Genomic DNA, 41,233 nt, shown 5'->3' on the forward strand with positions numbered 1-41,233 from the left:
TCCGATCGCGTTCCTATTGATCTGCATCTCGCTTTTGGCGTGATTCGATTCGGCTTCCGGTGAAAAAAAGCGTCGTATTCATCCTACTCGTTTTTTGGATTCTTTCCTGCAAGAGCGAACCTTCGATTCCTTCCCAATCTTTTTCAGAAAGAAGTTTAAACGCGGAAGGTAAATTTCTCTGCGCGATCCTGATCGATCAAACTTCAAACAACAGAATCTACTTTCAAAAAGATGAATGTTCTTATAGAACTCCTCCCTCTTCCCTGTTTCATTCCGTTTTGGCCCTTGCGTCCGTGGAAAGCGGTTATTTAAAAGCGGATCAATCCCTTTTTTTCTGGGATAAGACGAGATATCCCTACATTCGTTGGCAGAAAGATCAGAATCTCAAATCCGCCTTGGAATATTCCGTCCAATGGTATTTTACAAAACTCTGGAACGACATCGGACCGGAAAAAGGAAAACCGCTTTTGGATAGGATCGGCGCGTTTCATTCTTCGGTTCCGTCCGTTCGAAGTTCTTTTTGGGCCGACGGTTCGTATACGATTTCACCTTCTGAATTCGCGGATTTTTTAATCCGACTTCAGGAATCTTCTCCGCCTTTTCGTAAAAAGACGATTCAGACCGTTTGGAATCTGCTCAAAAGACCGCCGGGTTCCCTTTCCAACGCGAGCGGAAGCCACGACCTTACGGGGGATTGGAACGGAGCGGAAGATTATAAATCGGATTCTGCGTTTTATTATACTCAAGACGAAACCCATTCCTGGTTTTGGGTTTCCTTTCAAAAGGCGGACGTTCGCTGGTTACTTCTCACAAGAGTCAGAGTGTTAGACCAACCGAAGAGTCCCTTGGAAGCCGCGGAACTCGCTTCTAAAATTCTTCGGGAAGAATCCATCGTTCCTTAATCTATAACTCCGAAAGATCGAAACGATCCTAAAAATCTGAATGACGAAACCGGAATTCAACCGAAGAATGCCTTCAAACAAAGGATTTGTTTGATGAAAAAAATATCGCTATTTTATATTTTTCTAATTTTCTTATTCATCTTAACCTTGGGACTCATCCTTCGGACCGGACAAGGTCTGGAGTTGAAAAAGGATAATTTTCATTCTTCCCGAGTTTCTCCGGAAAAAAATGAGAAGGTAAAAGATTCTTCCGCGAAAATAGCTCCTTCCAGACCTGATTTTCTGGACATGGGAGCGGTGGGAAAAATTTTCTCCGGCCATTTGAAACAGCCGATTTCCAGACTTCTTCTTCAATTGATCGTAATCATGCTTTCCGCGCGATTTTTCGGAAAACTCGCTACGATTCTCGGGCAACCTTCCGTGATCGGAGAAATTCTTGCGGGTATTCTTCTCGGTCCCTCTTTGCTCGGTCTTGTCTTTCCCGAAGGATTTCAACTTTTATTTCCCAAGGAATCCCTTTCCACTCTTCAGATCTTAAGTCAACTCGGACTTTTACTTTTTATGTTCGTGATCGGAATGGAATTGGATCTTAAGATCCTAAAAAACCAAGCCGAGTCGGCCGTAATCATCTCTCATTCGAGCATCATGTTTCCGTTTCTATTGGGAGCGGGCCTTGCGTATTTCATCTACGTCCCGTTGGCTCCGCCGGGAGTGGACTTTATTGCGTTCTGTCTTTTTATGGGAATCGGAATGAGCATCACCGCCTTTCCGGTCCTCGCGAGAATCATTCTGGAAAAGGGTTTAACGAAAACCGCGTTAGGCAGCCTTGCGCTCACCGCCGCCGCCGCGGACGACGTAACCGCTTGGTGTGTTCTCGCGATCGTGGTTACGATCGTAAACGCGGGCTCTTTCTCTTCTGGGATTTTGATGATCTTCATGTCCCTAACGTATATGTTCGTGATGTGGAAGGGAATTCTTCCTTTGATGAGAAGAGCCGGAAATTTATACACCACCAAAGAATCGATGACGAAGACGATCACCGCGTTTTTCTTTTTATTCATCTTCTTTTCGGCCTGGATCACGGAAGCGATCGGAATCCACGCGCTTTTCGGCGCCTTTCTCGCGGGAGTGGTGATGCCGAATAAAAAGGAACTCAGAAACAATCTGGTGGAAAAGATAGAAGACTTCAGTCTTACCGTTTTACTTCCTCTTTTTTTCGCGTTTACGGGGCTGCGGACCAAGTTCGGTCTTTTGTCGAGTTCGGGTCTTTGGCCGGTTTTTTTCCTGATCCTTTTCGTGGCCGTCTTAGGGAAGTTAGGCGGAAGTGCGATCGCCTCCCGTATGTCCGGTAAAAATTGGAAGGATTCCCTATCGATCGGAATCCTCATGAACACACGCGGTCTTATGGAGTTGATCGTTCTCAACATCGGTTACGACCTCGGAGTTTTATCCGAAGAGATCTTTTCGATGATGGTCCTTATGGCCCTTACAACCACGATCATGACCGGCCCCGGACTTAAACTCGTGGAACTCCTTTTTTCCAAGGAAGGTTTTACCGCAAAGCCTACGACAAACACCGGAATACTCATTTCCTTCGCGCAACATGCGAGAGGTTTGGAACTATTAAAGATCGCTTATGGACTTTTTCCCGAGAAAAAAAAAGAGAGAGAAGTCACCGCGGTTCATTTGTCTCCGGATTCCAATATCTCCGAGTTTCACGCCGAAAAGTACGAGTCTTCGAGTTTCACTCCTCTCAAAGAACTTGCAAAGGATTTGAACATGCGTCTGCGGACGATCTACAAAACCTCCACGAACATAACAAAAGACATCATTCGAATCGTGGACGAGGGAAAGTATAAACTTCTTTTGATCGGTGCGGCCCGTTCTTTTTTTTCGGACGATATTTTGGGCGGAAAAATCCGGACCATCCTGAACGAAACGGACTGTAATACGGGAATTCTATTTTCTTCCCAATTGGAAGACGTGAAAAACATCCACATCCTCTTCGGTAAGGAAAAGGATCTCGAACTTCTTCAGATCGCAAAAAGACTTGCGGGCAACTACAATTCCAAACTTTCCATCGTGGATTTGAACGGTTCCGTAAATCGGATTTCTTCCCGGATCAAACAGAATCTCAAAAAAGAAAAGGTAAAAATCCTAACTCAGGAAAGCGGCGCATCGGATTGGAAACAGTTCGATCTGATTCTTTGCGACCTGGACATCTGGGAAAATCATCCCGAATTCAGAGTGAACGAACTTCCGCAAGGCGGCGGACTTCTTTTGATCCGTTCCGTGGACGGCTTTCTGATCGAATCCTGACACGACAATCGTAACGTTATGCGCAACTTTAGGCCCGCAAGGTGAGAAGGAATTTCGGATAACGTTCTCGTGGAAAACGGCCTTCGTATCGGCGCTCCGATTTTAGAAATCGTTTTGAATGGACAAAAGAAAACGAATGCGAAATTTTATTTTTAGAGTATGAAACGAACGATTCACAAGATTCTATTTCGAGATTCAAGAGAAACGTTTCCGTTAGAACCGGAATCCGTGGATCTCGTTCTCACCTCCCCTCCCTATCCTATGATCGAAATGTGGGATGAACTCTTTTTCGGTTTTTCAAAAGAAATTCGAGAAAGTTTTCCGACCGATCCGAACCTTTCCTACGAACGAATGCACGCCGAACTCGACAAGGTTTGGAAAGAATCTTTCCGCGTTCTGAAAGACGGAGGTTTTCTAGTGATCAATATCGGAGACGCGACGAGAAACACTTCTTTCGGTTTTCGGATCTACACCAATCACGCGAGAATCTTGCAAGGTTGCAACTCGATCGGTTTCCAAAGTCTTCCCGGAATTCTCTGGAGAAAACAAACGAACGCGCCCAACAAATTCATGGGTTCCGGAACGCTCCCGGCCGGCGCGTATGTAACCTTGGAACATGAACATATTTTAATATTCAGAAAAAATAATAAAAGAAAATTTGCGACAAAAGAGGAACAACTCGCACGTGCCGAAAGCGCGTTCTTTTGGGAGGAGCGCAATTTTTGGTTTACCGACGTCTGGGACTTTAAGGGAAAAAAGCAGGGTTTAAACCCTTCCGCCGGAAGAGAAAGAAGCGCGGCGTATCCGCTCGAACTTGCAAACAGAATCGTATTGATGTATTCCTTAAAAGGAGACGTCGTTTTAGATCCGTTCCTCGGAACCGGAACCACGACCTTGGCCGCGATCGGAAACGCCAGAAATTCGATCGGTTTCGATTTGGACTCGAGTCTGCCTCAATTCGAAAATCTTTCTTCCTTAGGGGAAATGTTCAATGGAATCGTGGAAAAGCGGAAAAACGACCATGATCTTTTCGTACAAACAAGACTCAACGACGGAAAACCGATTCTTCATTTCAATCAAAATCTGCAAACTCCTGTCGTTACCAAACAAGAGAAATTTTTAAACTTGGAAAAAATCGTCCGAATTTTTCGCAACTCGGAGGACGAAATCGAAGCCGAATATTCTCCCCTACTTCAAACGGTGCTTCCTCCGCAACTCGAGCCCGATCCCGCGGTACAACCGTAACAGTGTTCGTCCACTCGAATGCTTCTTTGTATTAAAAGGGCCGAGTTATAGTCCCTAACGTTTTGGACCTTTCCCTCCACCTTCATTTCCAACATCTGATTGAAGTCGCAATCGTATAAAGAACCCTCGTATCCCACACTCAGGGTATTTTTACACATCAGTCCCCGCGTCGCGGCGGGATTGTAGGAAGTCGCGAGTTTTTCCGCGTAATCTTCCAAATTTCCGCTCTCTTGCAGATATTCCAAATATCTAGAAATCGGCATATTCGTAATCGTGAATAATGAATTGAAGCGTATTCCAAAACTATCATACAATGATTTCTTAAATTCCGATTCCAAAGATGTCTGAGCGCCGGGCAAAAAAGCTCCGGCCGGATTGTATACGAGATTTAAAACCAGACCGGAATCCGGAATTCCGTAACCAACAGAATTCAATTTTTTTAATGCTTTTATGGAACGATCAAAAACGCCGTTTCCCCTCTGAGCGTCCGTCCTTCTTTTTTCGAAATACGGAAGGCTGGCGACGATTTCCACCTTTTGTTCCGCGAAAAACTCAGCGAGGTCCGCGTATTTTTCTCCCGCGAGTAAAATGGTAAGATTGCAGCGAACCGTCACTTTCTTGTTCAGTTTCCTAAGTTCCCCGACAAACCATCGAAACTCTGGATTCATTTCCGGCGCGCCCCCGGTCAGATCCACGGTCGAAATCGGGCTCTCCGCAAGGATTTTCAAACAATGAAACATCGTCTCCCGGCTCATGATTTCCGTTCGATCGGGACCCGCGTCCACGTGACAGTGTTTACAGGTTTGGTTACAAAGCTTCCCGAGGTTGATCTGAAAAATTTCGGTCGAAACCGGTTTTAATATCCCCACTCCGGAACTTTGAAGTTTTTCGGCAAAGGAAGGAAGATTCTTAGAAATGAGAACTTCCCTTAAAATGTGAAACTGTCTCTCGGGAGAAACGAGTTCGCTTCCTCTATAAAGTAAGGACTTCACGGATGTTCTTCCGGGGCTTCCAATTACATTCCTAATTTTTTAACCCGATTCATCATCTGAACGGAATGAACGAGAGACGCTCCGCCTCGGATCGCGGCGGCTACGTGAACGGCTTCCATAAGCCCCGCTTCGCTCACTCCCTTTTCCAGAGTGTCGGTCGTATACGCGTCGATACAATAGGGACATTGAATCGCATGAGAAACCGCTAATGCGATCAGGGATTTTTCGCGGGCCGTCAGCGCCCCGTCCGCAAATACGTCTCCGTAATATTCGAAAAACTTTCTAGCGAGATTCGGCTGAAACTCTCCGATACTTCCGAACTTTTTGAGATCCTCGGGCGTATAATACGACTCTTTAGACATAAATATTCCTTTTTTTGAATTTAAAAAATTTATAATTGAATGTGAGTTCCGTATAACAAATGCGAAAGCGATTGATGCGGAGGGAAACTCAGCAGAACGCTCTTTATGAATCGCGTTCTATAATAAATTGAAACTAAAGACGATATATTGTATAATGTTTCTTTCATGCAATTTATTGACTATAGCTGAAAGCGCGCGCCCTCGCCTTTTTTACGAAAAGGCGAGGGATTCGCCCAAACTTTCAACCGCCGAATTCACATTAATTTAACCGTTAATTTTAGAATTATTTAATTTACAGTCAACGAATATTCTACTTTTTTGAAGTAAACGTGAGATTGTTGCATCGATCGCAAACTTCCTGCGGAACGATTCCCCATTGCATCAAGTAACCGAATACGAAACAACCCGCGCAAAATCCTACGAAGGATTCCAAGGCCGCAAAAAATACGAGTATTCCGAGCGTTATCTGAAACGCCAAAATCTTTCCTTGTGTAAGAAGGATCAAAGAAACGAGACTAAACAAAAAACCGATCGTTTGTGCGAATCGTTTCGGCGGTCCGGCCACGGTTTTATTTCCCAGCTTGAACAAAGGAACGATTCCGTAAATCGCGAGTCTGGCAAAAGGTGAAAACTTAGGGCCGTATAATACGCGAGCCGTAAATCCGTAGAACAGGGCGAAATTCAGCCAAATCGACTGGGTCAAAAGAGTTACAATCGCGAGAATAAAAACGAGCCCGGCCACCGATCTTGCTGCATATTCATTGACCGTATCCGGAAATTTGCCGATTTGAATCATAACCTAAACTCTCCATCCTCTTGGATAACGACGAATCCAATTCTTAGACCTAATTTCAACCAAAAAACTGTCTGATATTTCTGCAATAACTTAAATATTCTATTATAACGTTAAAATTTCTGCTATATTTGTCTGGGTTTCGATTTTCACAAACGCTTTTGTTCTTTTTGTTTGGTTCAAAATGTAGGAATCGGGGGGCAAATCAAGAAGTTCAATAAGCCGATTTCCTTTCATAAAAAATGAAATGGCGAATCAAGAAGGATATATAAAAGTTAATCTCCAATGAAGAACGAAAAATATTTTTTGAAACTTTCATGAATTCTCCTTCCGTCAGCGTAATCATCCCCGCCCTCAACGAGGAACAATCGATTCCTTTCGTTTTGAAGGAATTATATTCGATCGCGGGTTTGAATATTCCGGAAGTCATCGTAGTTGACAACGGGAGCACGGACGAAACGGCCCGAATCGCCGAGGATTTCGGGGCGATCGTTTTATCCGAAACCAAAAGAGGATACGGAGCCGCTTGCCTCAAAGGATTGGAAAGAATTTTCAATTCTTCTAATCCTCCGGATTTGGTCGCATTTATGGACGCGGACTATTCCGATTCCCCTTCCGAACTGCCTTTGTTGGTCGAAACATTCAATAAACGGAATGTAGATTTGGTGATCGGCTCCAGAACCCTCGGCAATGCGGAAATGGGATCTCTAACTCCCGTCCAAAGGTTCGGCAATCGGCTTTCCACGACTCTCATTCGCATTTTATACGGCGTTTCCTTCACCGATCTCGGCCCTTTCCGCGTGATTCGTTCGGCTTCTTTAAAAAAATTGAATATGCAGGATCGTAATTTCGGTTGGACCGCGGAAATGCAGATCAAGGCCGCCCGACAAGGTTTACGTTGTATCGAAGTTCCGGTGAGTTATAAAAAAAGAATCGGCGTTTCCAAAATCAGCGGAACCGTCCGCGGTTCCATCCTGGCGGGTTGGAAAATTCTTTATACGATCGGAAAACTTTCCCTCTCTAAATGAACGCAAATCTTACGCGTAATTTACTCATTCGTTTTTTTCTTATTTTGTTTTTTGTCCCGGTTCTTTTGTTTCAACACTTCGGAGAAAGAAAAAACTCGGCCCTTCTTTTCCTCTCGATCGTTCCCGCTTTCCTATCTTACGGTTTGATTTTAATCGGAACCGGCTCGTTTCCCGCGAGATTTCGTTTTTTGCGAAATAAAAATACATTCCTATTTTTGAATATTCCGTTTCGATTTTGGGTTGCGGTAGGCATTACCTTCAGAATTTTCCTCTTGTTTGCGGAACCGATCCTTTCCGAAGACGTATATCGTTTTTTATGGGACGGGCTTCTTTTGACCGAAGGCAAATCTCCGTTTTCCTTTTTACCGAAAGATTTTTCCCTCTCGAATGCCGCTCCGGATACGTTGGGATTATATGCGGAATTATCGATCAAAATGAACTCCCTCCGTTTCTATTCCGTGTATCCTCCGATCCTGCAGATTTTGTTTTGGTTCTCCGCAAAAAGTATGCTCTTTTTCGGGAGCGTAAACGCCGGCGTTTTTGTTTGGAAATGTTTTCTTTTTTGTTCCGAATTGGGCGTTCTTGGAATTTTAGTTTCCGTTTTTAAGGTAAAAAAAATTCCTTTGGAATCGAGTCTGATCTACTGGTTGAACCCTCTCGTTTTCGTAGAGATTGCGGGTAACGCACATCCGGAATCCGTCCTCGTATTTTTTTTAGTCGGTACGATTTGGTTTTTCTTTCGTTGGCTCAGGTCGGAAACGTCCAAGGACTTTCTCGGATTTGCGCTATTTTTCTTGGGGGGGATCCTGACTAAAATCACTCCGGTCGTTCTCGTTCCGTTTTTCCTGTTCGTCTTTTGGAAAAGAAAACGGTTTTTGATTTTATCCGCGTCCGTTTTCGGAGTTTTGATCGTTTGCGGAATCGTAATTTTACTTTTTCCGGATTTGATCTTAAAACAAAGTGCGTCCGGTTTGGGAGTGTTCTTTCAACTTTTTGAATTTAACGGAAGTGTATATTACGTTTTACGCGAGTTTCTTCGGGCCATCGGAGAGAACTTTTACGCGGCGGGAAAGATCTGCGCGACGATCGCGTTAGTCTCCATTTCCGCCTACTCGTTTTGGAAACGAAAAGAGGAAACTATCCAAAATATCTTTTCAACCGTAGAAACGATCTATCTGATCTTTTTTGTTTTTTCCACAACGGTCCATCCTTGGTATATCCTTCCTTTGATCGTCTGTTCGATTTTTTCGGGAAACCTCTATCCGATCGTCTGGTCCTTTTCGATCCTTGTCTCTTACTCAGCGTATTCCGCGTTTCCTTATCAAGATTCTTTCGGATGGTTGTGTTTCGAATACGGAACCTTATTCCTTTTTCTGATTATGGATTTTAAACTTAGCTCTTTGCGAAAACAAAAAGAGACATCCGCTGACATTAGAGTCGTTGAAAAATTCAATAGCCGAGATTAACAAAACTGCTTCAATCGTCCATTTCAATGAAACAGAAACAAATGGAGAATTAATTTTTCAACAACTCTATTTAAAAACAAAACTTTCGCTTCGTTTCTTCTTTAAAAAAACCTTTCAACTTCAACCTCGAACGGCTTTCTTGTCCATATCGTCTTTTTTAGAGACCCGCCGCAATCATGATTGATAAACTGATCCGAGCTTCGATTAAAAACAGAGCCCTGGTTTTGGTGCTGACCTTCATGATTACACTCGTGGGAATTTACAACGCATTCTACCTTTCCATCGACGCGATCCCGGACGTGACAAACGTTCAGGTTTCGGCGGTCACGTCTTCTCCCGGACTTTCTCCCCTCGAAGTGGAACAGTTCATTACGTATCCGATCGAGATGGAATTTACCGGCCTTCCGAACGTAACCGAAATCCGTTCCATCTCCCGAACCGGTGTGAGTTCGGTCACGGTGATCTTCAAAGACGGCACGGACATCTACTTCGCCAGACAACTCGTCAACGAAAGGATCAAACAAGCGGAAGCCATCATTCCTCCGGGTTACGGTAGACCCGAACTCTCTCCGATCGCGACCGGTCTCGGTGATATTTACGAATTCGTTCTCACATCGGATCGACATTCTCCGGAAGAATTGAGAACGTATATGGACTGGGAACTCGCGCGCGAAGTTAAGTCCGTGGAAGGAATCATCGACGTGAACATCATCGGAGGTCAGGTCCGTCAATACCAAGTGAAGATCGATCCGAGAAGACTCGCGGTTCACAACCTCACTCTCTCGCAAATTTACGATAAGCTCGAATCCGCAAACCAAAACACGGGAGGCGGTTATATCTCCAAGAACTCGGAACAAATCGTGATCCGAGGCGAAAGTCAGTACAAATCCATCGAAGATATAAAAAACACCGCGGTTACGACCGCCGGGGACGGAATTCCCCTTTTGCTGGGTCAAATCGCGGAAGTGGAAATCGGCCCGGCTCTTCGTTTCGGTCTCGTGACCAAAGACGCCCAGGGAGAAGCGGTCGGCGCCACAACCATGATGCTCATGGGTCAGAACTCTCTTCAAGTCGTAAAGAAGGTCAAAGTAAGAATCGAAGAAATCAGGGAAAAACTTCCCCCCGGTATGAGAATCGAAACCTTTTACGACCGTTCCGAGTTTATCGGAAGAACGTTAGGCACCATCTTTACGAATCTCGCCGAAGCCGCAGCGCTCGTCGTAATCGTTTTGATCCTCGCCCTAGGAACCGTGAAAGGCGCGTTACTCGTCTCTTTGGCGATTCCGATTCCGATGCTCGTAGCCACGATTTTTATGAACGCGTTCGGAATCGTGGGAAACCTGATGTCCCTCGGAGCTCTCGACTTCGGTCTTCTTGTGGATGGAACGATCGTGATGCTCGAATCGATCCTACACGGTTTTATCTTAAAACGTTCCTTTTACGAGATGCAGACAAAACTGGGAGATAGGGAACTTGCCGCGGAGGAAATCATCACGGACGCCTGCGTGCGCGTGGGTCGTGCGGCCACGTTCTCGGTCGCGATCATTCTGCTCGTTTATCTTCCCCTGATGAGTTTGGAAGGTGTGGAAGGAAGAATGTTCAAACCGATGGCGATCACCGTCGCGCTTGCCCTCGGCGCATCTCTTCTTTTTTCTCTGACGACCTTTCCCGCGGCGGCGAGTATCATCTTTAAGAATCCGGTTTTTTTTCACAGTAAGTATTGGGACGTCATCACGGAAAAATACAAACTTCTCCTCGATTTTGGAATGTCCCGCAAAAAAGAATTTTGTTACGCGGGGATCGGCGTCGTTGTATTTGCGTTGCTCTTGGCTTCTACGTTGGGTTCCGAATTTTTACCTCGAATCGACGAGGGAGAAATCGCGATCGATATCAAACGTCTTCCTTCCACCTCTCTCAATTATTCCAGGGACACGAACTCCGATATGGAAGCCGTCTTAAAAAAATTTCCGGAAGTAATCAGCGTGGTTTCCAAAATGGGTAGAGGAGAATCCGCAGCGGAGCCGATCGGCACCGACGAAGGCGAGGCCATGGTAAAACTCAAACCCCACAAAGAATGGACGAGCGCGGACGACAGGGAAGAACTGATGAGTAAGATGAAGGACGAGATCTTAAAGTTCATTCCTTCCAGTACGATCAGTTTGTCTCAGCCGATCGAAAACAGAGTCAACGCGCTTCTCTCCGGATCGAAGGCGGACGTGGTGATCAAAATCTACGGAGACGATCTCGTTAAACTCAAGGACATCGCAGGTCAATTCGCAAACAAACTCAAAAACGTTCCGGGAGTCGCGGACCTACGAGTGCAAAGAGTCTTGGGACTTCCTATCGTGGAGATCAAGGTCGATCGGGAAAACATGGCGCGTTACGGAGTCCAAGCCGAAGAAATTCTTGCGACCGTGGAAGCGCTCCGATTGGGCAGGCAAACCGGAAAAGTATTCGAAGGTTTTAAAAGATTCGATCTTGTGGTTCGTTTGAAAATCGACGCGACCGATTTGGAACAAGTCGAAAACATTCCCGTCTTTACTTCTTCCGGGTCCACGGTTCCTCTCGCTCAGGTTGCGGAGATCAAACTCGTGGAAGGTCCGGCGGCGATTTACAGAGAATCTCTCAAAAGAAGAATCATGGTAGAAACCAACATTCGAGGAAGGGACCTCGTGGGTTTTGTCAACGAGGCTCAAAAAGTTACGGAGGAGATAGAAAAAAACCTTCCTCCCGGTTACAGAACGGATTGGGGAGGTCAGTTCGAAAACTTCACCCGAGCGAAAGAAAGACTGGCCTTGGTCGTTCCGATCGCTCTTGCGATCATATTTTTTATGCTCATCGCCGCCTTCGGGAGCATCTACTACGCGTTAGGCGTCTTTATCGTGGTTCCTCTCGCGGTTTCGGGGGGAATCATCGGTCTTGTAATCCGAGGTCTTCCTTTCAGTATTCCTGCGGGAGTCGGGTTTATCGCCGTAAGTGGGATCGCCGTTTTAAACGGGGTCGTTTACGCCTCCACCCTTCGGGAAGAGTTGGAAAAGGGAGCATCGATCGCGGATGCGGTTTATCTCGCGGGAATTCATTCTCTTCGTCCGGTTATGACCACGGAAGTCATAGCCGCAGTCGGTTTTATTCCGATGGCGATCTCCACGATGGCGGGCGCGGAAGTACAAAGACCTCTTGCGACGGTCGTGATCTTCGGAGTCATCGTCGCCACGGTTTTCTCCCGTGTCCTTCTTCCGATCGTGATGGAATATCTTTTGAACCTGTACGAAAGTCAGGAAAGGAGAAAGTCCGCAAAACGCAGACTCCTGGAAAAACGCACCTTCGGTAATCAGGGTCATAGTTTCGCTCACGATAACAGTGAGTGGTTGCAAACTCATTCTCATTCGGAAGTCCGGGAAGTGTTCACGGAAGAAGATACTTCGAAAGAGAACGTAGAACCTAAGAAAAAATCCTTGAAATCGAAGAAGGGAAAGAAGAAGTAAACGAACGGGAAACAAAAAGCTATATTCAAAAAATATAATTCTTTGTTCGTAAATTACGGAATTCTTTTCATGAGTTATCCCGAACGCGGAGAATTAGGAAGGAAGTTAGAAATAAAGTTTGGCACCGAACTTGGTTTCTTCCAAGGAAGTAAAATAGTTTTTTTTATATTGAAATTCTAAAGCGATACGTTCCGTTAGCAAATAATTTCCTTGTATGGAAAACTCGGGAAAATACTGCTTATCTCCGAATGAATAAGAACGATAGTCACCTATCAAATGAAACGAAAATCGTTCGGTAATCCTGCATAACGTTCCGGCGGTTGCGACCGATCCCAATCGATACCCTCTCTGAAAAGAATCGGATACGTCTCCCCTCAAATCCAAAAATGCATAAAAAATCAGACTATAACGCGAGAAATAATAAAACGGTTCCGAAGCGACTCCAAATCCAAAGCTGGAAAAACCGAATAAAATACCAGGATCTTCCTTAAAAATTTTTTCCGTCAAAAGAGATTTAACGCCTATATCGAAACGCCAAGATGCCTTATTCAAAAATTGACCGATCGGATTCAGAGAAGTCATCTGAATAAAATGTATCTCTTGAAGTTTCGGCGATTTCATATTCTCATAAACGCGTATATTCGTATTCAAAAAGAATAATTGATTGTATGGAGAATAACCGGGATATGAATCCGTAAAGTCTCTTAGAACCGGTCTAAAAGTGAATTCTCCGAATGCACCATTGGAAGAATTTCCCGCAGATACCATGATTTGAGAGGGATCGTGTCCAAGAAGCGGATTCGATGCCGTCGGGGGAAAATGATAATCATTCAGTTTTAATAAATTTCCCGCATCCCCTCTCAGTGAATTATATTTATAATACCTTTCCTTATCCTTTTCGTCGAGAGTTCCTTTTTCCATAGATTTTCTAATCAGAAGATAATCAATGGCAGCATCATAAAGAATCGCTCTGCGGCTTTCGGATAACTCCTGACTCACATCCGCATCGTCTTTAATAACTTTTCTTAAAAGTTCCCTCTCCGACTCATCAAGAAAGCCGTATTTTTGTCTATATCTCTCTACAATGGAAGGTCTGAACTTTACTTCCAATAATAAGTTCTTTTGAGCCGCCATCAATTTGATCGTATCGGCAGGTTGTACTAAAAAATTTTTTCGATCGGATAATCGAAGTTCCGGGTTGCCTACATCAAGCAGAGTGAGAATTCTAAAAGAGCAATTTTCATCAAAAAAATAATAATCAAAATGATTTTTCTGCATTTCCCATAAATGACGGATGATTCTTTCAATACCTTTTTCATCGATATTCAACTTATATTCCCAAAGACTTCGATTTTCGTATTCGTTATATTCGTATATCTTATATTTATATTTTTGAATCTCAAAAGATCCGGGAAAATTTCCGCTTAAACCGTTGAAAACATAGGAAAAAGGATCTACAATTCTCGGAATTATCGCCGCGTAAGTGACAACTACATCTTCCAATTCCTCCGCTTCCTTGGTGCTGGAATTAAACTTTAGCATAGTATGTCCGAATAAGGAAGCCGGGTGTTCCGGATGAAAGGCGGCAAAAACGACGGAAAGCGAATGTGCTTTCATCTGATTATGGAACTCTTCGAATTTAGGGCAAGAGGGTATTGGAAATAAATTTGGATCTATGGAAAATCGTTCCCGTATCCAATGAAAACGAGCCGGAAATAAACATTCCACTGATAGATCGGTTAAAGCTTCATCTTTAGAGAGAACCCTAAGGCTCGTTTCCAATTCCAAAGACGGATTCGTTTTACCGGACGGAGAGAAAAAAAAGGAATCGCTGTCTGCATAACTTCGATATTTGTTTTCAGAGATTTTCTCATAGTGTAATAAGGTTAACCAGCTTCTTTCTTTATGAATCCCTTCCTTTTGAATACTTTCGATTTTATCCTCTATAAAAAGTTCCCTCGGAGTTTGGTTTTCTGAAAAAAGAGGAATAGTGAATAGATAAACGATTAAAATGCGAGAAAACGATCTGACCAAGGATGCCTTTAAAGGAGGGAATCAGCCGCCCGAAGAACGAGCGGCTAAAAAAACTATTTAACGCCAGTTGCCTGACAAGCTTCAGTTCCGGAAATTCTTGAAGTGGAAAACATACCGCCGGTCGCAGCTCCTCTAGCGTCAACAACCTGAGTTGCACCCTCTTTGTTCAAATCGTTCAAACAAGCCGTTACAGGCGCTCCCCAAGCGGTAAAAATTACCGGGTTTATCTGAGTTGCCGTAATCACGTCTTTGCCGCCGACTTTGGTTTTGTCGATACTGTAGCAATTGGCAATTAAACCAACAACGAAGGTTAAAAATAGAATTTTTTTCATTGAGAGATTCTCCTTGATTTTAGATAAGATCCTTTTCTACAGAGCCTTAGCAATCATAAAATTTTATACTACTTATCCCTTTATAATAAGGTGCCCAATATTTTGCGTTGAAACAGTGTTTTACGATAAAAATTAACGGTACTCAATTTTATAGAGATCAGTAAGAGGCGTTTCAAAGTTTAGCGAATGAAATGTATCGTATCATTCTTCGATAGTGGAAACCTATAAAAATTTTCGTTTCGATATTTGGATAGGCACAAAAAGTTCTTTTCAATCATTCTATAATTGAGTTATTGAAAAATTCCATAGTAGAGTTTTATAAAACTACTTTAATCGTCCATTTCAATGTAACAAAAACAGATGGGGAATTTCATTTTTCAACAACTCTAATATGCAAATTTCATTATTTTCCTTAAAAAAGGATCGAACGTTCGGACAAAATTTCTATATTGAGTTTCCACGGGTCGTTCGATAATGCTCCGCTACTCGTTGCGCTGAAACGCTCTCTGAACTCAATCTCACTCCCTGAATGCCGCCCCATAGGAAGGCATTCACCTGAGTTTCCACGGGTCGTTCGAGGTTTAACTCAATCTCACTCCCTACGGGTCGTTCGAGGTTTAACTCAATCTCACTCCCTACGGGTCGTTCGATAGGTCGCAATTAATTTCACTACTACGTCGTGAGCCACTCGCGACGCTCTGCTGCTCGTTGGCTGAATTGCTTCCTATGGGGCGCAATTCAGGGCTCCGGGCTTAGAACACGAAAGAATAGCCCGGCGAGGGGGTGAGCGGAGACCTTGGCTCCGCTCAGGGGGACTCTTCCCCCGCCTTCTCTTGGCGCACCTCTCCCTGATTCCTATTCACTGACCCCTAGTAGGTGGGAACTACAACAAGACGATCCTCCAAAAAAGAGTTTTCGGTTGAATTTCCCCTCTCAGGATAGTGAAACAGGGGACATAGTCTGCCCCGCTCGGAGACTTTCATGTCAGCCCAAAAACCAATCGTTTCCCTTCTGGATCACAGCAAGGATCCGTTCAACCTATCCATTGCCACGGCAAGAACCTGTTATTCGTCCAAAGGAATCCTTCTCCCTTCCGACATGACCGCGTCGGAAAAATCGATCGAGATACGGGATCGAGTCGCGAAGTCCACAAAAAAAGCGGGGCATCTTACCACTCGTCAACATCCCCAGTTTATCTTCACGCTCGACAAGGTCTCCCGACAATTCGTGTGGTCATTCTTACATTCTCATCCTTTTTATAACTCGGAACAAGTTTCTCAAAGATATGTGGAAGTCAAAAAGGAGAACTACTACGTTCCACCCGAGTTAAACGGAAAACTTCTAGAACTCTATCTGGACGCAGTGGACTTTGCGAGTCGGGCTTATTTTTCCTATACGGAAATTTTACATCCTTTCATTCAGGAAGAATACTTTCGGATCTATAAGGCTCGCGCCAATTATCCGGACAAATGGCAGATTCCGATCAAAAAAAAATGTCTGGAAGTGGCGCGTTATCTGCTACCGCTTGGAACCTATACGTATCTCTATCATTCCATCAACGGGCTCACCCTACATCGTTACTTCAGGATGATGAATTCCTACGACGTTCCGGAAGAACAAAGAGCCGTGGTCACGGAAATGGTCGACCAAGTTCGAACGATCGATCCTTTGTATGCGGGCGAGATGGACGATCCGATTCCTCTCGAAGAAACGACCGAGTATCGTTACTTCGATTCCGTATTCGGTTCCGGCAAACGGGAATTTCATCCGGAAGTCTCGGCGAACTTCGTAAAGGAATTCGATCACGAACTGGGAGGAAGATATTCCAAACTCGTTTCTCATTCCTCCAACGGTCCCGAGATTTTGGCGCAGTCCGTCCGCTCCATATTAGGAATTCCTAAATCTTTTCTAAACGATCAGGACGCGATCGATCTGGTTTTGAATCCCGCAAAAAACGGACATCTTACCTCCACTCTGAACGAAAGTTCCATGAGCCCGATCACGAGAGCTCTTTTTAATGTTCAGTATTCTTTCCAAAAAAGAATTTCTCACACAGCGGACAGTCAGGACCAAAGACATAGGATGGTTCCGGGCGGAAGGCCGGTTCTCATGTCCCAGTATGCGGGTGTTCCCGATTACATTACTCCTCTCGTGGTCCAAAAGTATCCGGAACTCAAGGAAAAATACGACGCGACTCACAAACAGATTTTCGAAAAATTAAATCGATTCTTGGAAGCCGGAGGTTCTCCGGAACACGGAACCTATCTTTTACCGAACAGTTTTCCGATTCGTTTTTACGAAAGCGGGGATCTTCTCAACCTTCATCACAAATGGAGATCCAGAACCTGCTACAACGCTCAGGAAGAAATCTTCCAAGCCTCCGTGGAGGAACTCACGGACGTGATGAAGGTTCATCCGCAGATTGCAAAGTGGATCAAGGCGCCTTGTTGGATCCGTCTTCAAGGAGAAGTCAAACCCTACTGTCCGGAAGGAGATCATTACTGCGGAACGCAGGTCTGGAAACGGGAACTTTCGGATTATTCGAGAGTGATTTAAAATTCTCATCGTAAGACCGACCTTCGTTTTTATCGAAATGAATTTATTTTTTTTCGGCCTTAAGAGTTTTTAAGCGAAATCTAAAATTCTTTCCCAAAACGGTGGAAGGGTTAGAATGGTCCAAGAAGTATGAAACTCACAGTGAACCCAAACAGAACCGACGAGCTCGTCCGTTACAGAAGACAAATCCACAAACATCCAGAACTTAAGTACGAGGAAAATCGGACGGCGGACTTCGTGATCGATCACTTAAAATCCTTAGGTCTCGTCTTTCAGGAAAAAATCGCAAAAACCGGGGTTGTGTCCTTGATCGATTCCGGTAAACCCGGAAAAACGCTTCTCGTTCGCGCCGACATGGACGCCCTCCCCATCTTCGAAGAATCCCATAAGGAATACAAATCCGTTCACGACGGCGTTATGCACGCTTGCGGTCACGACGCTCATACTTCCATTCTCATGGGGCTCGCGACCGAAATCAAAGAGGACATCAGATCCATTCTCCCCAAGGGAAAGGTTTTGCTCGTGTTTCAACCCGCGGAGGAAGGCGGTCAGGGCGCGGACAAAATGATCGAAGAAGGTATATTAGAAAAGTATAATGTAGATGCGGCACTCGCGCTTCACGTTTGGAATCATATTCCTGTGGGAAAAATCGGAGTTGTGGACGGACCTATGATGGCCGCCGTCGACGAATTTACGATTTCGATCACCGGAATCAGCGGTCACGGAGCCATGCCTCAACATACCGTCGACCCGATCGTTGTGGGAGCGCAGATCGTAAACGCGTTACAAACCGTCGTTTCCAGAAATACGGACCCGCTTGATTCCTGTGTCGTAACCGTGGGAAGTTTTCACTCGGGAAACGCGTTTAACGTGATTCCAGAAACTGCGGAGCTAAAAGGAACGGTAAGAACCTATTCCAAAAAGATGTTCGAAGAAGTTCCCGGAAAACTGGAAAGGGTCGTAAACGGAATCGCTTCCGCCTTCGGAGCGAAAGTTTCCATCGGTTACGAAAGAACCAATCAACCCACGATCAACGATCCCTTTATGGCAAACATCGTGCGTAAGGCTTCGCTTAACATTCTCGGTCCGGGCAGCGTTACGGAAGAAAACACAAAGTCCATGGGCGGAGAGGATTTCTCAGCGTTTCTCATGAAGGTTCCCGGTTGTTATTTTTTTGTGGGTTCTATGAACGAAGAAAAAGGATTCGTTCATCCGCATCACAGTTCCAAATTCGATATAGACGAGGATTCTCTTTCGATCGGCCTTTGCGTGCTCAAGGAATCAATCCGGATCTATTTGCAAGAAAACTGATATTTCGTTTCTACCACGGATGACGAAAGTCATAAATAACGTATATCCGTTTCGCTCCTCTTGGGATGATACGTGATTTTTAAAAGCGAAAAATCGTCCAGGAGCGCTCCGAACTTTAGAATTCGATCATATACTTCCCGAAGATCCGCGCATCCCTCCTCCACTCTTTTTAAGAATTGATTCTGATCCTCGTTGATGATTCGATTCTCTTCGTTTCCGATCAAAAGGTCATCCCTTCCGTCCGAACCGATCACGATCGTGTCTCCCGGAAACATCTGAAAATTTTTGATAACCAGATGTTCTTCGTTTTCCGGAATCCCGATCTTTCTGAGAGTCAATTCATCCTCGATATAGGAAGCGACCCCGTCTCGATACAGAACCGTCCAAGGATGTTCGGCGTTGATATAATAGAGAAGTCCGGTGGACTCCTCCACCAAACCCAAAACGATGGAGATATACATGGAACCGTCGAAGGATTCGAAAATTTTCTGAAGTTCTAAAAATGCCTCTTCCAACCACCTTTCGGGCCGTTTATTTTGTTGGGATGGGATTGCGGATCGGGTAAGAATCGTATTGAACACGGTCCCCAACACAAGCGCGCCGCCCGCGCCCTGGATCGATTTTCCCATGGCGTCCCCGTTCACAAAAACGACGTATTTTTTTTCGAAAAGTTCCACGTTACCCGAAATCAGAATATCTCCTCCGATTTCGTATGTTTTGTTCTTAAACTCGAAGGACTTTTTTTGTTTCGTATAAAATTCGGTTTTGATCACATCGCTCGTATTTTTATTCGAGGAAAGAGGATTGATCAAAAGTGAAGTTAAAAAGTAATCCGCGTCCTGTTGAATTTTCAATCGATTGACCTGTTCCAAAGAAAGTTTTAATTCCTCGGTTCTCTGTTCGACTTTTTTTTCCAGATCTTCGTTGAGTTCCTCCACCTCCTCGTTCAATCGAACGAACTTATTGGCAAGAATCGTCGCGATGCTCAAAACAAAAAAGAGAAACGAATAACCCACGATTCTCGGAAAAACGATCACGTTTCTCGCGCCGAGAGTGTCCAAAAGCGCAGCCGATACGGTGATCAAAACCCCGATTAGGATCAAAAGAGCGTCCCTATCCTTTGCGATCACACGACGGATCAAATAATCCAACACGATCCCGAGATAGGGAATCCAACCGTATTGAACCAGATTCTTATTTATAAAATTATAATACGTTACTTCGTTTGAAACGATATAAAAAAGCGTAAAACAGACGTATAAACCGTCCAAAACGTTCAGAACGGGTTTTCTCGGATATTTGAAATAGATACGGATAAAATTTGCGAAAATCGGAACCAGAACTGCAAGAATGATATATTCCAATTTTTTCATGTAGATGAACTCGATTCCGAGCTCGTATTTGACCTGGTTTCTTAAAAACTGATACACGACGAGTAAAATCGTAAAAACGCCGTAGTATAAATTTTCGCGGTCCGTTCGACGGCGCAAATAAAGAAGTAGAAAATACGCTCCCACCGTCGTATAAATCATCAATAATAAAATCTTAATATACTCGGTACTCAGCAGTTCCTTTTGTATGAGGATGGAGTCGCCGATCGCGGTTTTGTCCTGTTCGATTCCGATCTCTTTTTGAAAGTATTTTTTCACCTCGATTACGAGGATATTCGCCTCGCCTCTGCGGATCAGACCGTTCGGAATCGGATAAATTCGAATTTTATCATATGCCTGCGGCAGAGTGGAATTCATATCGCCCGTTTCGCCGATCAGAGTTCCGTTCAGATAAGTCCTGTCCTTATCCGTCAAAGTTCCCAAACGAACCGCAAGCCCCACGCTTTTCCAGTTCTCGGGCGCGATAAATTTTTTAACGATAATTGCGGTTTGAACGGACTCGTCCGAAAGTTTATAAACTCCGGGAACGTTGTAAGGTTCGAACGGAATATTCAAATTCTTTTGACCTTTCAAATAAGCGTCCGAAAAGGAAACGGGATCGATTTTTTGCGGAGCGATTTCCCAGCTATGTTCCTCGGTGGAATCCAAACTTACGATTTCGTCTAACGAGGAAATTTTCTGGATCGATTCGGAGGAGAGAGCGGACAAAATCAAAAAGTAAAACAGAAACGCCGGAAAAATCGAAATCCGATTTGCGACATTACAAAAAAACGATTTGTAAAAATTACGAAACATTGTTGTAGCAAAGACGGAAAGAGAAACGAAAACGTTCGGAATCCGATTCAGATTTTTTTCAAATCCCCAAAAACGAGATCTGCGGTCTTTTGGAAAACCGATCCTTTTTGTGATCCATAATGTGAAATAAAAAAACAATTTCTCAGACCCTAAGAAACAATAAAACTCTCGTTTCTTCCGGTTTCGACAAGAGTTTTTTAGAAAACTTATTTGTACTTTAATAAAAAAGAAACCTTTCCCGAAACGTATTGAACGCGAGTAACGAAACTCAATTTTTTCTGGATTCGATCTCGTCGATTTCTTTCGGAATCATGGAAGTCAGATTCACCGGAGTTTGGCCTTGAACTAAAACGTCGTCTTCGATCCGAATTCCGATCCCTCTGAATTTTTCGGGAATCTCCGGATCGGTAGGATCGAAATAAAGACCGGGTTCGATCGTGATCACTTGACCGTCTTCCAACGCCCAAGAAACTCCGTTCCGATAATACGATCCCACATCGTGTACGTCCATTCCCAAATAATGACTGGTTCTGTGCATATAATATTTTTTGAATGTTCCTTGTTCCAAGATGGAATCCAACGAACCGTCCAAAAATCCCAAATCTTTCAAACCTTCAACGAGCGTTTTAACGGCGCGGTTATGGATGGTGACGAACTCCACACCTTCCTTTACGTTGGACACCGCCTCTTTTTGCGCTTTTAAAACGATCTCATACGCCGCCTTTTGTTCGGAAGAGAATTTTTTGCCCGCCGGAAAGTTTCGAGTTACGTCCGCGGTATAATATCCTTTCTCCGCTCCGCTGTCGACTAACACAAGTTCGCCGTCGTTCAACTGACAGTTGTTAGACGTATAGTGAAGGATCGTGGCGTTTTTTCCGCCCGCGACGATATGTCCGTAACCCCCGCCCCAGGCTCCGTGTTTTAAGTATTCCGATTCCAAAATCGCCTCCAGTTCGTACTCGTACATTCCGGGTTTGGATTCACGCATCAGTCTTTCATGCCCCAAGGCGGTGATTCTTGCGGATTCCCGAAGCGCTTCGATTTCCAAAGGAGATTTAAACATACGCATCCAGTGTAAAAACTCAGGCGATTCGATTCTTTTCGGACCGAATTTTCCCTCTCTGGATCTTTGATTGAGAGAATGGATCGCTTCGATCAACTTGGAATCCCGAGACGAATTTTTTCCGAAAAAGTGAAACAACGTGTATTGATTGACTAGGATCTCATCCAGCTTGGATTCCCATTCGGTCGTATCGAAGGATTCGTCCAAATTCAAAAGTTCCTTCGCCTTTTCCTTTCCGATTCGGATTCCGGTCCATATCTCCTTTTCCTTATCCTTCGGAAGCACAAAAATTGATTTATAAGAGTTTTTTAATATTAGAATTCCGTCGGATTCTTCGATGCCGGTGAGATAGTAGTAGTCGGAATCCTGACGAAACTTATATTCCACGTCCCGATTTCGGATGGAATGAGAAGCCGCAAAAAGGATCAAAACTTCTCCTTCTTTCAATCTTTTTTGAACCGTTTCGATCCTTTCTCTGTAGGGGGTCATTTTACGTTTCCTTTTTCTAGTTGGACTGACGTCTCGAACATTTTGTCCGTATCCTGTTCCTTCATACAACGAAAATGTCCTTCCGGACAAATCCTTCCTCCGTGAATCCCGCAGGGACGACAATAGAGTCCTTCAATTTCGGAGATAAAAAAAGAATCGGAGAGAGGAGTATAACCGAAATCCGGAACGGTCGCGCCAAAGACGGCTAACGTTGGAACGTTAAACGCCGAGGCAAAATGGATCGGAGAGGAATCGTTGCTGACCATCAAAGCCGCGTTGGAAACCAAAAAGGAAAGTTCGGGTAGGTCGGTTTTTCCCGCGAGATTAATTCCGTAACCGGCCCCTACTTCTTCACAGAGGTCGACATCCGTCTTGGAGCCGATAAGAACCACTTTTTTTCCGGATTCTTTGGCGAGGCGTTCCCCTAAAGTCCTAAACTTGGAAGCGGGCATCCGTTTGGTTTCCCAGACGGAACTAGGCGCGAGTAGGACGTAATTCCCGGACTCGAGGCCGTTCTCCTTCATCAAGACCCGGACTCGAAACACGGATTCCTCCCGCCAGAAAAGCTCGGGGCGCTTTTGAATATTAGAATATTCTTCTTTACTGTATAACAAGGAAAATAACTTTTCCACCTCGTGTATTCCCCGAAGAGGCCTGGAAATTTTTTTCGTGAGTAAAAAGGAAAAACCGGCGGACTCGAAACCGACTCTCGTCTTGGCGCCGCTTGCAAATCCGATCAAAGTGGATCGATACGAAAAATGCGGGAGCAGACAAAGCGTATAACGTTCTTTTCTGAGACTCCACAAAAAGGAAAAGAACTTCCAAAGAGATTTTTTGAATTCTTTCTTATCCAAAGGAATCAAGCGATCGATATGAGGATTGGCCTCCAACACTCTTTCCGTTCCCTTATTGACGATGACCGTAAGGTGCGAGTTCGGATATTTCCTTTTGACTTCCCGAAAAAAGGACGTCGTTAAAATCAGATCTCCTAAAAATGCGGTCTGAATCAGAAGTATTTTTTCATTCACTGTCAAATTCCATTCTAAACTTTGGAAAGAATCGTAGCAAAATTGTTCACTCCCAATCCGCCGATGGAAAGAGCCAAACCGTTTTGAAAACGTTCCTCTTTATACATCCAGGTTTGCAATTCCGCGATTTGAGCCAACCCCGAAACCCCGACCGGATGTCCCCTCGTTTTCAAACCGCCCGAAGAGTTGATCGGAAGTTGTCCTTCGGGATGAGTTCTTCCCTCTTTCACATAACGTAGGGCCTGACCTTTCGGAAAAAGTCCCGCGTCTTCGGCGCCGATCAATTCAAAAGGAGTAAACGCGTCGTGCAATTCCGCGATATGAATTTGCTCCGGTTTTAACTCCGCTTCCTTGTAAGCTCCCACAAACGCGGCCACACTGGAAGGAAAACTTAAAAGCCCCGGAGGAGAAGAAAGATTTCCGATCCCGTGTCCGATTCCGCCGACTTTCAGCGGTTTGGAGGATTTCGTTTTTTCGGAACTTAATAGAACCGCACAACTACCGTCGGAAAGCGGAGAAATATCGTAAAGACAAAGAGGACTCGTAAAAAGAGGAGATTTAAAATATTCTTCTTCCGTAATATTCTTTTTAATATGAGCCTTTTCGTTTTTTAGTCCGTTGTCGTGCAACTTTTTGGAAAGCGCGTATAGATCCCTGCGATCGTATCCGTACTCGTGCAGATAACGTGTCGCGATCATTCCACCGCCTTGAGCCATAGACATCGCAAAACCTTTTTGGCGTTCCGACAAAACGCTTCCTAAAAGGAGATTGTTCTGTTCCCTTTCCAAGCGACTCATCACTTCGGTGGCGATTACGATTCCTCTTTGAAACGCTCCCGATCGTAAAAGATACGTCGCCGTATGAAGCGCGCTGGCGCCGGATGAGGAAGCCGTTTCGGTTCGAATGGTAAATAAGTTTTTTAAGCCGAGACTTTCCTTGATTCTTGCGGGAAGAAAAATTTCTCCCGTGTATCTTTCGGGAGCCATCGCCGCAAAAATAAGAAATTGAGGTTCAAACTCAGAATTTCTTTCCAAAAGTCGGATCGCAGTTTGATAAGAAAGAGAATAATAATCAAGTTCGGTCTTACCGAAACGACTGAGTTCCGAATCGAGTATAAAAACGGATGAAGACATTGGAGTCTATGTTTTTGAAAATTGTGAGATTGAAAATCAAAAAAAATTAAATAACGCGAGTAAGACGACTTTTCATCCGAGTTTCCAAACTATCCTTGCAAAATTAAGAATGATTTTTATACTGAATGGATAACAAAAGGGGAATACAATGAAAGGTAATAAGGAAGTGCTTGAGATTCTAGGCGAAGTGCTCGCCGCTGAACTCACGGCAATCAATCAATATTTTATTCACGCAAAGATGAACAAGAACTGGGGTTTTAAAAAACTCGCAGACTTCATGAAACACGAATCCATCGACGAGATGAAACACGCGGATGAAATCATCGATCGTATTCTTTATTTGGACGGAGTTCCCGATCTTCAAAAATATATGAAGATCAACGTTGGAAAAAACATCGAAGAGATTTTAAAAGTGGACCTCGATCTGGAATACTCGGCTGTCGAAAGATTCAATCGTGGAATCGCAATTGCGGTTAAGAACAACGATAACGGAACGAGAGAGTTGTTCGAAAAGATTCTCCTCTCCGAAGAAGAACATATCGATTGGATCGAATCCCAACAGGAAATCATTCGTCAGATCGGCGTTGAAAACTACCTCGCACAACAACTCGAGTGACAAATTTTAAGAAACCCGTTCCTAAAAAATCCCTCCGGTTGAAAACAAAAAGACCCGATGGAAAATTTCATTCCGACGACCGTACTCAAAAACAAAACTCTACGCCCAAAACGGAATGGGATTTTTCAAAACCGGATTCGTTCGAATACCACGCGTCCTGTCCGGACGGACTTTCGGGACTATTACGAGATGAAATTTTGGAAGCCGGTTTGAAAATCGTCGCTGAAAACAGAGGCGGAGTTTTTTTCCAAGGCCCGGCCAAATCCTTGAAGGAATTCATTCTTTCCACGGGAATCGCTTCCGGAATCAGCGTTTCCTTAAGATACTGGAGAGTGGAAAGTCCCGAAGATCTTTACGATCAGGCCCTTCAATTTCCGTTCGAGAAAATCATAGGTTCCGAACATTCCTTTCGAATCGACTCGACCACCAAGGATTCTTTGAAGGACTCGCGTTATGCGACATACAAACTCAAGGACGCGATGTTCGATCGTTTTCGGTCCAAGGGTAAGGAACCTCCTAAGGTTTCCCGGGACGAACCCGATTTTTTATTCTATCTTCGTTCCCATTCCGATCACGCAAAACTTTCTCTCGGACTGAATACGAGACCTCTCCAACAAAGAGGACACGGAAGAATCGGAGGAGAAGCTCCCATGCGGGAAATTCTGGCTTCGGCGTTGGTTCGTTATTCGGGATGGAACACCAAATCACAGTTATACGATCCGTTCTGCGGTTCCGGTACGATCGTGATAGAGGCGGCCCTCAAACTTTTATACGGCGGTTATACCAATTACAGAAGTCTGGATTCTTCACTTCCGTTTAAAAAACTTTTCGGAGAACCGGGCCTTAAGGAAAACGTTAGGAGTCATTCCGAAGTGAAAATTTTTGCGTCCGATCGGGATGAAAAGGCCCTGGACCTTGCAAGACTGAACGCGAAGAACGCGGGTGTGGATCATCTCATCGTCTTTTTCGAATCCGATACGACTACTTCCGAAAACGAAAAAAAAATTTCCGGAGGTTTTATCGTTACCAATCCTCCTTACGGAGTTAGGTTGGGAACCAAGGAAGAAGCCAAGGAAATTTATATCGCCTGGGGAAAAAAGTTGAAGGATCATTTTGCGGGAAACATTCTCGCGCTCGTATGCGGAGACACTTCTCTTTTAGGCTTTCTCAAATTGAAAAAAGACAAGGAACAGTCTCTGACGATCGGCAAGCTGAAAGGAAAATTAGTTGCCTACACATTGGGCAAATAATCCAATCAAATCGGAATGAATCATCAGGAAATTCTTCTTAAACTTTTAGAAGTCACAGAGAACACCAAGGATTCGTTTCAATTTTTAAAACTTTTTCGTTCGATCGAACCGGAAAAGTTCGCGGTGATTTACGCGGATTCCGGAACACTTACGGAATCCGCCGAAGCGCTTCTCTACAATCTCAAACTACTTCACAAGTTGGATCTGTATCCGGTTGTCGTTTTAGACAAGGACGGAATTTCCTATACCAATCTATTTTATAGAAACCATAACAAGGAGGATTCCTCTTCGATTCTGCCCGGAAAATTATTCAGACATCCTAGGGACTTGGCGGGCGCGGTGAATTCGGCTCTTTCCGAAAAAAAACTTCCGGTCTTCATCGCGGAAGAAAAGGGTCCGGCCTTATTCGCATTCTTAACCGAACTCTGCTCCACTCTACGTACGAAAAAATTGATTCATCTTTATTCGAGAGGCGGAATTTATTGCGAAGGGAATAAGATCTCGATCCTTGATATCGATTCTTCGATTTTGCCCGATCCGGAGGACGCCTCCATCTTATCTTCCTGTTTAGAACTTTATAAAAATGTAATGGATAAGGAATTCGGAATTGCGATCACATCCGCCTCTTCCTTACTCAAGGAATTATTCACGATCAAAGGAAGCGGGACTCTTATTCGAAAAAAAAATCGGATCGACTTTATCGAAGATCCCCATTCGATTTCGAAAGAGAAGATGCATCATCTGATCGAAAAAGCGTTTCAGAGATCTCTCAAAGAAGATTTCTGGAATCAGGAATTTGCCGGCGTTCTTTTAGAATCCGAATTCAAGGGTTGTGCTTTGATTAAGAACACTCCTTTCGGAACCTTTCTTTCGAAGTTTGCGGTAGACGAAATCGCAAGAGGAGAAGGTGTTGGAAGAGATATCTGGGACGAAATGATCCGCAAGTTTCCCGTTTTATTTTGGAGAGCCAGAAAGGAAAACACGATCTCTAAATGGTACATGAAAGTCTGCGACGGAATGCAAAAAGAAGGAATCTGGATTTACTTTTGGATCGGAGTCAAGGGGGAACATATTCCGAGCATCTGCTTTTTTTTAAAAAACCTCCCTCAAGATCTATCGAGCGCCCCTTAGGAAGCGAGATAGCCAAATGCAAGCGGAGCGTTTAAGCATTTGGTTCTTTGCGAAGCAAAGATGAGCGCCCCTTAGGAAGCGAGATAGCCAAATGCAAGCAGAGCGTTTAAGCATTTGGTTCTTTGCGAAGCAAAGATGAGTGCCTGCAACGCGACCCGTAGGGAGCGTTGCAGCCAACGAGCAGCAGAGCGTTGCGAGTGGTTCACAACGTAGTTGTGAAATCAACGCGACCCATAGGGAGCGTTGCATGAGTTTTTTTGAACGCGACCCGTAGGGAGCGAACAATAACATTATAATTTTATCATCAACGCATTGTTATGGATTATCATCGGACGTTCCCCTATAAACAACGAAAATCCAATCAACTCTTATAATTTAGATTATCCTGATATTATTATAAACATCCGCAAAGACATCAATCAATTGAAATCAAGATATCCTCAATTGGCCGATTTCACTATATCGAATATTGATCTTAAGTCTTTAAAAATTTCCTATGAATATAAATGCCACAGACCAAATCACAACGGCGGCTGGACCGGTGGCGTTCCAAATCCGGATAGGAACGGCATGTGGTTGTACATTAGTTTTTGGGATGAGAAATCGATCTATGATATTTTAAGAAAAAATGGATTGAAAATAAACGACGAATTACAATTCAATGAAATGTAAAATCCAACGATGCTTTCTCCGAATTCTTATTAGAATTGATCTCAAAAATATCTCAAGATGAATACCCAAGTTTTTTTATACGATGGAGAATGTGCTTTTTGCTCCAACCTCGCGCTCAAATTACAAACTCTCAATCTTGATCCCAAAATCAGATTTCGTTCCTTTCGGGATTTTTCGGAAAAAGAATTAAAAGAAATCCATCCGACTCTGAACATCGCAGCGGTGAAAGGAAACGTTCAGATGATCGCAAACGGAAGAAGATACCCTGGATTTTTTGCGGTTCGAAAACTCAGCCATTCCCTCAGAGGATACCGCTTCCTAGCCCCGCTTCTTTATCTTCCCTTGATTCCGATTTTCGGAATGATCGGAATGAATCTTTTAAAGTCTCTGAAAAGCCGTTAGACCTTCGTAAAACACAAGCCTCGCGTCGAGAGCGAGCCGATTTCCTTCCATCACTCGGTTTCGTTTTTCATCCGTGTCAGCGACAACCTCGATCAAACGAAAGAGTTTTTCCGCGTGGGATTCGTCGGCGTCCAGATTGACTTGGAAGAATTTTCCTTCGGGCAAAAAGGTCCTCTCTTTCAGATTCCGATAAGACTTAAGCATTCTAGAATATTCTAATTTCAGCAAGTATTCGTTCGCGGGACCGAGCGCGCCCAGTGCGAAATAAAAATCGGTCGTGGTGATCTTTTGCATCAAATCCAGATAGGATTTCGTTTCGGGAAGTTTATGTTCGTTTTGAACGACTTCCCCCATGTCCGAAAGAAATTTCTTTAAGATATAAACGTGAGAATCCTCCGCTTTCCCTTCCCCCAATTCTTCCCAAATATTCCGAACCAGTACGATCTTTGCTTCCACGGAATCGCTGATCGCGGCCGTGTTCAAAAACCAGTTTACGAAATCCACGCTTACGAAGTATTCCTGACGAAGCCAAAGAAGAAGATCTTCCTTTTCCATTCTACTTTCTTTTTTTTCCAACCATCGGTTGGAAGTCAGAACCGGATGATTGCGAACCGATTCTTCCAAAAAATTTCGAAAGGATACGGAAGTTTGCGCGGGAATTACGGTCTGCATAAAATATCCGATTCTATTTTTGGCTCAGGGAAGTTCCGATTTTCTTTTTGGAATATAAAAATCGATCTGTCTCAAAATCCAAACGAGCTATTTGTAAAATCTCTTGAAACAAGGTTTTTTCGTCCCCTAGGCTATGACGATAACAAATCGGAAAGGTGGAATAAAACGGAGACAAACCGGGAGTAAGATTGATCTCAAGAAAAAAAGGATTTCCCGACGAATCGAGTTTCCAATCCAGCCTCGCGGGCCCGGAAGTCCCCAGAGATTCGCAGAGTAATAGACTTTGTTCCTGAAGGAATATTTCCAAATCCTTCGGGCAATCAAAAACGAGAGTTTCCGGCATTACACTTTTGGATTTCGTTTTTTCCCCGTAGACCTCTTCCACTTTCAAATCGTCCCGGAGAACCAATCTCCCCGCGAAACCGACCCGATAACCCACGACAGCGGAACCCATTACGGAAATTGTATATTCAATTCCTGTTAAGTATTCTTCCACGAGATAGGGGAAAAAATCCTCCGGTTTCAGAGACAACTTAAAACGCAGATCCTTTTCGTCGAAAACGATACTTTCCTCCCCGATTCCGAGACTGGAACCTTCTCCGGAAGGTTTTAAAAATCCGGGAAAGGAAAATCCTTTCGGAACTACAAAGTTTAATTTCGGACAAGCTGAAAAACCTTTCGACTCGAAAGAACTCTCCTTGGAACCGATCGAAAACCTTTTCGGCAAAACGGAACTCTCCGCGGAGCGTATTAAAAATCCCGGCGCAATCGGGACGCCGATCGATTGAGCGAAAATCCTGGTTTGATTCTTATCCAAGGATAAATTTTGACAATACGCGTCGGAACCGGTATGCGGAAAACCGAATAACTCCGCCGTCGCCGGAATCAGGGATTCCCTATTTCTGGAACGAAAACCTTCCATCAGATGAAAGAGCACCGGACGTTCGGGAAAATCCAGTTCGCAATAACGTTTTAGTTTTTCCAAAAGTTCTTCCGGGGTTCCGATCAACTCCGGCCTTTCTCCGACTTCGCTTAACAATTCTAAGATCGAGTTCACGGACCTTGCGGATTCCCATTCCTGTTTGTAGATTTCCGGAAACTCTCCTTCGAACTCGTGTAGATCGGCGTAAATAAGAACGGTCGGAGTCGGATCAATCATCGAATTTTTTCCCCTTGACCCCGTAACCGTTCGAAAGAATTTTTTTCCAGGTCTCCAATGAAATTTCCGGATAAAATTCTTCCATCGCGGAATCGGGAGGTTCCGGACTTAGGTGATAGGTTCCGCGTAACGCGGATCTGAATACGTGCGTCCTTTCCGGCTTGTAAAAACCTAAGTACCAGTCCGGAGTCAACGTGATCTTACCTCCGCCGCCGGGAAGATCGTTCACAAACTGAGGAATTCCCATTCCTCCGATCTTTCCCCTCATAAATTCTATGATCTCGATTCCCTTTGCGAGCGGAGTCCTAAAACCCCTGGAACCCGGAATCAGTTCGGGATCGTACATGTAATAGGCGCGAATCCGCAACTCCAACAGTTTTTTATGAAGTTCTAACATAGTTTCTCCGGAATCGTTGATCCCTTTCAGGAGAACGCATTGATTTCCGACGCTCACTCCCGCCTTGAGAAGTTTTAAGACCGCTTCCTTGGCCGCGGGAGTGCATTCTTTCGCGTGATTGAACTGAGTGTTGCAGAAGACGGACAGCCGGTCGGTGTTATGTGATTCTATAATATTACAAAGTTCTGATGTGATCCGAAACGGAAGAGTGACCGGATTTCGAGTGCCGAGTCTGCAGATCTTTACGTGTTCTATTTTTTCCAATTGCTCCAAAATCCAATCGACCTTGGAATCGCTTAGATTCAGCGGATCTCCCCCCGATAATACGACATCGGTCACTTCCGGGCGCGATTTTACGTATTCAAAACAGGCTTCCAAATCTTCCGTGAACATCCTTTCCTTGGAATCGGAAACCTTACGGCCTCTCATACAATGTCTGCAATAAACCGAACATTCGTGATTGGTAAAAAGAAGAACACGATCCGGATACATGTGAGTCAATCCCTTGACCGGAGACAATCGTTCTTCGTGCAAAGGATCGGGAGATTCTTCGGGAGAAAAAACGGATTCGGCTTCCCTCGGAAGGATCATCCTTCGGATCGGACAATTTGCGTCTTCCGGGTCCGCAATGGAAATATAATACGGCGTCGCGGAAACGTTCAGTCGAATCGTGTTTTCAATTCCGATGATTTCGCTTTCCGTTAAATCGAAATAACGTCCGAGCTCGAAACCTCTCACCCGATTTTGAAGCTGCGCCTTATAATCGGTCCAATCGAAGGAAGAAAACAACTCGGACCGATTTGCAAAACTTTCTGCCTTGGATTTTTGTGCGAATGAGTGCGGGTCCGAATTCTTCATAAAAGTTCTTCCTATTTTCTCCGAGTCGGAGGAAAATCAAGCAAAGGGAAAAAGAAAATGCCAAAAGGATCGTTTTCAAAAAACTGTCCTTTGATGGCCGACTTTTCAGGCGACTCTCTTAGAGCGCTCGCATTCGACGTGGACGGAACCCTGTTTTCGTCCGAAGGAATCATACTCGAAGTCTATCGCGACTCGATTCGAAATTTTTCCAAAACCTCCGGGGTCGAGGTCGAACTTCCGACCAAGGATCGGCTTATGTTGGAAATCGGAAAGCCCGTCAAAACCATTTTCCGAAATCTTCTTCCCCAACTGAACGAAACACAAAGAGACGTCATTTCCGACGACGTGCTTCGTTTTCTCTGCGAGAGGATCAAAAACGGAGAAGGAGAATTGTACCCTTTCGTAAAAGAAACGATCGAATCTCTTTCTCAAAAAGGATTTCGCATCTTAGCCGCTTCCAACGGACGAAAACCCTACATCGAAACCATTTTGGAAGTCGCGGGAGTTCTTTCCTGCTTTGATCCGATTCTCGTTTTAGACAACGAACGGATCAAAACCAAGGGAGAAATTTTGAAAGAATACAGAAAACTCTACGATCTCGAACCCGAGAAAATTCTCATGATCGGAGACCGACTTTCCGACCACGAAGCCGCTCGTCAAAACGGTTGTCCTTTCGCGTTCTGCTCGTACGGACACGCGCCTGCCGGAGAAATTCCCGACTTCGAGTGGGAACTCAAAAACCTCTCGGATCTGAACCGGGTCCTCCGATTTTTGCCTGCATAGAATCCCCTTTCTTTCCGAAAATGAGAGTGTGCCGGATTCCGAAAAAAGAAAAAATCTCATCTTCATTCTCACCGGAGTAATTTTTACACTAGTACTTTTGGATAAAAGTACAGGCGCCGGTTTTTCCCTTTCCGGAGCCGGATTTCAAGGATTTAGAAACGTAGGAAAGATGAGTCCGGAATCACCTTCCGCTCAGAGAGGAAATCTCAATCACAAAGAGATCATGGATCAGGCGGAAGACGAAATCTTAGAAGAACTTCTCCGAAACGGAGACGTTCAAACTTCCTCCGACAACTCAAACCCCGTCGAAGAAGATCTAAACGAAGACAATCTCGTTCCCGTTCTGGAACCTCCCGTTCCATCCTTCGAAAACAAATCCTCCGCTACTCCCATCCCTACGAATAAGGGGGAATTGTCTTTGTATTTCTTAAAGTTTTACGGCAAGGGGAGCAAGAGTCATTCCAGACTTGTAAAGGTCCTACGACTTTCCAAGGGCGGCGACAGGGTCAAACTCATCCTAAATTCTCTGATCGTGGGGCCCGTTTCTCAGGAAAAAGAAAAAGGAATCCTGAATTCCATTCCGCAAAACCTACACTATGACGAAGATTATAGAATCGAAGAAGGAATTCTCAAACTTTCCCTGAGTAACGACCTGGAAAGAGGAGCAGGCCCTGAAATCCTAAAAGACAGAATCGACCAACTTACCTACAGCCTCATGGAAAATCTTCCGATCGTCGGCGTTCAACTTAGGATCAACGGCAAATTCGTACGTTCACTCGGCGGCGAAGGAATGCCTTTGCCCTCTCTTCTGACAAAAAACCCTAGAAAGATCGTCGTTTTTTAATCGTCAAACAACGAGTACAAACAAAGTCGCAGGAACGGAATTATAAATCCTGATTGTTTAAACAGAACCGTTTCTAAAATGGGGAAGTTGATCCCTTGCAAAACGTATGAGATTCTCACTGGGAAATAATCAAAAAATCAAACTACTCGCTAGGAGAGTTTTTTTCAATCCGTTCCCGGACGATTATCTAAGAGTTTATCAACCGGATGTTCGAAGAGCCACGGTCAGCTATTTCTTTTTTTGTATCGGAATCAGTTTTCTTTCGGCCTTGGTTCCGGACGGCGCATCCATTCTCGGAAAAGAAAATCGAATTCTAATTTATTCGCGTTTAACGGTCGTTCTTTTATCCGCTTTCTTCGCATTTCTACTTATAAAATGGCGACCTTTTTTCCGCAGAAGAATCGAAAGATACAGTATTCTTTCTTCGGGAGCGATCGTGTTTTCCATTCTCCCTTACGTCTTTTTGGATTCGGAAAGAATGGAACTTTACTTTCATTTTTATACGACCTTAGTCGTGAGCGGAAACATTCTCCTTTGGTTGACCGGAACGACCGCGGTCATTTTCAACGCACTCTTCTACTTTTCCCTGGTTTTATGTACGACTCTGACCGGAAGCGCCCATGTGTTACAACACGACTTCGCGAACGTACTCATCTATCTGTTTACGGGAGTTTTCGGAAACCTTCTCATTAATTTTTGGAGAGTGATGGATCACCGAGCCAAGAAAAAACTCGAGAAAGCGGTGAGCAAACTCAGAGATAAGAACATTCAGATCGAAAAGATTTCAAAGGTGGACGAACTCACCGGACTTTACAATCGAAGATATTTGATCGAACAGTTCGAACTCTTTCTCAAAAGAGCGCAACGTTATCGATTCTCTCTTGCGATGATCATCTTGGATATGGATTATCTGAAAGAGATCAACGACTCTTACGGACATTTGGCCGGAGATTCGTCGCTCCGTACCATCTCGGAAGTAATGAAACAAAGGGTGAGAGCGACCGATATCTGTTCCAGAATCGGTGGGGACGAATTTTGTATTCTTCTGGATGCGATCAAAAAGGAAGACCTCGCTCAACTTTGCGAAAAGTTAAGGATCGAAGTCGCCGAAAAGGAATTATCCTACCGAACCAAAAACGGAAGTCCCGTTAAAATTTCGGTTTCCATCGGGGCCTGCATCTTCGGCCCGACGGAAGAATTCAGCTTCGACGATATTTATCATTCCATCGATTCGGCTCTTTACGAATCGAAGAAAAAAGGAAGAAACCGAGTTTCCTTTATCGAACCGATTCGTTACTTTTCAAAAGGGAATCGGGGAACTACGGCTGCTTCTTAGGAACGGGGAGTTCGTAGTGAAACGTAATTTCACAGTAAGCGCCCTCGTCTATGTACTTCGTATTCACGGCTTCCATAAAAAATAATCTGTTTTTTTGTTCGGGTTCCAGTTCCTCGAGTTTGCGCGCGGCGATGGATTTTGCGGCTGTGCAGGAAGTATTCTTCATTTTGAATAGATCGTTTTCCTCCACGGAAGCCGAAGAGGCTCCTCCGATCGAGACGAGTTTGTATTTGTGAGGACCTAAGGTTTCCACGGTCACTCCCGTATCGATATGAATCCTTTCTTTGACTTGTTTCGTGCAGGCCGCAAGTGCGATTAACAACACAAGAATACAATTTAAAATTCTTATCATATTAAAGTTCCTTTTTCCCCTGTTTCGGAGGCTCTTACTTTTCAATATATTCAATTTTTATAAAATAAAACCCTGAAAAACCAAATACCAATCGTCGCTCCATCAAAAACCTCTTTTAAACCGGATCGACGACCGGTTCGTTCTTGTAACGATCGTAGTTATAAAGAAGATCCCTTCGTCTCGGAACAAATCCTCCTTCCTTTAAAAACTTAATCGCTTCTTTTTCGGTCTTGAGTCCGTAAGATCGCAAAACGTTTTCTTCTATGACCACGGATGAGATATCGTCCGCGCCGCTCGTGAGAGCCAATTGCCCGACTCCTTTTCCGAGAACCATCACCGAAGTTTCGATATGTCGGATGTTATCCAAGAAAATTCTGCAAATTCCGAGAACTTTCAAATATTCCTGAGTGGCAACCGCACGGACCTTGAATCGTTTGGTCTGGGGTTGAAAGGTCCAAGGTATAAAAGATAAAAATCCTCCGGTTCGATCTTGGAGATTTCGCACAACGTTTAAATGTTCGATGACTTCTTCCTGGGTTTCTTCGGAGCCGAATACGATGTTGGCGCTTCCGAGAAGTCCCGCTTCGTGACAGGTTTCCATCGCGCGCACCCATTCTTCCGTGGTCGCTTTTTTGGGAGAGATGATGTTTCGCATCCGATCGGTCAAAATTTCCGCTCCCGCTCCCGGAACGGAATCGAGTCCCGCTTGTTTGAGAATGTTAAGAACTTCTTTGAGTGGAAGTCCCGTGATCTTTTCCAAGTTGATGATTTCCACCGGGGAGAAAGCGCGGATGTGCATATCCGGATATTTTTTTTTCACGGAAGATATTACGCCTATGTAATAATCAAACGGAAGATCGGGATTAACTCCCCCTTGCAAAAACATCTGATCCGCCCCTTCTCCGACCGCATAATCCATCTTTTCTAAAATGTCTTCCGAGGAAAGAACGTAACCCTTGCCGTTCCCGATCTCGTCCATGAAAGAACAGAAACTACATTCTACGTTGCAATAGTTCGTGTAATTTACGACTCGAAACATCGTGTAACTCGCGTACTGGTGAGGGAGAATTTTTTCCCGGAGCGTCCGGGCCGTTGCCATAATCTTGAGATGATCCCCTTCCCGATAGAGCGTCAGAGCTTCTTCGGGAGAAATCCGATTCCCGTCCAAGGCTTTTTCTAAAATCCGATCCGCGGGTTGAGATGAAAAGATAGAGGCCACGTTTACTCCTTATGATAAAACGAAATTTAAAAGTCCGCCCTTCAATCATTCAACGGATTCCGAATTTTGCACCCTCTTTTTAACGTAAGTTCCGTATAACCGATGTGAAAGCGATTGAAGGTGGAAACTCAGCAAAACACTCCCTATAGGTCGTGTTTTAAGATCAACAAATTGGAACGACGAAAGAAAACCGTTTTTCGGATGATCCTTCAATTTGTTGACCAGAGCCGAAAGCGCGGTCCAACCCAAAAAACTAAGTGGCAACGCTCGACTGATCGTATCAGGGTTAGATTCGCCCCATCTTTCTCAGATCGAATTCACGTTTTTAGGGATAGATCGGCATCAAAGAGTTAACCTATCCAAGTACAAATTTCCCTTCGAAGAAAACGACGATTTCTAAAAGAGACTTTGTCTCAACGTATTAGGGGGTCAGCATTTTAGAGGTCAGTGGATAGATATCAGGATTTAGTGGATAGGGATTAGAAGGAAATACTACTGTGAAACTTGAGTTCATTCGTAAAATCTAGGAACTCCTAGAACCGAATCGCTCGCACTGGAAACGTAAAGGCCTTTGTTCTGAAAATTCCTCGACAGGGGAAATCTCGATTCCTACGCTGTAAATCATTCACCAATTCACAAGAAAGGGTAACTCATCCATATGGCAATTTCACAAATCGCCTTTCATCTGATTTTCACAGTCTTATTCGTAATCGCGAATGTTGTTTTTATCCGTGCGATTTTATATCGCCTCCGATTGATTTTCAGCGCAAGAAAAGCCGCCGGGACGGAAAACTTTTTGGAAAACCCAAATTGGGTGTTCCGAATCAACAGCTTCATTCAAAACGTACTTCTCCAAAAGAAGAATTTCCAAGAACCTCTTCGCGGAATTATGCACGCGTTTATCTTTTACGGTTTCGTCGTGTATACCATTCACACCACGAGCCAGATGGTCGCGGGTCTTGTAGGTTATGGAATGGACGATCCTTATAAATTCTCTCTGATCGGTTTCTTATTCGGAGAAAAGACGGGACATCTCTACGAGTCCGTCGTTCAAGTCGTTTCCATTCTTGTTTTAATCGGTCTCGGTTTTTTTGCCTGGAGGAGATGGATTCAAAAAGCGAAAGGCCTGGACGTTCATTCTCCCGCTTCCGCCATCGTAATCGGAATGATTTCGATCCTGATGATCTCCACTCTTTTGGGAGAAGGTGCAAAAGCGGTCGGATCCGTTTACGACAGTCCTACGGAAAACGCCTCTTTGTTAGCGGCGGGAATCGGTGCGATCTGGAAATCGACCGGCGTGGAATATTCCACAGCGGACGTAGTCGTTCAGATCATGTGGTGGGTTCATATCCTTTCCGTATTTTCATTTATGCTCTACGTTCCCACTTCCAAACACGCGCACTTGATCTTCGCGCCTTTTAACTACTTTCTTCAATCCGATACTCCCAAGGGAGCGCTTTCCAAGCTCAATTTAGAAGATGAGAATGTAGTTTGGGGTGTAAACAGAGTCGAAGACTTTCCTTGGCCGAATCTGCTCGACGGGATGTCTTGTATCGAATGCGGTCGCTGTCAAGTTCAGTGCCCTGCAAACAGAACCGGAAAAGTTCTGAACCCGAAAGCAATCATCGCCGATCTTAAACACGCGCTTCTGGATAAAATGCCGGAAGTCGCAAAGATTAGAGCGGAAGAAACCGACGGGGCGATAGCTGCCGAAAAAGTAGCGGCTTTGGATACCGGAGTGATCAACAGCTACGAAGGTCTTTCCGAAGAGGCGCTTTGGGGTTGTACAACTTGTTACGCTTGTGTGGAAGCCTGCCCAGTCGGAAACAACCAAGTCAACGCGATCATGGAAATGAGAAGGCATTTGGTTCTTGCGGAATCCAAGTTTCCCGTGGAACTTCAAAACGCATTCGTAAACATGGAAAACAACTCGAACCCTTGGGGAGTCGGGGCTCATACGAGAGCCGATTGGTCGGAAGGCCTTGGCGTAAAAACGATGGCGGAGGATTCCAACGTAGACGTTCTCTACTGGGTCGGATGCGCGGGAGCTTTCGACGAAAGAAACAAGAGTATCGCTAAGTCTTTTGTAAAAATTCTACAGAAGGCCGACGTGAAGTTCGGGATCCTCGGAACCGAAGAAAACTGTTCCGGTGATTCTGCGAGACGCGGCGGTAACGAATATCTCTACCAAACTCTGGCGCAGACAAACGTGGATACGATGAACGGATACAACGTCAAAAAAGTTGTAACCGCTTGTCCACACTGTTACAACACAATTAAAAACGAATATCCTCAGTTCGGCGGAAATTTCGAAGTGGTCCACCACTCCGAGTTTATCAACGACCTCGTGAAAGAGAAAAAACTGGACGTTAAAACCGCAGAAGACGCTTCTTCCGGTAAATACACCTATCACGATTCCTGCTACATCGGCCGTTACAACGACAACTATGAAAACCCGAGAGACGTGGTTAAGAAAGTTGCCGGTGGAAAACTTGCCGAGCCGTCCGATCATCACTCAAAAGGTCTCTGCTGCGGAGCCGGTGGCGCGCAGATGTGGATGGAAGAACAAAACAACGACCGTGTCAACGTCAAAAGAACCAAACAACTTCTGGATACGGGAGCGACCACAATCGCAACCGCTTGTCCTTTCTGCGTAACCATGATCACCGACGGGGTAAAACACGAAGGTAAGATCGAAGAGGTAAAAGTGAAAGACATCGCGGAGTTGGTTGCGGAAAATCTTCAGTAACGAATTCTAATTTAGGATTATCTAAAATAGATCGTCGACGTGGATTGCGAAAGTCCGCCTCTACGATCTATCTAAAAGCCGGATGAACCCGGCTTTTTGTTTTTTAGATTCGACAAAAAATAGATTTTTCAAAATCCTGATTCGTTTTCGTTTTACAAAAAAGAGCATTCTAAAATTATAATATTCCTTCAATCCACTTTCTGATAAACGCCTATACAAAAGTTTTTAAAACCTACCATTAGAGTTCTAAGTCAGTAAAAAAGATTCCAGACAATAGAACATTACGAAAATCGTTCCAACGAAAAACCCGACTGCAAAAGACGAGCTAATGCAGTCGGGGTTTCAAAAGTAAGTCTCACAATTCAAATAAGAATGTGGAATAACGAACAAACGAGAACCTTAAGGCGTACACAAAGACGGAGCCACCAGATAGGAGTCATCCAAATGAACATTGGTCAAACTATTCTCGTTATAAATGTCTGCAAACATTGCGGGATTGGAAATTTCAACCGTAGGAGGCTTATGATCCCAGGTATTATTCTTTGCAAACAAATCGGGTAACCAATTGTTTTCGATTAGATTCGGAGTTACAACTATATCATACATTGCATTGCAATAGAGCCAATTTTGTCCGACACTTTTTCTAATACCACCGCCTAAATCCAACTTAGAATCAAAAGTACGAATTCCATAGTAATTGTTGTTGATCCAATTGTTTTCCACACGACTAGTCAAAAGTGCAATCCCTTCATAAATTCCGACTGCGTTATACGTTATAATATTATCCGCAATCGTATGATTTCCGCCTGCGTCTCTAGAATAAATGTAAACTCCGTTTCCTCCAGCAAGGTTGTTTGTCAGCGTATTTTTTCTGACTGTCGCCTCGTTCACATTACGCAACAAAACGGCTTCAGCCACTGAATTTTGAATTGGATTGGTTATTTTAAATCCCCCAATGACGGAATTATTTCCTAAAACGAAAGTAGGATAGAAGACAGTTGATGTTAAATTCGCCCCACCCTGAACAAACGTGGGTCCAGGATTACCGTACGTTCCCGAACCTGAATAGTAGGAATACATCCCGCCAGTGTTTCCTTTACTCTGTTCGTCGCCGAGTATCGTCACACCGTCTGCAATTTTAATCGGAAACACTTCGCCTAACGCCGCATTATACGCTCCCGCGGCAACCAAGATACCATCCCCGCTTACCGCTAAAGACGCGGCTTTCGTAATGGTTTTAAAAGGAAGAGAAGGTGTGATTCCAGTATTAGAATCACTCCCATGCAATGCGTCGACGTAATACGTAATACCGGAAAATACAATCGCAGACGACCTCTGAAGATTATTTGTAAGATCCAACGAAGTTTTACCAGAAAGTAACGAAAGCAAAGTGGAGACGTCTTGTCCCCCATTGCCTTGTTCCGCACATCCACCTAATAATAGTAAGGCGATAATCCAAATATCGAAGACTTGTTTCATTTTTTTTTCCTTATCAAGAGAGCGGAGTATAAAATAAAATTACAAATTTGTCAACACAATTCTAATAAAAACAAATATAGCTCCTAAATAAACGTATTTAACTTATAAAATTCTTTTATTAGGTCCCTATAATCAGGTTTTCAGGATTTAAGACATGAATCTAACGTTCTAACAAATTGCTTTGAATGCAAAACGAATGATAGTCTATACATTAGAGTTGTTGAAAAATTCAATAGCCGCAATTAACAAAACTGCTTCAATTGTCCATTTCAATGGAACAGAAACAAATGGAGAATTAATTTTTCAACAACTCTATTCTATCTGCATCCGAAGCGCTTGCAAAATTTTATGGGCAACGATTACTTCGAGAACGCAAATCAACATAAGGAATGTTGGATGAGACTTCGGAACGTATATCTTTATTCGTTAAAAGAAATTTCGATTCGAACAGAATGAACAAGTCTACAATTTTTTGAAACAGACTGAGCTTTGAAAATTATCAAAATTCCAAAACGGCGACCAAACCCCGATCGTTAAAAAGTTCGAAATTGGCTCGGATTTGTTTGGAAAGAATCTGAATCAAAGTGAAA

The 41,233-nt window shown here is 44.1% G+C and carries 33 protein-coding genes and 1 pseudogene (1 of these 34 running past the window's edge); 18 read left to right on the forward strand and 16 right to left on the reverse strand.

All coding sequences use genetic code 11. The features are described from left to right. The 4 genes from LEP1GSC194_RS07230 to LEP1GSC194_RS07245 all read left to right on the forward strand — a co-directional run. A protein-coding gene (locus LEP1GSC194_RS07230; RefSeq protein WP_036041679.1) for a hypothetical protein crosses the window boundary here: on the forward strand, positions 1 to 43 show its 3' portion. It extends 470 nt beyond the left edge of the window; the window shows 43 of its 513 coding nt (coding positions 471-513); the start codon falls outside the window, past its left edge; it ends in the stop codon at positions 41 to 43. Positions 44 to 80: 37 nt separating this feature from the next. Then, the gene (locus tag LEP1GSC194_RS07235; protein WP_231384506.1) at positions 81 to 902 is read left to right on the forward strand and encodes a penicillin-binding transpeptidase domain-containing protein; all 822 of its coding nucleotides are present in this window, start codon (positions 81 to 83) and stop codon (positions 900 to 902) included. Between the two features lie 93 nt (positions 903 to 995). Then, positions 996 to 3,221: a cation:proton antiporter gene (locus LEP1GSC194_RS07240; protein WP_020772992.1), complete on the forward strand. Its 2,226-nt coding sequence runs from the start codon at positions 996 to 998 to the stop codon at positions 3,219 to 3,221. A gap of 159 nt (positions 3,222 to 3,380) precedes the next feature. After that, a complete protein-coding gene (locus tag LEP1GSC194_RS07245; protein ID WP_020772999.1) occupies positions 3,381 to 4,466 on the forward strand; it encodes a DNA-methyltransferase in 1,086 nt (361 codons plus the stop codon). Here the strand turns inward: LEP1GSC194_RS07245 and arsS are convergent. The 3 genes from arsS to LEP1GSC194_RS07260 form a co-directional block, all read right to left on the reverse strand. After that, the gene (gene arsS, locus LEP1GSC194_RS07250; RefSeq protein WP_036041681.1) at positions 4,415 to 5,458 is read right to left on the reverse strand and encodes an arsenosugar biosynthesis radical SAM (seleno)protein ArsS; all 1,044 of its coding nucleotides are present in this window, start codon (positions 5,456 to 5,458) and stop codon (positions 4,415 to 4,417) included. The genes LEP1GSC194_RS07245 and arsS overlap by 52 nt on opposite strands. 23 nt (positions 5,459 to 5,481) lie before the next feature. Further along, complete coding sequence (locus LEP1GSC194_RS07255) at positions 5,482 to 5,820, reverse strand: arsenosugar biosynthesis-associated peroxidase-like protein (RefSeq protein ID WP_020772993.1); 339 nt, start codon at positions 5,818 to 5,820, stop codon at positions 5,482 to 5,484. Positions 5,821 to 6,130: 310 nt separating this feature from the next. Further along, positions 6,131 to 6,616: a DUF4395 domain-containing protein gene (locus LEP1GSC194_RS07260; RefSeq protein ID WP_020772959.1), complete on the reverse strand. Its 486-nt coding sequence runs from the start codon at positions 6,614 to 6,616 to the stop codon at positions 6,131 to 6,133. Positions 6,617 to 6,930: 314 nt separating this feature from the next. On the opposite strand from LEP1GSC194_RS07260, the gene LEP1GSC194_RS07265 reads away from it, so the two are divergent. From LEP1GSC194_RS07265 to LEP1GSC194_RS07275, 3 genes are all read left to right on the forward strand, one after another. After that, positions 6,931 to 7,641 carry a glycosyltransferase family 2 protein gene (locus tag LEP1GSC194_RS07265; RefSeq protein ID WP_020773007.1) on the forward strand — a complete coding sequence of 237 codons (711 nt, stop codon included), beginning with the start codon at positions 6,931 to 6,933 and terminating at the stop codon, positions 7,639 to 7,641. Continuing rightward, entirely contained in the window at positions 7,638 to 9,107 is a 1,470-nt protein-coding gene (locus tag LEP1GSC194_RS07270; protein WP_020772957.1) for an ArnT family glycosyltransferase, read from the forward strand. Before LEP1GSC194_RS07265 ends, LEP1GSC194_RS07270 begins: the two co-directional genes overlap by 4 nt. Positions 9,108 to 9,283: 176 nt before the next feature. Next, positions 9,284 to 12,592, forward strand: coding sequence for an efflux RND transporter permease subunit (locus tag LEP1GSC194_RS07275; protein ID WP_036041683.1), 3,309 nt, complete (start codon positions 9,284 to 9,286; stop codon positions 12,590 to 12,592). Positions 12,593 to 12,697: 105 nt separating this feature from the next. Here the strand turns inward: LEP1GSC194_RS07275 and LEP1GSC194_RS07280 are convergent, their stop codons facing one another. Next, positions 12,698 to 14,626, reverse strand: a complete 1,929-nt coding sequence (locus tag LEP1GSC194_RS07280; protein ID WP_020772976.1) for an Lnb N-terminal periplasmic domain-containing protein — start codon at positions 14,624 to 14,626, stop codon at positions 12,698 to 12,700. 53 nt (positions 14,627 to 14,679) lie between these two features. Further along, positions 14,680 to 14,958 (reverse strand): hypothetical protein, encoded by a 279-nt coding sequence (locus tag LEP1GSC194_RS07285; RefSeq protein ID WP_017807862.1) that lies wholly within the window; start codon positions 14,956 to 14,958, stop codon positions 14,680 to 14,682. 981 nt (positions 14,959 to 15,939) lie between these two features. Between LEP1GSC194_RS07285 and LEP1GSC194_RS07290 the strand changes: the two genes are divergently transcribed. Both LEP1GSC194_RS07290 and LEP1GSC194_RS07295 read left to right on the forward strand, forming a co-directional pair. Further along, positions 15,940 to 17,514, forward strand: coding sequence for an FAD-dependent thymidylate synthase (locus LEP1GSC194_RS07290; protein WP_020772961.1), 1,575 nt, complete (start codon positions 15,940 to 15,942; stop codon positions 17,512 to 17,514). Positions 17,515 to 17,643: 129 nt separating this feature from the next. Continuing rightward, the gene (locus LEP1GSC194_RS07295) at positions 17,644 to 18,825 is read left to right on the forward strand and encodes an amidohydrolase (protein WP_036041686.1); all 1,182 of its coding nucleotides are present in this window, start codon (positions 17,644 to 17,646) and stop codon (positions 18,823 to 18,825) included. A gap of 29 nt (positions 18,826 to 18,854) precedes the next feature. Here the strand turns inward: LEP1GSC194_RS07295 and LEP1GSC194_RS07300 are convergent, their stop codons facing one another. The 4 genes from LEP1GSC194_RS07300 to LEP1GSC194_RS07315 form a co-directional block, all read right to left on the reverse strand. Continuing rightward, entirely contained in the window at positions 18,855 to 21,011 is a 2,157-nt protein-coding gene (locus tag LEP1GSC194_RS07300; RefSeq protein WP_081605050.1) for a SpoIIE family protein phosphatase, read from the reverse strand. Between the two features lie 268 nt (positions 21,012 to 21,279). Next, on the reverse strand, positions 21,280 to 22,563 hold the full coding sequence (locus tag LEP1GSC194_RS07305; protein ID WP_020773000.1) for an aminopeptidase P family protein: 1,284 nt from the start codon (positions 22,561 to 22,563) through the stop codon (positions 21,280 to 21,282). Further along, entirely contained in the window at positions 22,560 to 23,591 is a 1,032-nt protein-coding gene (locus LEP1GSC194_RS07310) for a glycosyltransferase family 9 protein (protein ID WP_020773015.1), read from the reverse strand. The genes LEP1GSC194_RS07305 and LEP1GSC194_RS07310 overlap by 4 nt, the downstream gene beginning before the upstream one ends. Before the next feature lie 14 nt (positions 23,592 to 23,605). Beyond that, positions 23,606 to 24,724 carry a thiolase family protein gene (locus tag LEP1GSC194_RS07315; RefSeq protein ID WP_017809703.1) on the reverse strand — a complete coding sequence of 373 codons (1,119 nt, stop codon included), beginning with the start codon at positions 24,722 to 24,724 and terminating at the stop codon, positions 23,606 to 23,608. Positions 24,725 to 24,872: 148 nt separating this feature from the next. Between LEP1GSC194_RS07315 and bfr the strand changes: the two genes are divergently transcribed. The 5 genes from bfr (at position 24,873) to LEP1GSC194_RS07340 (ending at position 28,795) form a co-directional block, all read left to right on the forward strand. Next, on the forward strand, positions 24,873 to 25,340 hold the full coding sequence (gene bfr, locus LEP1GSC194_RS07320; protein WP_017809704.1) for a bacterioferritin: 468 nt from the start codon (positions 24,873 to 24,875) through the stop codon (positions 25,338 to 25,340). Then, positions 25,337 to 26,590 (forward strand): THUMP domain-containing class I SAM-dependent RNA methyltransferase, encoded by a 1,254-nt coding sequence (locus tag LEP1GSC194_RS07325; RefSeq protein WP_017809705.1) that lies wholly within the window; start codon positions 25,337 to 25,339, stop codon positions 26,588 to 26,590. Before bfr ends, LEP1GSC194_RS07325 begins: the two co-directional genes overlap by 4 nt. Before the next feature lie 15 nt (positions 26,591 to 26,605). Next, positions 26,606 to 27,721, forward strand: coding sequence for an acetylglutamate kinase (locus LEP1GSC194_RS07330; protein ID WP_020772984.1), 1,116 nt, complete (start codon positions 26,606 to 26,608; stop codon positions 27,719 to 27,721). A gap of 312 nt (positions 27,722 to 28,033) precedes the next feature. After that, positions 28,034 to 28,393 carry a hypothetical protein gene (locus LEP1GSC194_RS07335; RefSeq protein ID WP_020772996.1) on the forward strand — a complete coding sequence of 120 codons (360 nt, stop codon included), beginning with the start codon at positions 28,034 to 28,036 and terminating at the stop codon, positions 28,391 to 28,393. A 57-nt stretch (positions 28,394 to 28,450) separates the two neighbouring features. Next, positions 28,451 to 28,795, forward strand: coding sequence for a DCC1-like thiol-disulfide oxidoreductase family protein (locus LEP1GSC194_RS07340; protein WP_020773016.1), 345 nt, complete (start codon positions 28,451 to 28,453; stop codon positions 28,793 to 28,795). Here LEP1GSC194_RS07340 and LEP1GSC194_RS07345 read toward each other — a convergent pair. From LEP1GSC194_RS07345 to LEP1GSC194_RS07355, 3 genes are read right to left on the reverse strand one after another with little or no spacing between them, the layout of a single operon-like run. Continuing rightward, entirely contained in the window at positions 28,772 to 29,467 is a 696-nt protein-coding gene (locus LEP1GSC194_RS07345; protein ID WP_020773012.1) for an iron-containing redox enzyme family protein, read from the reverse strand. The two genes, LEP1GSC194_RS07340 and LEP1GSC194_RS07345, sit on opposite strands and share 24 nt — an antisense overlap. A gap of 13 nt (positions 29,468 to 29,480) precedes the next feature. Beyond that, entirely contained in the window at positions 29,481 to 30,626 is a 1,146-nt protein-coding gene (locus tag LEP1GSC194_RS07350) for a D-alanine--D-alanine ligase family protein (RefSeq protein ID WP_020772965.1), read from the reverse strand. Next, on the reverse strand, positions 30,619 to 31,881 hold the full coding sequence (locus LEP1GSC194_RS07355) for a KamA family radical SAM protein (RefSeq protein ID WP_020773004.1): 1,263 nt from the start codon (positions 31,879 to 31,881) through the stop codon (positions 30,619 to 30,621). The genes LEP1GSC194_RS07350 and LEP1GSC194_RS07355 overlap by 8 nt, the downstream gene beginning before the upstream one ends. 93 nt (positions 31,882 to 31,974) lie before the next feature. On the opposite strand from LEP1GSC194_RS07355, the gene LEP1GSC194_RS07360 reads away from it, so the two are divergent. The 3 genes from LEP1GSC194_RS07360 to LEP1GSC194_RS07370 all read left to right on the forward strand — a co-directional run bounded on the left by LEP1GSC194_RS07360 (position 31,975) and on the right by LEP1GSC194_RS07370 (position 34,844). Then, entirely contained in the window at positions 31,975 to 32,664 is a 690-nt protein-coding gene (locus LEP1GSC194_RS07360) for an HAD family hydrolase (RefSeq protein WP_036041708.1), read from the forward strand. A gap of 28 nt (positions 32,665 to 32,692) precedes the next feature. Further along, complete coding sequence (locus LEP1GSC194_RS07365; protein ID WP_020772986.1) at positions 32,693 to 33,508, forward strand: GerMN domain-containing protein; 816 nt, start codon at positions 32,693 to 32,695, stop codon at positions 33,506 to 33,508. A 106-nt stretch (positions 33,509 to 33,614) separates the two neighbouring features. Further along, a complete protein-coding gene (locus LEP1GSC194_RS07370; RefSeq protein ID WP_020772989.1) occupies positions 33,615 to 34,844 on the forward strand; it encodes a GGDEF domain-containing protein in 1,230 nt (409 codons plus the stop codon). Here LEP1GSC194_RS07370 and LEP1GSC194_RS07375 read toward each other — a convergent pair. Then, positions 34,828 to 35,196 carry an LIC11299 family lipoprotein gene (locus LEP1GSC194_RS07375; protein ID WP_020773014.1) on the reverse strand — a complete coding sequence of 123 codons (369 nt, stop codon included), beginning with the start codon at positions 35,194 to 35,196 and terminating at the stop codon, positions 34,828 to 34,830. The two genes, LEP1GSC194_RS07370 and LEP1GSC194_RS07375, sit on opposite strands and share 17 nt — an antisense overlap. Positions 35,197 to 35,311: 115 nt before the next feature. Further along, complete coding sequence (gene mqnC / locus LEP1GSC194_RS07380; protein ID WP_020772979.1) at positions 35,312 to 36,415, reverse strand: cyclic dehypoxanthinyl futalosine synthase; 1,104 nt, start codon at positions 36,413 to 36,415, stop codon at positions 35,312 to 35,314. 658 nt (positions 36,416 to 37,073) lie between these two features. Between mqnC and LEP1GSC194_RS07390 the strand changes: the two genes are divergently transcribed. Continuing rightward, positions 37,074 to 39,164, forward strand: a complete 2,091-nt coding sequence (locus LEP1GSC194_RS07390; protein ID WP_020772994.1) for a (Fe-S)-binding protein — start codon at positions 37,074 to 37,076, stop codon at positions 39,162 to 39,164. Positions 39,165 to 39,563: 399 nt separating this feature from the next. Here LEP1GSC194_RS07390 and LEP1GSC194_RS07395 read toward each other — a convergent pair whose 3' ends face one another. Together LEP1GSC194_RS07395 and LEP1GSC194_RS22195 are read right to left on the reverse strand one after the other, a co-directional pair. Further along, positions 39,564 to 40,643 (reverse strand): LIC10774 family surface protein, encoded by a 1,080-nt coding sequence (locus LEP1GSC194_RS07395; RefSeq protein WP_020772998.1) that lies wholly within the window; start codon positions 40,641 to 40,643, stop codon positions 39,564 to 39,566. Between the two features lie 499 nt (positions 40,644 to 41,142). Then, positions 41,143 to 41,233: pseudogene (locus LEP1GSC194_RS22195) on the reverse strand (sensor histidine kinase); the annotation flags it as partial.

It is taken from the genome of Leptospira alstonii serovar Sichuan str. 79601 (assembly GCF_000347175.1).
Classification (GTDB): Bacteria; Spirochaetota; Leptospiria; order Leptospirales; family Leptospiraceae; genus Leptospira; species Leptospira alstonii.

Bases quoted from the DNA above. Each gene is read 5' to 3' on its own strand.
- LEP1GSC194_RS07270 (WP_020772957.1), top strand. From the start codon at position 7,638: ATGAACGCAAATCTTACGCGTAATTTACTCATTCGTTTTTTTCTTATT.
- LEP1GSC194_RS07265 (WP_020773007.1), top strand. From the start codon at position 6,931: ATGAATTCTCCTTCCGTCAGCGTAATCATCCCCGCCCTCAACGAGGAA.
- LEP1GSC194_RS07255 (WP_020772993.1), bottom strand. From the start codon at position 5,820: ATGTCTAAAGAGTCGTATTATACGCCCGAGGATCTCAAAAAGTTCGGA.
- LEP1GSC194_RS07340 (WP_020773016.1), top strand. From the start codon at position 28,451: ATGAATACCCAAGTTTTTTTATACGATGGAGAATGTGCTTTTTGCTCC.
- LEP1GSC194_RS07375 (WP_020773014.1), bottom strand. From the start codon at position 35,196: ATGATAAGAATTTTAAATTGTATTCTTGTGTTGTTAATCGCACTTGCG.
- LEP1GSC194_RS07395 (WP_020772998.1), bottom strand. From the start codon at position 40,643: ATGAAACAAGTCTTCGATATTTGGATTATCGCCTTACTATTATTAGGT.
- LEP1GSC194_RS07275 (WP_036041683.1), top strand. From the start codon at position 9,284: ATGATTGATAAACTGATCCGAGCTTCGATTAAAAACAGAGCCCTGGTT.
- LEP1GSC194_RS07285 (WP_017807862.1), bottom strand. From the start codon at position 14,958: ATGAAAAAAATTCTATTTTTAACCTTCGTTGTTGGTTTAATTGCCAAT.
- LEP1GSC194_RS07360 (WP_036041708.1), top strand. From the start codon at position 31,975: ATGGCCGACTTTTCAGGCGACTCTCTTAGAGCGCTCGCATTCGACGTG.
- LEP1GSC194_RS07370 (WP_020772989.1), top strand. From the start codon at position 33,615: ATGAGATTCTCACTGGGAAATAATCAAAAAATCAAACTACTCGCTAGG.
- LEP1GSC194_RS07330 (WP_020772984.1), top strand. From the start codon at position 26,606: ATGAATCATCAGGAAATTCTTCTTAAACTTTTAGAAGTCACAGAGAAC.
- LEP1GSC194_RS07345 (WP_020773012.1), bottom strand. From the start codon at position 29,467: ATGCAGACCGTAATTCCCGCGCAAACTTCCGTATCCTTTCGAAATTTT.
- LEP1GSC194_RS07390 (WP_020772994.1), top strand. From the start codon at position 37,074: ATGGCAATTTCACAAATCGCCTTTCATCTGATTTTCACAGTCTTATTC.
- LEP1GSC194_RS07305 (WP_020773000.1), bottom strand. From the start codon at position 22,563: ATGACCCCCTACAGAGAAAGGATCGAAACGGTTCAAAAAAGATTGAAA.
- LEP1GSC194_RS07260 (WP_020772959.1), bottom strand. From the start codon at position 6,616: ATGATTCAAATCGGCAAATTTCCGGATACGGTCAATGAATATGCAGCA.
- LEP1GSC194_RS07290 (WP_020772961.1), top strand. From the start codon at position 15,940: ATGTCAGCCCAAAAACCAATCGTTTCCCTTCTGGATCACAGCAAGGAT.
- LEP1GSC194_RS07315 (WP_017809703.1), bottom strand. From the start codon at position 24,724: ATGTCTTCATCCGTTTTTATACTCGATTCGGAACTCAGTCGTTTCGGT.
- LEP1GSC194_RS07300 (WP_081605050.1), bottom strand. From the start codon at position 21,011: ATGTTTCGTAATTTTTACAAATCGTTTTTTTGTAATGTCGCAAATCGG.
- bfr (WP_017809704.1), top strand. From the start codon at position 24,873: ATGAAAGGTAATAAGGAAGTGCTTGAGATTCTAGGCGAAGTGCTCGCC.
- LEP1GSC194_RS07355 (WP_020773004.1), bottom strand. From the start codon at position 31,881: ATGAAGAATTCGGACCCGCACTCATTCGCACAAAAATCCAAGGCAGAA.
- LEP1GSC194_RS07240 (WP_020772992.1), top strand. From the start codon at position 996: ATGAAAAAAATATCGCTATTTTATATTTTTCTAATTTTCTTATTCATC.
- LEP1GSC194_RS07350 (WP_020772965.1), bottom strand. From the start codon at position 30,626: ATGATTGATCCGACTCCGACCGTTCTTATTTACGCCGATCTACACGAG.
- LEP1GSC194_RS07295 (WP_036041686.1), top strand. From the start codon at position 17,644: ATGAAACTCACAGTGAACCCAAACAGAACCGACGAGCTCGTCCGTTAC.
- LEP1GSC194_RS07245 (WP_020772999.1), top strand. From the start codon at position 3,381: ATGAAACGAACGATTCACAAGATTCTATTTCGAGATTCAAGAGAAACG.